Raw genomic sequence first — 55,926 nt, 5'->3', positions numbered from 1 at the left:
GTCCAGCGGAAGTCCCCAGGCGCGGAGCCGCTCCGTGGCCAACAGCCGGGCCAGCCGGGCCCCTCGGGGCGTGGGCGACAGCTGCACCGTGAAGTTCGGGACGGGGGTGGAGATTTGCTCGTTCACATCACCCAGCGTGGCCGTGCCTGCTACCTGTGAACAGTGACTACGCGGTTGCGTAGGGTCACTGTCCATCGCTTGTCCGGACGGGTCCGGGCTGTCGAGAAGGGGGTGCGCTGTGAGCGAGGAAGAGGAGCCGGGGTGGGAGGTCGACCCCGATGACGAGTGGGGGCTCGCCGTCATCGCGACAGTGGGACGCCAGTTGAGGCTGCGCCGGGAGGCGGTGGGCATGCGGGTGCCCGACTTCGCCAAGGCCATCGGGTACGGCGACGACATGGTCTACAAGGTGGAGTCCGGCAAACGGATCCCCAGGCCGGAGTACCTCGACAAGTCCGACAGGGTTCTGAACGCGGGTGGGCTGCTCGCCGCGATGAAGGAGGACGTGGAGAAGGTCCGCTATCCGAAGAAGGTCCGGGATCTGGCGGAGGTGGAAGCCAGGGCGGTCGAGTATGGGGTGTACGTCGGCCTCAGCGTTCATGGTCTGTTGCAGACACCTGAGCATGCCCGAGCCCTGTTCGAGGTGTCGCAATCCGCCTACTCGGAGGCGGAACTGGAGAGGCTGGTAGCCGCTCGCATGGCGCGCAAGGCGATCTTCGAGCGAACTCCCGCTCCTGCGCTCAGCTTTGTGCAAGAAGAGGTGACGCTGTGCCGACAGGTGGGAGGCACAATGGTGTGGCGTCAGCAGCTCGAACACCTGCTTGATGTTGCTCAACGCCGCAATGTCACCTTGCAGGTGATGCCGACCGACTCGGGAGCCCACCCCGGGCTGAGCGGCAAGATCGAGGTGCTGAAGTTCGGAGACGGAACGGCGGTGGGACGCTCCGACGGTGCGTTCAACGGCCGACCTACCTCTGACCCGAAACAGCTCCGCATTCTGGAGCTGCGATACGGCACTATCCGGGCGCAGGCGCTCTCCCCGCGGGAGTCACTGGCCTACATCGAGCACCTGCTTGGAGAGACATGATCCGCTGGTTCAAGAGCAGCTACAGCGACGGGCCTGAAGGCGACTCCTGCGTCGAGGTCGCCCTGGACTGGTTCAAGAGCAGCTACAGCAGCAGCAGCGAAGGAGACTCCTGCGTCGAGGTCGCCACCGCCCCCTCCACCATCCACATCCGCGACTCCAAGCAGACCGGCGGAGCCGTCCTCACCGTCGCGCCCGCGGCCTGGACGGACTTCGTCCGGCACGCGGCCACGGGCTGAACTACCCCCGTGTCAGGGTCGTTTCGTGCGCGGTGCGCAACTTCTCCTCCGGCGTGGTGAGTTCCAGCCGGAGGTGGGCCGTGCGGCCGCGCAGGGTCAGGGTCATGAGCTGGTTGCCGAACCACGGCCCGCCCTGCTTGCGCCAGAGCACCGGAGGTCGCCCGCAGCGGCCGTGCCGGGCGAGGAGGCGTCCGAGCAGGCGGGCCGGGGCGCTCCAGCCGAAGCGGAAGCCGACCCGCATCGACAGGGGCACGGAGTTGTGGACGGGTGAGCAGGTGAGCTGGACGACGGGGATGCGGGGTCCGTCGGTCGGCCAGGAGGCCCGGGCGAGGTAGCCGTGGTGCACGTCCCCGGAGAGCACGCACACGCTCGCCGGGGCGTCCGGCGCGGTCCCGATCTCGGCGATCAGCGCGGCGAGGGAGGCGAAGGAGCGGGGGAAGGCGGCCCAGTGCTCCAGGTCGGCGCGGCGGCGCAGGTACTCGCCGAAGCGGGCCCAGCGCGCCCCGCGTTCCCCGGCGCACAGGGCGGCGTCCCAGTTCTCGGTGTCGTGCACGAGGTGCGGCAGCAGCCAGGGCAGGGACGTACCGAGGAGCAGGTGGTCGTACGAGCCCGGGTCGGACAGCACCTGTTCGCGCAGCCAGTCGGCCTCGACGGGGGTGAGCATGGACCGGCGGTCCTCCTCCAGGACGCGTGCCGCCCGGGAGTCCACCATCACCACCCGGACCCGGCCGAAGTCGCGCCGGTAGCTGAAGCGGACCGCGGAGGGGTCGGCGTCGGCCCGGGTGGCGAGGTCGCGCAGCGCGCCGGTGCCGTCGGGGGTGGCGCGTACGGCGGCGTAGGCGGGGTCCTCGGCCAGTTCGGCGGGGGAGAGATTGCCGAGGTGCTGGTGGACCCAGTAGGACATCAGGCCGCTGAGGATCCGTTCCTGCCACCAGTCGGTGGCGCGCATGTCGGCGAGCCAGGCGGCGGAGGTGTTCCAGTCGTCCACGATGTCGTGGTCGTCGAAGATCATGAAGCTGGGCACGGTGGACAGCAGCCAGCGGATCTCGGGGTCGAGCCAGGACTCGTGGTAGAGGCGGCAGTACTCCTCGTAGTCCGTGACCTGGCTGCCGGGTGCCTTGTCCAGGTCACGGCGGCCGGCCAGCCAGCGCCGGGTGTCCTCGGAGGTCTCGTCCGCGTACACCTGGTCGCCCAGGAGCAGCAGGACGTCGGGGCGCCGGGCGCCGGGGTCGGCCGCCAGCCGGGTGGCCAGGGTGTCGAGGGCGTCCGGGCCGACCGGGTCCGTGCCGTCGGCCGGGGGCGCGGCCCAGCGGCAGGACCCGAAGGTGACCCGGACGGCGTCGCCGGCGCCGGGTGCCCGGATCACGGAGGGCGGGAAGCGGGAGTCGGGCAGGGGCCACGCCGGGGCGTCGTCGTCGTCCAGGAACACCTCGTACGACGGCGCACCGTCCGGCCGCAGCCCGGTGACCGTGACGAGCGCGTAGTGGTGTCCGGCGACCTGGAAGGTGGGGGCCGTGCCGCCCGCACCGTCCGAGCAGCGCACCTCCACCGCGCAGGGCCGGCTCGTCTCGACCCACACGGTCGCGCATGAGTCGTCGGTGTACCTCAGCACTGGTCCCAGACGCAGTTCCGGCACGTGAGGTCCCTCCGGTCTCGCACTGTACGAATGGCAACGACCCCAGCGACCGTACAGGGCGCGCCCGGCGGCGGTCGTCCCCCGGGCCAGGTCGTGCGTCTGGGCCCGCTCTTCGCGGGCACGTGGGAGGGGACCACGACGGGGTCCGGCGGGGTGGCCCCGGCGAGTGGCCGGGCGGGAGAGGCGGTCCATGGCCGAGCACGAGCAGGTGACGGAGACGCGGGACACCGACGGCACGGTGCGGGAGGACGACCTGCTGCGGGGTCTGGAGGTGGACGACCGGCAGCCGGAACGGCCGGTGCTCCTGGGGGCCGGCGGCGGGCCGGTCGAGACCTGGCGGGAGAACCATCCCTACGACAGCAGGCTCGGCCGGCGCGAGTACGAGCGGACCAAGCGGATACTCCAGATAGAGCTGCTCAAGCTCCAGCGCTGGGTGAAGGAGACGGGCCGGCGGGTCGTCGTGGTCTGCGAGGGCCGGGACGCGGCCGGCAAGGGCGGCACCATCAAGCGGATGACCGAGCGGCTCAACCCCCGCGGGGCCCGCGTGGTGGCGCTGGACAAGCCCACCGAGCGCGAGGCGGGACAGTGGTACTTCCAGCGGTACGTGACGCACCTCCCGGGGCGCGGCGAGATCGTCTTCTTCGACCGCTCCTGGTACAACCGGGCGGGAGTGGAACGGGTCATGGGTTTCTGCACGGACGCCGAGTACGAGCAGTTCCTCGCGCAGACCCCGATGTTCGAGCGGCTGCTCACCGACGACGGCATCCTGCTGGTGAAGTTCTGGTTCTCGGTGTCCCGCGCCGAGCAGCGCACCCGGTTCGCGATCCGCCAGGTCGACCCGGTACGCCGCTGGAAGCTCTCGCCCACCGATCTGGCCTCCCTCGACCGCTGGGACGACTACACGGCGGCCAAGGTCGAGATGTTCCGGGCGACGGACACGGCACACGCGCCCTGGACGGTCGTGAAGAACAACGACAAGCGGCGGGGCCGGCTGGAAGCGATGCGCAGTCTGCTCGACCGCTTCGACTACCTCGCCAAGGACACCACGGCGGTGGGAACCCCCGATCCGCTGATCGTCGGTGCGGCGGACACCCTGCTGGAGCCGGGTGAGGAACCCACGGCACTGTCGCCGACACCGCTGGCCGGGCCCGGCAACGGTCCCGGGAACCATCCGGACCCGCGGTGACGGCCGGCCGCTTCCACATCTGAGGAGACGCAGACCATGGGGACGGTGGTCCACGTCCCGCAGACGCGGGACATGATCGGGGAGGAGCTCTCCGGCGACGAGGCCTTCACCGCGCTGCGGCACTACGGAGGCGTACGGCTGCTGCTCGACGCGTTCTCCCGGTTCCGCTACGCCGACGGTTTCACCAACGCGCGGGCCCTCGGCTTCCAGATCGTGCTGGGCATGGTGCCGCTCGTCATCGCGCTGGTCGGCCTCGCCACGGCCGCGCACACGGAGAGCGTGGGACGCGTCATCGAGCTGACCCTGAGCAGGATCGTGCCGGGGGGCGGCTCGGACGTCATCCAGGACGCGCTGCGCGGCACCCGCCGCACCGCCGGCTCCGACCTGTGGGGCAAGGTCGCGCTCTGCCTGGGCCTGGCCTTCTCCGTCATCAACCTGGCCTCGGCGATGGGCCAGGTCGAGCGGGGCGCCAACCGCATCTACGGCATCGAACGGGACCGGCCCTTCCCCCGCAAGTACGGCAGGGCCGTGCTCCTCGCGTTCGCGGCCGGGGTGCCGATGGTGCTGGGCTTCCTCGTCCTCGTCGCGGGCGGGGCCGTCGGCGCCGCGACGACCGAGGCGCTGGGCATGTCCGCGCCCCCGGCGTGGTGGGGCGCCCTGGAGGTGCCCGTGGGCACGGCCTTCGCCTGGGTGGCGTCCGCCGTCATCCTGCGCTGGTCGCCGCGCCGGGACCAGCCCGGGTACACCTGGCTGGCGTTCGGTTCCGCCGTCCACCTGGTGCTGTGGGTCGTCGCGACCTGGCTGCTGGCCCTCTACGTCTCCCGGAGCGGCTCCTTCGGCGCCGTGTACGGGCCCCTCACCGCCTTCGTGGCGCTGCTGCTGTGGGCCAACCTGACTGCGGTCGCCCTGTTCCTGGGCATCGCGTTCGCCGCCCAGCTGGAAGCCGCGCGCGCCGGTCTGGGCCGTGCCGTCAACCCCGATCCGGGGCCGGGACCCTGACGCGGAGGCACGGCGGTGCCGAGGGGCGTTCCCCCTGGCCACCGGCGTTCCCGTGCCCATGCGACCGGCCTCGGCGCCGCGGCCGCCCCGCCCCTTCGGCCTCCCGCCCGCCGGCGCTGTACCTTCGACCTCACGTCGACGAGGAGAGTGAACGTGAGCAAGTTCGTCCGGCCGGCGGCCGAGGGCGCCGACCCCTTCGGCACCGCCCGTCTGCGCCGCGGCGTTCTCGACGCCTGGGCGACCAGCCCCGCCCGGTTCCGTGAGGACGCCAACGCCGAGGAGGACCTCGTCCTGGGCGGCTACCGCGACCGGCTCGTGGTGGAGCTGGCCCAGAACGCCGCCGACGCCGCCGCCAGAGCGGGCGTGCCGGGGCGGCTGCGGCTCACCCTCCGCGACGGCGTGCTGGTGGCCGCGAACACCGGCGCCGCCCTGGACGCGGCCGGTGTCGAGTCGCTGTCCACGCTGCGGGCCTCCGCGAAGCGGGACGCCGGGAGCACGCACGGCGCCGTCGGCCGGTTCGGCGTCGGTTTCGCCGCCGTCCTCGCGGTGACGGACGAACCCGCGGTCGTGGGACGGCACGGCGGGGTGCGCTGGTCCCTCGCCGAGGCGCGGGAGCTGGCCGCCGGCACCGCCCGGCACAGCCCGGGACTCGGCGACGAGGTGCGGCGCCGCGACGGACACGTGCCCCTGCTGCGGCTGCCCTTCGCCGCCGAGGGCACGGCCCCGGACCCGTACGACACCGCCGTCATCCTGCCGCTGCGGGACGCCGCCGCGGCCGGTCTCGCCGAGCGGCTCCTCGACGCCGTCGACGACGCGCTGCTCCTCGCCCTGCCGGGCCTGGAAGAGGTCGTGATCGAGGTGGAGGCCGCGCCGGCCCGGACCCTGCGCCGGCGTGCCGAGGGCGGCCTCACCGTCGTGGAGGACTCCCGGGCGGGCGCGACGGCGTGGCGGACCGCGTCCGCGCACGGCCCGCTCACCCCCGACCTGCTCGCCGACCGGCCCGTGGAGGAGCGGCTGCGGCCCCACTGGTCGGTGACCTGGGCGGTGCCCGCCGACGAGCAGGGGCGGCCGGTGCCGCCCCGCACGAGCGCCGTCCTGCACGCGCCGACCCCCAGCGACGAACCGCTGGGCGTGCCCGCCCTGCTCATCGCCTCCTTCCCCCTCGACACCACCCGACGGCACGCGGCCCCCGGTCCCCTCACCGACTTCCTGGTGCAGCGCGCGGCCGACGTCTACACCGAACTCCTCGCCGGCTGGCGGCCGGTGACCGACGGGATCATCGGCCTCGTACCCGGGCCGCTGGGCCGCGGCGAGCTGGACGGGGCGCTGCGGCAGGCGGTCCTGGAGCGGCTGCCGCGGACCGCCTTCCTGCCGCCGGCCGTCGAGCCGGACGGCGACGACGAACTGCCCGAGACCCTGCGGCCCCGGGACGCCGAGGTCGTGGAGGGCGCCGGGGCCGGCACCGTACGCGTCCTCGCGGAGGTGCTGCCCACGCTGCTGCCCGCCGGGCTGGAGCGGCGCGCCGAACTGCGCACCCTCGGGGTCGCCCGGCTGCCGCTCGCCGACGCCGTCGACCGGCTCGCCGGGCTGGAGAAGGACCCCGACTGGTGGTGGCGGCTCTACGACAGCCTCGCCGGCATCGACCCCGACCGGCTCTCCGGACTGCCGGTGCCCCTCGCGGACGGACGGACGGCCGTCGGGCCCCGGCAGGTCCTCCTGCCCACCCCCGACGCCGCCCCCGTCGACCCCGACGTCCTCGGGCGGCTCGGACTGAAGGTCGCCCACGAGGACGCCGCGCACCCGCTGCTGGAGAAGCTGGGCGCGCTGCCCGCGTCACCGCGCGCGGTGCTGACGACCCCGCAGGTGCGGGCCGCCGTGGCCGGTTCCCTGGACGAGGGCGGCGGGGCCGGCTGGGAGGAGGACGCGCCGGACGCCGAGGAGCTGGCCGAGACCGTCCTCGCCCTGGTCCGGGACGCCGGGCTGGAGCCGGGCGACGAACCCTGGCTGGGTGCCCTGGCGCTGCCCGACGAGGACGGGGAACTCGCGCCCGCCGGTGAACTCGTCCTCCCCGGAAGCCCGTTCGCCCGGGTGATCCGGGAGGACGAACTGGCCGCCGTGGACGCCGGGCTGGCCGAGCGGTGGGGTGCGCGGCCGCTGGCCGCCTGCGGGGTGCTCGCCGACTTCGCGCTCGTCCGCGCCACCGACGTCGTCCTGGACCCGGACGAACTGGAGCCCCGCGAGGGCGACTACGCCGAACCCGACGACGCCGGCCTGCTGGACGCCGTCGACGTGTGGTGCGAGGACATCCTCGACCGGTTCCCGGACAGCCCGGTGCCGCCGGTCGCCACCGAACTCGTCGCCGTGCGCGACCTGGACCTGGTGGACGACGCCCACTGGCCCGAGGCGCTGGCCCTGCTGGCCCGGCCGCCGCTGCGGGACGCCCTGACCCAGCCGGTGCGGATCCTGCTGCCCGACGGCACCCACGAGGCCGTACGGCCGTACACCGCCTGGTGGTTGCGCGGGCACCCCGTCCTGGACGGGCGGCGCCCGGCCGGGCTGCTCGCCGCCGGCGGGGACCCGCTGCTGCGCGGGCTGTACGACGAGGCCGACGCCACCGGGTTCGAGGACGAGCAGGTGCTGCGGGCGCTCGGCGTACGCACCTCCGTCGGCGCGCTGCTGGACGAACCCGGCGGCGCCGCCGAACTCCTTGACCGGCTCGCCGACCCGGACCGCCCGGTCACCGCCGCCCAACTGCACGGCCTGTACGGGGCGCTGGCGGACCTGGACCCCGAGCAGGTGACGCTGCCGGACGAGCTGCGGGCCGTGGTCGACGGGCGGGTGGAGGTCGTGGACGCCGGCGCGGCCGTCGTGGTCGACTCCCCGGACCTGCTGCCGTTCACCGCCGGGGTGCCGCTGCTGCCGGTCCGGCCCGCGCGGGCCGCCGAGCTGGCCGAGCTGCTCCAGGTGCGGCGTCTGAGCGAGTCCGTCACCGGCGAGGTGCACTCGGAGGGGACCGAGCACGAGGTGCCCCGCCCGGTGCGGGCGCTGCTCGGGCCGCGGACGCCCGGCACGTACGTCGAGCACGGCGAACTCGTCGTGGACGGCGTCGGGATCGACTGGCGGCTCACCGACGACGGCGTGCTGCACGCGGCCACCCTGGAGGGCGTCGCCGCGGGGCTGGCGTGGGCGGCGGGGCAGTGGCCGCGGCGGTTCGAGGTGGCCGCGCTGCTGGAGGACCCGTCGCGGACGGAGGAACTGGCGCGGGACCGGTGGTTCGACTGACGGCGGCCGTGCCGGTCCCGACGGTTCTCGACGGGCCGCGGGAAAAATCTGATCAGTAGTACAACCTTTCACGATGTCCCCGCGTCACATGTCCGGAGTCACACGACTCCCCCGATCTGAACGTGGGGACACCACATGCGCATCCGAGTCTCTGCCGCCGTCGTCGGCGGTGCTCTGGCCCTGTCCGCTCTCGCCGTGCCGGCCGCGCAGGCCGACGGCAGCCAGGGCGACACCAAGATCACCAAGGTGGTCGTGGACGGTGACAACAAGGTGTCGGTCGGCACCTCCAGCCCCGTCACCGTCAAGGTCAGCGTGACCGCCACGGACGCCTCGGGGATCAAGGGCGCCGACGAGTTCGACCTCTACGGCCCCGACAACGGGTACGCGACGACCGCCAAGCCCACCTGCGCCGAGGTGAACGCCACCACCTCCACCTGCACCGCCTCGGTGACGATCGACCCGAAGACGGACTACCTCACCAACAAGAGCGCCGGCACCTGGTACGTGGACGCGTGGGTCGACGCCAACGACGAGGACTACATCTGGAAGGAGAAGGCCGGCTCCTTCTCCTTCCAGCGCGCCGCCAAGCTCACCGCCGACGCGGCCCCCGAGCCGGTGGTGAAGGGCAGGACCCTCACCGTCACCGGCGCCCTCACCCGCGCCAACTGGGAGTCCCTGAAGTACGGCGCCTACGGCTCGCAGGCCGTCAAGCTCCAGTACCGCAAGAGCGGCTCCAGCACGTACACCACGCTGAAGACGGTCACGGCGGACTCCCAGGGCAACCTGAGGACCACCACCACCGCCTCGGCCGACGGCTACTACCGCTACTCCTTCGCGGGCAACTCGACCACGGCCGCGGTCAGCGCCACCGGCGACTTCGTCGACGTGAAGTAGGCGTAAGCGGCACCGTGCAGGGCCCCGGGAGCGACAGTGCTCCCGGGGCCCTTCATCGTGAGGCGGCGTTCGATTGAGGTCGGGGTGTCAGGCCGGGAACCGCCGACCCACCCACCGCCACGCGAACTCCAGCAGCACCGCCGCCCCCGCCGCGACCCCCGCCGCCGTCCACGGCATCTCCACGCCGACCAGGTGGAGCGCGAAGAAGTCCCGCAGGACCGGTACCACGAGGACGAGCAGGAACGCCCCGCCCATGGCCGCCACCAGCGCCATCCGCCACCAGGTGTAGGGCCGGGCGATGATCGCCAGTACCCACAGGGAGACCAGGAACAGGGTCAGGGTGGCCGCGCTGGTCTCCGCCGCCAGGGCGCCCGGGCCGGTGTAGTGGTGGCGGGCGAGCAGGTACGTCACGAAGGTCGCCCCGCCGGCCACCATGCCGCCGGGGACCGCGTACCGCATCACCCGGCGCACGAAGTGGGGCTGTGCCCGCTCCTTGTTGGGTGCCAGGGCCAGGAAGAAGGCCGGCACGCCGATGGTGAGGGTGGAGAGCAGGGTCAGATGCCGGGGCAGGAAGGGGTACTCCACCTGCGCACACACCACCAGCACCGCCAGCAGCACCGAGTAGACGGTCTTGACCAGGAACAGCGTCGCCACGCGCGTGATGTTGCCGATCACCCGGCGGCCCTCGGCGACCACCGGGGGCAGGCTGGCGAAACTGTTGTCCAGCAGCACGATCTGGGCCACCGCCCGGGTGGCCTCCGAACCCGAGCCCATGGCGACGCCGATGTCCGCGTCCTTCAGCGCCAGGACGTCGTTCACGCCGTCCCCGGTCATCGCGACCGTGTGCCCGCGTGACCGGAGCGCGCCGACCATGTCCCGTTTCCGGCGCGGGCCGACCCGCCCGAAGACGGTGCCCGCATCGAGGGCCTCCGCCAGGGCCGGCCGGTCGTCGGGCAGCTGCCGCGCGTCCACCGCCGTACCGTCCAGCCCCAGTCTCGCGGCGACCGCGCCGACCGACACCGCGTTGTCCCCGGAGACGACCTTGGCGCGGACGCCCTGCTCGGCGAAGTAGCGCAAGGTCTCGGCCGCGTCGGCGCGCAGCCGCTGCTCCAGCACGACGAGCGCGGTGGGGCGGGCGCCCCGGGCCGGCTCGGCGTCGTCCAGGTCGCGGCTCGCCCGGGCCAGGAGCAGCACCCGCAGCCCCTGCTCGTTCAGCCGCGCGGTCTCGGCCAGGGCCGGGGCGCCGGGGCCGAGCAGGACGTCGGGGGCGCCCAGCAGCCAGGTGCTGACCTCGCCGTCGCCCTCGCTGAACGCGGCCCCGCTGTACTTGCGGGCCGAGGAGAACGGCAGCGACTCCACGCACCGCCACTCCTCGGTGTCGGGGCAGGCGTCGATGATCGCCTGGAGGGAGGCGTTGGGGCGCGGGTCGGACTCGCCGAGCGCGCCGAGGACCTTGCGTACGTACGTCTCGTCCGCGCCGTCCAGCGGTCGCAGACCGGTGACGTTCATGCCGCCCTCGGTGAGCGTGCCGGTCTTGTCCAGGCAGACGGTGTCGACGCGGGCGAGCCCCTCGATGGCCGGCAGTTCCTGCACCAGGCACTGTCTGCGGCCCAGCCGGATGACACCGATCGCGAAGGCCACCGAGGTGAGCAGCACCAGCCCCTCCGGGACCATCGGCACGATCCCGCCGACCGTGCGGGCGACGGCGTCGGCGGGGGCGTCGCTCTTGACGACGAGCTGGGTGACGACGAGTCCGAGGGCCGCGGGGACCATCATCCAGGTGACGTACCTGAGGATGGTGGAGATGCCGCTGCGCAGCTCGGAGTGGACGAGCGTGAACCGGGTCGCCTCCTCGGCGAGCTGGGCGGCGTAGGCCTCGCGGCCGACCCGCGTCGCGGTGAAGGCGCCGCCGCCGGCGACCACGAAGCTGCCGGACATGACCCGGTCGCCGGGGCGCTTGACGACCGGGTCGGCCTCGCCGGTGAGCAGCGACTCGTCGATCTCCAGGCCGTCCGCCTCCGCGCACACCCCGTCGACCACGACCCGGTCACCGGGGCCGATCTCGACGAGGTCGTCCAGGACGATCGCGCCGGTGCCCACCTCGGTGGCGGCCCCGTCCCGCCGTACCGTCGGCCGGGCCTCCCCGATCACCGCCAGCGAGTCCAGGGTCTGCTTCGCCCGCCACTCCTGCACGATGCCGATACCGGTGTTGGCGATGATCACGAAGCCGAAGAGGCTGTCCTGGAACGGCGCGACACACAGCATGATCAGCCACAGGACGCCGATGATCGCGTTGAACCGGGTGAGGACGTTCGCCCGGACGATCTCCCGCAGCGACCGGCTGCCGCGCACCGGCACGTCGTTGACCTGCCCCCGGGCGACGCGTTCCGCGACCTCGGTCCCGGTGAGGCCGCCCGGCCGGCGCACGGGCGGGGGTGCGGGCGCGGGGTGCGCGGGGCCGAGTTCCGCACCCGCGTCCATGGGGGTCATGTGCTCGACGGTACGTGCGGTCGTGTCCCGTCGCCCGCCGGACCGGGCCGGGCGGACCGGGCGGGCCGGGCGGCTACCCGGCGGCCCGCTTGAGCGCCGCGTCCCGCCCGCGCACGTACCAGACGCCGATCAGGCCCAGACCGCCGCCCGCCAGGCACGTCCACAGCCACCACAGGTGCCCGTGGTCGTCGAACCAGCCGTAGAAGGGCAGCTGGACGAGGAAGAGCGCGAACCACACGATCGTGATGCCGGTGATGGTGGCGACCACGGGCCCCTCCAGGGGCTCCGGCGCTTCGTGCTGAGGGGTCCACTTGGCCATGGGGACAGCTTACGAGGCGGTGCGCACGCGGCGGCCGGCACGGACGTGCTCAGCGGACGCGATCAATTCTACGCGCGGAGATAGCGATCTTCTCTCTCATACCTTCATACTGAAACCGTTTGTCTCTGACCACTTCCGCTCGTACGAAACTCCAACGGGGCTCGGGGGAACCCCGCTGGTGATGAGGTTGCGCATGTCCACCTCGGCCCCTGCCAAGGTCCCCACCCCCGAGAAGCCGGGCGGTGCGTCCGGCTTCGGTCCCCTCGACCGCTACTTCAAGATCTCCGAGCGCGGCAGCTCCGTCGCCCGTGAGGTCCGCGGTGGTTTCGCCACCTTCTTCGCGATGGCGTACATCATCGTGCTGAACCCGATCATCCTGGGCAGCGCCAAGGACATGTACGGCCACCACCTGGACAACGGCCAGCTGGTGACCGCCACCGCGCTGACGGCCGCGTTCACCACGCTGCTGATGGGCGTCATCGGCAACGTCCCGATCGCGCTCGCCGCCGGCCTCGGCGTGAACTCCGTCGTCGCGCTCCAGCTGGCACCCCGGATGTCCTGGCCGGATGCCATGGGCATGGTCGTCCTGGCCGGATTCGTGGTCATGCTGCTGGTCGCCACCGGTCTGCGCGAGCGGGTGATGAACGCCGTGCCGTTCGGCCTGCGCAAGGCGATCGCGATCGGCATCGGCCTGTTCATCATGCTGATCGGCCTGGTCGACTCCGGGTTCGTCACCCGGATGCCGGACGCGGCCCAGACCACCGTCCCGCTCCAGCTGGGCACCGGCGGTCACCTCACCGGCTGGCCCGTGCTGATCTTCATCCTGGGCGCGCTGCTCACCTTCGCGCTCATCGTCCGCAAGGTGCCGGGCGCCATCCTGATCTCGATCGTCGGCATGACCGTCCTCGCGGTCGTCATCAACGCGGTCGCCACCATCCCGTCCTGGGGCCTGACCGTCCCGAAGTGGCCGGGCAACCCGGTCTCCACGCCCGACTTCGGCCTGGTCGGCCAGGTCAGCCTGTTCGGCGGGTTCTCCAAGGTCGGCGTGCTGACCGGCATCCTCTTCGTCTTCACGGTCCTGCTGTCGTGCTTCTTCGACGCGATGGGCACGATCATGGGCATCAGCGACGAGGCCAAGCTGACCGACGCCCAGGGCTACATGCCCGGCATCAACAAGGTCCTCTTCGTGGACGGCCTCGCGGTCGCCGCGGGCGGCGCCAGCTCCTCCTCGGCCACCACGGCCTTCGTGGAGTCCACGGCCGGCGTCGGCGAGGGCGCCCGCACGGGCCTGGCGAACGTCGTCACGGGCGGCCTGTTCGCGGTGGCGCTGTTCCTCACCCCGATCGCCACCATGGTCCCGTCCCAGGCGGCCACCCCGGCGCTGATCGCGGTCGGCTTCCTGATCCTGTCGAACTCCGTCAAGGAGATCGACTGGGCCGACTACACGATCGCGATCCCCGCCTTCGTGACGATGCTGATGATGCCGTTCACGTACTCGATCACGAACGGCATCGGCATGGGCTTCATCACCTTCACGGTGCTGCGCCTGGCCGCCGGGCGGGCCCGGGAGATCCCGGTGGCGATGTACGCCGTCTCGGCCGTCTTCGCGTTCTACTACCTGATGCCGGCGCTGGGTCTCACCTGAGTCCCCGCCTGCCTCAGGTGACCCCGTAGAACCTCTCCGTCTCCTCGACGGCGGCCCGGAACCGCTCGTCGAAGTCACCGCGAATGAGCGTCCGGACGACATAGTCCTGGACGCTCATTCCTCTTTTCGCCGCGTGGTGCCGGAGCCGCTCGAGCAGCTCCCCGTCTATCCGCAGGCTGAGCACACTGGTCCCCATGCGTACGAGGGTCGCCACAGGCGGCCCGCCGGTGCGCCGCTTTCCGCGACCGGCTCACCCGTACGGGTGATGGATGCGCGCAGTGGCGGGCGTCACGGACGGCACGGCCGTCCCGAGTGGTCTTTAGCGAGAGTAATGAGTTACGCTAAAGAACATGCCGGACCTTACCCATGGCGACGACGCTGCCGCCGTGAACTCCCTGCGCTCCGCCGTGATGCGGCTGTCCCGTCGGCTCAAGCACCAACGCGTCGACGAGTCGCTGAGCCCCACCGAGATGTCGGTGCTCGGCACCCTCGCCCGCTGCGGCTCGGCCACCCCGGGCGAACTGGCCCGCAAGGAGCACGTCCAGCCGCCGTCGATGACCCGCATCGTCGCGCTGCTGGAGGCCAAGGGGCTGGTCCGGCTGGAGCCGCACCCCGAGGACCGGCGGCAGAAGGTCGTCACCCAGACCGAGCAGGCCGAGGCCATGCTCGAGGAGAGCCGCCGCAAGCGCAACCTGTTCCTGGCAGGCCTGGTCGAGGGCCTCGGCGAGGACGAGTGGGCCGCCCTGCGCGCCGCCGCCCCCGTACTGGAGAAGCTCGCACACCTGTAAGCAAGCCACCGGAGGAGGCGAACCCTTTTGAGTACGGGATCCGGAGCACCTTCCGCCCCCGCACCGACCGCCACTACTGCCCCAGCCCCCCGCGCGACGTCGATGTTCAGCTCGCTGAAGATCCGGAACTACCGCCTCTTCTTCATGGGCCAGGTCGTCTCCAACACGGGCACCTGGATGCAGCGCATCGCCCAGGACTGGCTGGTCCTCTCGCTCACCGGCTCCTCCGCGGCCGTCGGCATCACGACCGCCCTCCAGTTCCTGCCGATGCTGCTGTTCGGCCTCTACGGCGGCGTCCTCGTGGACCGCCTGCCCAAGCGGCCGACCCTGCTGGGCACCCAGACCGCCATGGCCGTCACCGGTCTGGCACTGGCCGCGCTGACCCTCTCGGGCCACGTCCAGGTCTGGCACGTCTACGTCGCCGCGTTCGCCGTCGGCCTCGCCACCGTGCTCGACAACCCGGCCCGCCAGTCCTTCGTCTCCGAGATGGTGGGCCCCGACCAGCTCCAGAACGCGGTCAGCCTGAACTCCGCGAACTTCCAGTCCGCCCGGCTCGTCGGCCCCGCCGTCGCCGGTCTGATGATCACCGGCGTGGGCACCGGCTGGGCGTTCCTCGCCAACGGCCTGTCCTTCGCCGCGCCCCTCGCCGGCCTGCTGCTGATGCGGGCCCGCGAGCTGCACGTGGTCCAGCGCGCGCCGCGCGGCAAGGGCCAGCTGCGGGAGGGCCTGGACTACGTAGCCAAGCGGCCCGAGCTGATCTGGCCGATCGTCCTGGTCGGCTTCATCGGCACGTTCGGCTTCAACTTCCCGGTGTGGCTGTCGGCCTACGCGGACGACGTCTTCCACGCCGGCGCCGGCGCCTACAGCCTCTTCAACACCCTGATGGCCGTCGGTTCCCTCGTCGGCGCCCTGCTGGCCGCCCGGCGCGGCACGGCCCGGCTGCGCGTCCTGATCGGCGCCGCGCTGGCCTTCGGCACGCTGGAGACGGTGGCCTCGGTCGCCCCCGGGTACTGGCTGTTCGCGCTGCTCATGGTGCCCATCGGCGTCTGCGGCCTGACGGTGAACGTCACCGCGAACACGGCGGTCCAGATGGCCACCGACCCGGCCATGCGCGGCCGGGTGATGGCCCTGTTCATGATGGTCTTCATGGGCGGTACGCCGCTCGGCGCGCCGGTCGTCGGCTGGCTCACCGACACCTACGGCGCCCGGATCGGCTTCGCGGCCGGCGGCGTGGTGTCGGCCGTCGCGGCCGGTGCCGTCGGACTGGTCCTCTCCCGCATCGGCGGCTTGCGCCTGTCGGTGGGCTGGCACCACGGCCACCCGCGGGTCCGCTTCGTCCCGCGCGAGCCGGAACGGCTGACTACGGCGGCCTGAGCGGACCGGAGGGCCCCGGGGGAGGGCCGGGGCCTCCCGGGGCCCTACAGGACCCGCCGGGCCAGCACCTGCCCCGGCCACGCGTCCTCACCGTAGGTGAAGGGCTCGGTCCGGATGAAGCCGTTGCGTTCGTAGTAGGCGACCAGCTTGCCGTCGTCGCCCGCGTAGCAGTCCACCCGCAGCAGGGAGATCCCCTCCGCCCGGGTCACCCGGGCCGCGTGCGCGAGGAGGGCGGCCCCGGCGCCCTGGCCCTTGAAGCGGCGGTCGGAGGCGAGCAGGTTGATGTACCGCTCGGGTTCGTCGGCGGGCTCCAGGTACGGGCCGGGCGCGTCGGTCAGGGTGAGGGTGGCGGCCGGGACGCCGTCCACCTCGGCCACGTACGGCCGGCCCCGGGCGGCGTACCGCTCGACCATGGCGACGGCCCGGGGATTGTCCGACCACGGCTCGGTGCCCCACTGCCGGGTACGGCCCTGTGAGACCAGCCACTCCACGGAGCTGTCCAGCATGCCCAGGATCAGGGGAACGTCGTCGGGGCCGCCTTCGCGGATCGTGATCGGCATCGGATCATCATGCCCCCGGGATTTGGGATCGTGAAGACATGAGACTCTTCGCCGCCGTACTGCCCCCGGAGGACGTCATCGAGGAACTCGCCGTCGTGGCGGCCCGGTTGGGGGAACTGCCGGGTGCCGGCGGGCTGCGCTGGACCGGCCGCCCCGGCTGGCACCTCACCCTCGCCTTCTACGGCGAGGTCACCGACGCCCTCGTCCCCGCCCTGTCGGACCGCCTGGCCCGCGCCGCCCACCGTACGGCCCCCTTCGCCCTGAGCCTCGCGGGCGGCGGCCGGTTCGGGCAGGGCCGCGCGCTGTGGGCGGGTGTCCGGGGAGACGTGGAGGCCCTGCGGCTGCTGGCCGGGCGGGCCGAGGCGGCGGCACGGAAGGCCGGGGTGCCGATGGGGGAGCACCGGCCCTACAAGGCCCATCTCACGCTGGCCCGCGGCCGGGAGGCGGTGGACGTACGGCCCTTCGTCACCGCGCTCGCGGAGTTCACCGGCAGCCCCTGGACGGTCGCGGACCTCGCCCTCGTGCGCAGCAGCCTGCCGAGGTCCGGCGTACCCGGCGAGCAGCCCCGCTACGAGGCGGTCGCCCGCTGGGCACTCGGCGCGGGCAGCTAGGCTCGACGGCGTGGACCCGAAGACGCGGAACCGGATCATGGCCGGTGTGCTGGTGCTGATGTTCGTGGTGGTGGCCTTGGCGGCGGCCGTCAGGTAGCGGCGACCCCTGCGACCGTCCGGCACCGCGGTGGCCGGGAGGCGGCGGTACTGCGGTGCTTGCCGGGAGGCGGCGGTGCCGCGGTGACTGCCGGGCCCGGCACCGCGGTGGCCGGGAGGTGGCGGCACTGCGGTGACTGCCGGGAGGCGGCGGCTGCCGGCCGTCTCAGGGCCCGCGGCCGCCGCCGATCCCCGTGCTCCGGGCGGAGCGCCGGTGACGGTTACCAGGCGAAGGCCTCCGGGGACGGGCCCGGCCCCGGGAAGATCTCGTCCAGGCCGGACAGCACGTCCTCGCTCAGCTCCAGCTCCACCGCTCGGAGCGCCGACTCCAGCTGCGCGGCCGTGCGCGGGCCGACGATCGGGCCGGTGACGCCGGGCCGGGTCAGCAGCCAGGCCAGGGCCACCTCGCCGGGCTCCAGGCCGTGCTTGTCCAGCAGGTCCTCGTAGGCCTGGATCCGCGCGCGGGCGGCCGGGTCAGCGAGGGTGTCCGAGGCCCGGCCGGAGCCGCGGCGACCGCCCTGGACCTCCTTCTTGAGGACCCCGCCCAGCAGGCCGCCGTGCAGCGGCGACCACGGGATGACGCCGAGTCCGTACTCCTGCGCGGCCGGGATGACCTCCATCTCGGCCCGGCGCTCGTACAGGTTGTACAGGCACTGCTCGCTGACCAGGCCGATGGTGCCGCCGCGGCGGGCGGCGATCTCGTTGGCCTGGGCGATCTTGTAGCCGGGGAAGTTGGAGGAACCCGCGTACAGGATCTTGCCCTGCTGGACGAGGACGTCGACGGCCTGCCAGATCTCCTCGAACGGGGTGTTCCGGTCGATGTGGTGGAACTGGTACAGATCGATGTGGTCCGTCTGGAGCCGCTTCAGGCTGGCGTCCACCGCGCGCCGGATGTTCAGCGCGGAGAGCTTGTCCTGGTTGGGCCACACGGACGCGCCGTCCTGCCCCATGTTGCCGTACACCTTGGTGGCGATGACGACCTTGTCGCGCCGGTCACCGCCCTTGGCGAACCAGTTGCCGATGATGGACTCGGTCCGGCCCTTGTTCTCGCCCCATCCGTAGACGTTCGCGGTGTCGAAGAAGTTGATGCCCGCGTCCAGCGCCGCGTCCATGATCGCGTGGCTGTCGGCTTCGTCCGTCTGCGGGCCGAAGTTCATCGTCCCGAGGACGAGCCGGCTGACCTTGAGTCCCGTGCGTCCGAGCTGTGTGTACTTCATGGTTCACCAGCCAACGACCTGGAGTGCGCTCAAGGCAAGGCCACGGGCCGCGAGTCCGACGCCGGTACCCGGTCAGGCCGCTTCGGTGGCGTACGGCTGTCCGACGCCCCACGCCTGCCACATCGCCCCCGCGAACGCCCCCGCGATCCGGTGTTCCCCGTGCGCGTTGGGATGGGTGCCGTCGTACGTGTCGGTGTGGATGTCGTACGCCTCCGGCGGCGAGGCCGACAGCAGGGGTGAGCGGGGTTCGTCCAGGTCGGCCACGGCCTTGGCGAGCAGTTCGTTGAACCGGGTCACCTGCTCGGCGAAGGACGGGTCGTCCGCGGCCCGGATGTTCGGGATCACCGGCAGCAGCACCATGCGGATGCGCGGGTCCGCCTCGCGGGCCGCGGTGACGAAGGCCCGTACGTTGTCCGCCGTCTGCTCGGCGTTGGTGTAGAAGCCGAGGTCGATCAGGCCGAGGGAGACGAGGAGGACGTCGGGGCGGTGGGCCCGCACGGCGTCGCCGATCAGCGGGACCATGTGCAGCCAGCCCTCGCCCCAGCCCGCCAGGTGCGCGCGGGGGAAGTCGGGCTCGGCGTAGGCGAGGGACGTCGGGGCGTCGTCCTGTTTGTCGTACAGCGTCTCGCGCGGGCCGACGAAGGTGAACGGGCCGCCGTGCGACGCGCACAGGTGCCGCCACAGCCGGTAACGCCACGTGTGCTCGCCCGCGCTCCCGATCGTCATGGAGTCGCCCACGGGCATGAACCTAAGCATCCGGTCATGATGGACGATCGCTGGAGCCCGCGGGATCCGGGGTGCGTGTGAGGCGGACCACGTCCCCCGAACACCCGGCGGTGATGGCAGGCTTGGCGCATGCGTCGATCGTTCGCCGTCCTCGCCGGGGTGCTGCTCGCCGGCGCCTGCGCGCTGCCCGCCTCCGCCGCCGACGGCACCGGCGACCGGGGGTTCACCCTCAAGGATCCGCGGATCACCGAGTCCAGCGGGCTCGCCGCCTCCCGTCTGCACCCCGGTGTCTACTGGACGCACAACGACAGCGACGACGGGCCGTACCTCTACGCCGTCGACAGCGCCACCGGCAGGACCGTCGCCCGGATCACCCTGCGCGGTATCGGTTCCCCGCGCGACGTCGAGGCCGTCTCCATCGGGCCGCACAACGAGATCTACGTCGGTGACATCGGCGACAACTTCGGCGGCCGGTGGCCGTACGTGTGGATCTACAAGTTCCCCGAGCCCAAGCGGCTGACGGACCAGGCGGTCACGGCCACGCAGTACGTCGTGAAGTACGCGAACGGGCCCCGCGACGCCGAGTCGCTGCTCGTCCACCCGAGGACCGGGCGCGTCTACATCATCGACAAGAAGCAGGACGGCGGGCACCTGTACGAGGGCCCGGCCACCCTCTCCACTTCCGGCGCCAACGTCTTCCGGCCCGTCGCCGCCGTCGACCTGTGGGCCACCGACGCCGCGTTCTCCCCGGACGGCCGGCAACTCGCCGTCCGCGGGTACTTCGGCGGCGTGTACTACGGCTTCGACGGCGGCCGGATCAAGCGCGAGGGCACCCTCGACGTGCCGTTGCAGGGGCAGGGCGAGTCGGTGTCGTACTCCGCCGACGGCACCAGGCTGATGTACGGCAGCGAGGGCGCCGACAGCGCGGTCCGGGCGGAGGACGCCCCGGCCCGCCCCGGCGCCAAGTCGCCTTCGGCGGAACGCGGTTCCGGCGCCTCGGAAGGCAAGGGCGGCGGCGCGAGCCTCAAGGTCGGCGCCGTGATCGTCGTGGCGGGACTGGCGGCCCTGTTCGGCCTGCGGCGGCTGCGGCGCGGCTGAACGCGGTGGGCGGAGGGAGAACAGCCCGTCCGGGTTCTCCTCCGCACGTCCATTTCCGCCTCCTCCGTGAGGCGTAGCAGGACTGTTCCACAGAGGGATCCGTCAACTTCCTCGACGCGAAATGCTGTCCGCGTCCCGGAAGTTGACGGAAAGGAACGGCCATCGTGCGGAAAGGACGCTTGGCGCCCATGCTTGCCGTGGGCGTCACGGCAACGCTGATTCCCGCTCTCGCGCCGGCGCAGGCCTCCGCGGCGGAACCGCTGGGGAAGTACGAGAACCAGAAGCCCGCGTGGCACAGATGCGACGCGTCCGAGCCCGCTGCGTTCCAGTGCGCGACGATCAGGGTCCCGCTCGACTACAGCCGCCCGACCGGCAGGACGATCGAGCTGGCCGTCTCCCGCCTGAAGACCGGCGTCCCGGGCAAGCGGCACGGCGCGCTCCTCTTCAACCCCGGCGGTCCCGGTGGCGAGGGCCTGGAGATGCCCCTCATGATGAAGGACGCGCTGCCCAAGAAGGTCCGCGAGCAGTACGACCTCATCGGGTTCGATCCGCGGGGCGTGGGGCGCAGCAGCCCGGTCACCTGCCGTCTCACGGAGACGGAGCAGAACTCCGAACACCCCTACAAGCGCGAGACGTTCAGCCATGACGTCAAGTGGGCCCGGACCGTCGCCGACAAGTGCCGTGCCCGCAACGGCGACAGGCTTCGGTACATCACCACCCGCAACACCGCCCGCGACATGGACGTCGTCCGCGCCGTCCTCGGCGAGAAGAAGATCTCCTACCTGGGTTACTCCTACGGCACGTACCTGGGCGCCGTCTACGCGCAGCTGTTCCCCGGGCGCACCGACCGCTTCGTGCTGGACAGCGCGGTCGACCCGGCACGTGTCTGGCGCGGCATGATCCAGGTCTGGGCGGAGGGCAGCGAGCCGGCGTTCACCCGCTGGACGAGGTGGACCGCGCAGCACCACCGCACCTACAAGCTCGGCACCACCCCGGCCCAGGTGCGGAAGACGTTCTGGGAGCTGGTCGCCCGGGCCGACCGCACCCCCATCGACGACGGCGGCGCGAAGGTCACCGGTGACGACATCCGCGCGGGCCTGCGCGGTGCGTTCTTCAGCCCCAAGTACGCGGCTGAGGCGGTCGTCGAGCTCAAGAAGGCCGCCGACGGCCATGCGCCCTCCCGCCATGCCCTTCTTCCCGGCGGGCAGCAGGAGCCGCGCTGGTCCGCGGCCCACGCGGGTTCGATGACTTCCGCGGCCTCCGCGGCCTCCGCGGCCTCCGCGGCCTCCGCCGCCTCCGCCGCCTCCGCCGCGCAGCCTCCGGCCGACAACGGCAGCGCTGTCTTCTGGGCCGTGGTCTGCGGCGACACCGCGGCCTGGCCGCGCGATCCGGAGCAGTACCGGCGTGACGCGATCCGGGACAAGGCCAGGTATCCGCTCTACGGCGACTTCGGCTCCAACATCACGCCCTGCGCGTTCTGGGACAAGCCGACCGAGCCCGTCACCGCCGTCCGCAACCACGTCGGCCTGCTCACCGTGCAGAACCAGTGGGACCCCCAGACGCCCCTGGCCAGCGGCCTGGGCATGCACCGCGCCCTGAGGGGATCGCGCATGGTGTACGTCAAGGGCGGCGAAGGGCACGGCGTCTACTCCGCGGACCCGCGCTCCTGCGCCGACCGCACCGTCAACGCCTACCTGAGCACCGGGAGGCTTCCGGCACGGGACGTCACCTGCGTGGCGTCCGGGAGCCAGGGCCTCGGTGCCAAACCGCACATCGTCCCGGCACCCCGCCACACCCCCGGAAGTCCCCGCTTCTGACCCGCCGGTGCACACAGGGCGCCCGGTGTCCACCGGGCGCCCTTTCCCGTCAGACGCCCAGCGGGCACGGCAGGGTCGGGAGCTGATGGTTCGGGGCGCAGCTCACCAGCGCCAACGAGAGGTACGCGGGACGTTCGAGGTAGAAACCGAGCGAGACGTCGCCCCCCGCTTCCAGCCGCTCGGCCGCCGAGGTGACGAGGGTGCTCAGACGCGTGCCGCTGCGCTGCGACTCGGAGGCGAACCGGGGCGCGTACTCGGTGAGACGGTCACTCAGCCAGGCTGCCGCCGCCTTCGCGTCCTGCCATGTCCCGCGGACCAGCGAGCCCGGTTTGGCCAGCCAGTACGCCGTCTCCAGCGGGGGCAGGTCGGAGGCCGGGAACTCGACGGCGGCCGTGCGGTACCGCTGGATCAACTCGGGGCTGCTGCCGGGCGGGGGCGGCTCGGGGTGGGGAGGGCGGCGCAGGGACTCCTGGTCGAAGCGGGCTTTGGGGCCGGTCCAGAGGTAGGCGTGGTGGTGCATGGGACCCACTCGGTGTGTAGGAGGGGCAGCAGGTCCCTGGCACGCTCACGCCGTGCCAGGGACCGGCTGGTGGCTCAGACCGGCAGGCCGAACCGTGCCGGGTCGAGGCCGGCGGCTTCCAGCTCGGCCGAGGTGAAGCGCAGCGGCTGCGCGTCGGGCCGCTTGCTGTCACCGACGGCCCAGGCGTCCTCACCGATACGGGCCAGGGTCACGCACGCCTCGCCGTCCGGGTGAGTGCTTCCTCCGCACGCCTTCACGAACGAGGCGCTGTTGAGGTCGAGCGCGTACAGGTCACTTCCGTTCACCATCGGTGCACCTTCCTGCTCCGCTGTCGCGGCCGAGTCCGGCCGCCGCCGCCCTGGGCGGGCGGGAGTCCATGGGGGGAGAGGGGCGGTCGTGGACGCCCGACGGGTGGTCCCGGATCTCGGTGGCGTGACGCGCGGCCCGTGTGATGTCACCGGCTTGCTTGCGGACGACGAGCTGCCGCCAGTTCGCTGCGCAGACGTCACAGTCGACGGCGGGCACGCAGTCCAGCAGCCAGGCGTCGAAGCCGACGGGCAGCTGCGCCGGAGGTTTCCGCTGTGCGTTCGCCATGGGTGTCACCGTGTCTCCCCGAGTGGGTGTGGCTTCGGAGACGACCGTAGGGAGGCGGAGGGGAGCAACGAATCGAATATTCTCCGTTATTCTCATCCGGTCACTCAGAATGCATGGACATTCACTCTGAGGAACCGACATGCTGGCGCACGAACATCGTCGACACACAGGGGTGGTTGCGCGTGGCACGAAGGTTGCGGTTCAACGGGACGGGGAGCGGTGTCACGGGATGCCCGTCTGTGCACGAGGACTTGGACAGTGGAGAGGTGATCGTGCACGGTCCTCCGCTCACCGACCCGGACGACGTCGCACAGCTCCAGCACCTCTCGGAGGGGGAGGTCGCCGTGGTGGTGCCGCGCGATCTTCTGGTGGACTGGACGCCGAAGGAGCGGACACGGCAGGTGCGGACGATCGACCTGGACGAGTTCCACACCCTGTTCGAGAAGTTCGAGCACACGGCGTGGCGGCTGGAGACGCGCCGCCGGTACGCGAGTGACGAATCGGGCGACCGGTGGGCTCGGTTCATCAAGAACGGAACGATTGGCGAGGACGCGGACTCCGGCTCGGTCTATAGCTGGTGGGCCGAGACGATTCGCGCGCACACGGCCCAGGGCAGGCGGATCGAGCGCGTACGCATCGTGGACCAGCCCGCCACCACTGGCCAGCGATACCTCCTCGACAGCGCCAGATGGAACGTTGGCCTCGGCGAGGACATCCGCAATATGTGGCGCGCCGACGCGGACCGACTCCGTCTGCCTGCTGAGGACTTCTGGCTGTTCGACAGCCGCCTCATCGCACTGCTGCGCTTCGACGACGACGATCAGCTCACGCACGTGGACCTGATCACGGAACCCGCCGAGGTGGTGCGTTGCTGCATGGTGCGGGATGCTGCTTGGCACCACGCCGTAGCGTGGGAACAGTTCATGGGTGAGATGCGCGACGACGCATAGGGGCAAGAGCGGATACCGGTGAGCACGGACTATCAGAGGGCACGCGAGGAACTGGGTCGCAAGCTCAGGCAACTGCGTGTCGAAAGTCTGGACGGCCGGCTCACCGGTATCCAGCTCGCCCAGCGCTTGGGCTGGCCCCAGTCAAAGGTCAGCAAGCTGGAGAACGGCAGGCAGACCCCCACGGATGACGACCTACGAGCATGGACCGATGCCGTGGGGCAACCGGCCGCGTTCGCGGAACTCCGTGCTCGGCTCAGGGGCTTCGAAAGTCATATCCGCTCCTGGCGCCGCCAGTTGTCGGTCGGGCACCGTCCCGTGCAGGAGACCTGGAACGCGCTCGTCGCCGAGTCCCGGGTTCTTCACATGTGGGAGAACAATTTGGTCAGCGGCATGCTCCAGACCGCTGAGTACGCCCGGTACGTCTTCGAGCGCTACACGGATCTCCGTTGCTCCCCGCGAGACACGGACGACGCAGTGCGGGCTCGCATGAAGCGGCAGGAGTGGCTGTACCGGCCTGGCAGACAGCTGAACCTGCTCATGTGGGAAGGAGCACTACGGGCCCAGGTCTGTCCGGCGGAGGTGCTGATAGCCCAACTGGACCGCCTGCTGGGCGTGGTGGGCATGGACACGGTGCGCCTCGGCATCCTTCCCTTGGACGCAGAACTTCGCCTGCCGCCGGGCAACCCCTTTTCCATGCTCGATGAGCGACTGGTCGTTGTCGAGGACTGGCACGCCGAACTCTGGCTGGACGACGCAGAAACGATCGCTCTCTACCGCCGAGTCTGGGACACCCTCGCCGAGTCGGCCGTCTTCGGTGCCGACGCTCAGCAGGTGATCGCCCGGGTCCGCCGGAGCATCAAGGTCTGAGGACGTACGGCCGTACGACGTCGTCGGTGGTCTCCCACAAGGGCGCCCGTGCCGGGGTCGGAGCCTGCCAGCACTCCTCGTCATGGAGGAAAGCGAGCCGGTGGCCGGCCGCGCGGGAGCGTCTGGCCCAGCGGCGCCAGCGGGAGTCATGCGGGTTCGGCAGCCGCCAGACGTAGGGGTCGGGGGTGCGCACCTCCCCCGCGAGGTCCCCGTCGCTCGGCGCGGCACCGGGGGAGAGGCGGGCGAAAGCGTTACGGACGGTCCGGAACACGGGTCGCCTCCGCAGGGGTGAGCGTGAACCGGGCCCACACGGTCTTGGTGTACGGCCCCTGCCGATGCCCCCACGCGTCGGCCAGCGCGGCCACCATCGCCAGTCCGCGTCCGCCCTCCTCGTCCGGGCCGGGGTGGCGGGGCAGGGGAAGTCTGTCCCGGTCCGGGTCGGAGACCTCCAAGGCCAGCTCCCGGTCGCAGAGGATGAGCGTGACCCGGACCCGGGCGGAGGACACCCGGCAGTGGCTCACGGCGTTCGTGACGAGTTCGTTCGCCGACAGGGTGGCCCGGTCGGCGAGTTCGCCGGTGATTCCCCAGTCGGCGAGGGCTTTGTGGACGTGGTGCCGGGCCGTCGGCACGTGGCACCGGTGCGTGGGAATGCGGAAAGTCTCGGTTGCGGGCATGAGCCTGAAGCTAGGAATACATGCAGAGCCGCCGCAATAGAAACCGAGAAATACATGCAGCGGTTTCACTCGATCGCGTGATGTCTCCTCCCAATGTCTGAGCGGTGTGTCATCGTTCCGGCAGAAGAGGGGAGTTGCCATGCCCGCAGGTGGACGACCGACCGTACGCAGCAGGCGACTTGGTACGGCGCTCAGGCAGTACCGGCAGGCCGCCAAACTGGACCAGCCGCAGGCCGCCGAGGTGATCGCCACAAGTCAGGCCAGGATCAGCCGCATCGAGAGCGGTCACGCCACACCGCGAGTCATCGAGGTGCGGTTGCTGCTGGACGCGTACGGCGTCAACGAGTCAGCAGTGCGCGACAAACTCGAAGAGTTGGCCAAGCACTCCAAGAAGCGAGGCTGGTGGCTCGAACACGCAGAGCACCTGCGGCCGGACTACGTCGATCACATCGCGCTGGAGGACGACGCGACGTACATCCGGGAGTGGCAGCCGGTCATGGTGCCAGGGCTTCTGCAAACTCCGCGCTATGCGGACGCGGTCATCGCCGGCGGTCCCCACTACATCGACCCCGATCGGGTTGCCCAGCTGGTGAAGGTGCGCATGGGGCGCCAGGCGAAGATCGAGGAAGGTGGAGCGTCGTACACGGCCATCCTCTGGGAGGCGGTCGTCACGCACCCGCTGGTGAGTGTGGAGATCCATCGGGAACAGTTGTCCGCGATCCTCGAGATCGGCCGGCGGAAGAACGTCACCGTGCAGGTGCTGCCGTTCAGCGCGGGCGTTCTGGCCGGTTACTCCTCCGCCTTCTACTCCTTCAGCTTCGACGAGGAGCCGACGGTCGAAGCGGTCGCCATGGACAACCTGCGCGGCGCGTCGGTCCTCGAAGGGGCGGAGGACCTTGCCGCTTACGCCAATGCGTACGACCTACTACGATCGGCGGCGTTGGCACCGGACGACAGTGCGAAGCTCATCCGGGGCATACTGCGGAGCTTGAAGGAAGACTAATCGTGACCGAGGTCGTCAGCCCCTTCTGGAAGTCGTCGTACTCCGGGCAGGAGAACGCCTGCGTCGAGGTCGCCGACACAACCCACCGCGGCCGCGCCGTCCGCGACAGCAAGCGCCAGGACGGCCCTCTCCTCACCGTCTCCCGGGAGAGCTGGCAGGCGTTCCTCGGGCAGTTCCGGCAGAAGCCGTGACGGCCGTGCGGTAAGCATCCGTCCCCCCGGCCTGTCGGCGTCTACGGTGGCGACCGGTACAGCCGGTCCCTGCGGACGGGAGAGGGGAGCGGGGCGGACGGAGTTCGGCATCTCGATCACGGCGGATCCGTGGACGTGTTCAACACCGACCGGCAGCCGCCGGCAACCATCTGGATCGAAGCCTCCCACCAGCCCACTGATCGCGGCCGAGAACGAAACTCGACAGGCGCCGGGTGCCGAGATGCCGGGCTCATCGCCCCGTGCCCCTTGACGAGATCGCCGCCCGGCGGGAGCGGGCTACGACTGACGCAGAAACGGGTCGATCGCCGCCCAGGTAGCGTCCGGTGCCTCGAGGTGCGGGAGGTGTCCGGCCATCTGGATCTCGGTGAACCGCGCACCGGGGACCGCGTCGGCGACGGCTCGCCCGTACGCGGGTGTGACGACCCGGTCGCTTTCGCCCCACACCACGAGCGTCGGGACGTTCACCGCGCCGAGCCGTCCGAGCAGCGTCGGGTCGCTCATGCTCGTACCGGCGATGACCGCCATGGTGTGACGGTTCGCCTGCTGGATCGCGCGCTGCTCATCGGTGAACCGGGCCGGGTCCACGTACCCGCGCTCGGGGTCGTGCCAGGCGGCCTCCGCGAGCCCACGGGCGTCGAGGGCGAAGAAGTCCGCGACCGGCTCACCGGCGACGACCACGCCGACGCCGTCGATGTCCACCACGGCCCCGATCAGTCCTGCGTACCGCTCGTCGTGCGCTGCCTGCACCGCCATCTCCAGGGCGATCCAACCGCCGATCGAGGAGCCGACCAGCACGACATCATGCTCCCCGTGGGCGAGCAGCCGTGCGAGGTAGCCGGCCGCGAGGTCCGCGACGGAGGTGATGGAGTCGGGGCGCGTCGTGCCGTTCCAGCCGGGATGGGTCGGGGCGAACGCGTGCATGGAGGCTGCGAGATGTCCCACGATGGGCGCGACGGTCTGCGGGCCGCCGCCGCCGTGCAGCACGAGCGCCGTACGCGACGCAGAGTCGCCGGCTTGTATGACAGGAAGGTCGTCGGGGAGGACGGTGTTCATGCTACTCCTGACTCAACATGTTTATATAAGTGCGTTGATAAAGTAGCAGCATGACAACCGACCTGGAAACCCTCGGGCAGGCGATCAAGCGCGCGCAGTACAGAAATCACCGCGCCGCTGATACTGCCCTGCGTGACATCGGGGTCAGCCTTGTGCAGTGGGACGCCCTACGGGCCATTGACCGGATGCCTGGCGCCTCCGGGCATGAGCTCGCCGTCGCGACGTTCCAGAGTGACCAGGCGTTCGGCACGCTGGCGAGCCGGCTCGTCGCTCGTGGGCTCATCGCTCGGTCCGCAGGTCGCGGGCGCCGCCTGGAGCACACCCTCACCGAAACGGGGCGCACCACGCTGGAGGCGGGCCGGCACGTGATGGTCGGCGTGCTTCAGGAGCTCTTCGCGCAACTCGACGAGGCGCAACGTCTGGCACTGCTTCAGACGCTCCTGGTCCTCACCGAGGACGCGTGACACGTCCGACTCCGGTGAGCGCCGGGGAAGCGTCCGCTTCTAGGACATGTCCGGCCGATCATGTAAATGTCTCGTGCCCGGCTCGTTGTCCTGGGCTCAGATTGCCCGGGCAGCTTGTGCCGGAACCGCGCGGGATGTCGGGTCATCCTCAACATCGCCATGCGATGGATCGCTTGACCTCAATCACGCTTGAGGTGTGACGATGATCCACATGACCACGGAATCCACATCCCACGCGGCAGACATCGAAGCGATCAGCCAGCTCGTCGCCACCGTCGAACACTCCCAGCAGAACAAGGACCCCGAGGAGTTCCTCGGCCTCTTCCACCCGGACGCGATATGGACGACAGCCCACGGCAAGGTCCTCATCGGCCTCGACGCGATCTCGGAGTTCACCCGCAAGGTCCTCCCCGCGGCGAGCTGGGACGGCAAGGTCACCTACGAGGTGGTCCACGTGCTCTTCATCCGCCCCGACGTCGCGGCGGTCAAGGTCCGTCAGCGATACCTGGCCCCGGGCGAGGGGAGCGAGGGCGCCCCGCTGTACGTGATCTCGAAGCAAGCCGACGGCCGCTGGCTGCTGACCGCCTGCCAGAACACGGGGGTCGTCGCCGACTAGCTTGCCCGTCGATCAGGTTCGGAGCCAGATCGTGAGGGCTGCCGCTGTGGCGGTGCCGAGGTAGACGTAACGGCGCTTGTCGTAGCGGGTGGCCACGGCCCGGTGCTGCTTAAGCCGGTTGATGGCCCGCTCGACCGTGTTGCGCTTCTTGTACCGCTCTTCGTCGAAGCCCGGCGGCCGCCCGCCGCGTGACCCTTTGCGGAGGCGGGCGGCCTGGCTGTCGGTCTTCTCCGGGATCGTGTGTCGGATGCCCCGGGGCCGCAGGTACTCGCGGCAGGGGCCGTTGCTGTAGGCCTTGTCGGCCGCAACGCTGTCGGGCTTCTTGCGGGGCCTGCCCGGCCCAGCCTTCGGGACTCGAATCTTCTCCAGCACTGGTTTGAACTGGGTGCAGTCCGCCCGCTGGCCCGGTGTGACGACCAGGGACAGCGGGCGGCAGCGGCCGTCCGCGCTCAGGTGGAGCTTGGTGGTGAACCCGCCCCGCGAGCGGCCCAGGCCCTCACCTCCCGCACCACCTCCACCAGGCGGGCGACAAAGCTCTGCCACGCGGTTTCGCTCTGGTGTTCTGGGACTTCGTCCCCCTTTGACGCCGGGGCCGGCGGGGGGTCGATACGAGCGCCAGCCGCGTGCTGATGCGCGCGGACGATGGTGGAGTCGACCGAGATGTCCCAGTCGATCTCACCCGCCCCGTCGGCCGCGGCCTGGACCCGCTGGAGCAGACGCTCCCACGTCCCGTCGGCCGACCACAGCCGGTGCCGTCCGTAGACGGTCTTCCACGGCCCGAACCGTTCCGGCAGGTCTCGCCAGTGAACACCGGTCCGGACCCGGTGCAGAATCCCGTCGATCACCTGGCGGTGGTCCCGCCACCGGCCGCAACGTCGATTACTGACCGGCAGGAACGGCCGCAGCCGTTCCCACTCGCCATCAGTCAGATCACCCCGCCCCATGTCTACATCAACGACCCGGACATGAACCAGTCACATGATCGCCCGGACACGTCCTAGCTGCTGACAGTCGGCCTTACGAGGCGGTGAGCGAAGTCCCCGGCTCGGCGAGGCCTGTTGCTCGACACTCATGGGATCCGGCGCGGATGACACGCGAGGGGCGCCCGGCCGACACCGGGCGCCCTCGTCGTCGTAAGGGTGACGGCTACAGCTTCTCGATCACGTAGTCGACGCACTTCGTCAGCGCCTCGACGTCCGCCGGGTCGATCGCCGGGAACATCGCGACGCGCAGCTGGTTGCGGCCCAGCTTGCGGTACGGCTCGGTGTCCACGATGCCGTTGGCGCGCAGCACCTTGGCGACGGCGGCGGCGTCGATCTCGTCGGAGAAGTCGATCGTGCCGATGACCTGCGAGCGTTCGGCCGGGTCCGTGACGAACGGGCTCGCGTACTTGGACTCCTCCGCCCAGCTGTACAAGCGGGTCGAGGAGTCCTTCGTGCGGGCCGTGGACCAGGCGAGGCCGCCCTGGCCGTTGAGCCACTCCAGCTGCTCGTTGAGCAGGAACAGCGTGGCGAGGGCCGGGGTGTTGTACGTCTGGTTCTTGCGGGAGTTGTCGATCGCCGTCGGGAGGCTGAAGAACTCCGGGATGTGACGGCCGGAGGCGTGGACGCGCTCGGCGCGCTCGATCGCGGCCGGGGAGAAGACGCCGATCCACAGGCCGCCGTCGGAGGCGAAGGACTTCTGCGGGGCGAAGTAGTAGACGTCCGTCTCGGCGATGTCGACGGGCAGGCCGCCCGCGCCGGAGGTGGCGTCGACCAGGACGAGGGCGCCCTCGTCGGCGCCGGCCACGCGCCGGATCGGCATGGCGACACCGGTGGAGGTCTCGTTGTGGGTGAGGCCGTAGACGTCCACGCCGGCTTCGGCCCGTGCCTCGGGGTGGGTGCCGGGGTCGGCGGCCACGACGGTGGGCTCGGCCAGCCAGGGGGCGAGCTTGGCCGCCTTGGCGAACTTGGAGGAGAACTCGCCGAAGGTCAGGTGCTGCGACTTGTTCTCGATCAGACCGTGGGTGGCGATGTCCCAGAAGGCGGTGGAGCCGCCGTTGCCGAGGACGACCTCGTAGCCCTCGGGGAGGGAGAACAGCTCGGAGATGCCCTCGCGGACCTTGCCGACCAGGTTCTTCACCGGCGCCTGCCGGTGCGAGGTGCCCAGCAGGGACGTACCGGTGGCGGCGAGGGCGTCCAGCGCCTCCGTGCGCACCTTGGAGGGGCCCGCGCCGAAGCGTCCGTCGGCGGGCTTGATGTCAGCGGGAATCTGGATGTCGGCCACGGAACGAGGTTAGCCCGTGGCCCGCACCGGGGGAGCGGCGTGTCCGTCGGATGAGACGAGTCGCACGCGACACGGACTTGTGAGGTTGTACGACGATACGGGTGGGGTTGTGGAAAAGAGGCGGTGACTGTGCGTGATCGGATGCATCCTGGACGCATGACAGATCTTGCGGGTGAGCTGCGCCGGGCCGTCCGGGGCGAGGTCGGCTTCGACGCGGGCTCCCGGGCACTGGTGACCATGGACGCGTCCAACTACCGGCGCGTGCCCCTCGGGGTGGTGGCCCCCCGGGACGCCGACGACGTCGCCGCCGTGCTGGAGGTGTGCCGGGCGCACGGGGTGCCGGTGGTGGCACGCGGCGGGGGCACGTCGATCGCCGGGCAGGCGACCGGCACGGGCGTGGTGCTGGACTTCACCCGGCACATGAACGGGCTGCTGGAGCTGGACCCGGGCGGCCGTACGGCCGTCGTGCAGCCGGGGCTCGTGCTCGACCGGCTCCAGGCGGCCGCCGCCCCGCACGGACTGCGCTTCGGCCCCGACCCGTCCACGCACAGCCGCTGCACGCTCGGCGGGATGATCGCCAACAACTCCTGCGGGTCCCACTCGGTCGCCTGGGGCACGACCGCGGACAACGTACGGGAGCTGTCCGTCCTCACCGCGCGCGGGCAGCGGCTGCGGCCCGGCCGCAACTGGGCGGGCGCCCCCGACGGTCTCCGGGAGCTGGTGGCGGGCGAGCTGTCCCGGCTGCGCACGGGCTTCCCGGACCTGCCCCGCCGCATCTCCGGCTACGCCCTGGACGCGCTGCTGCCCGAGCGGGGAGCGGACGTCGCCCGCTCCTTCTGCGGCTCCGAGGGCACCCTCGGCATCCTCACCGAGGCGGTGGTCGGCCTGGTCGAGGTCCCGCGCGCGCGTGCCCTGGCGGTCCTGTCGTACGCCGACGAGAGCGCCGCCGCCGAAGCCGCCGCGGGCCTGCTGCCGTACGGGCCGCTGACCGTGGAGGGCATGGCCGCCGACCTCGTTCCCCCCGGGGCCGGGCTGCCCCCGGGCGGCGCCTGGCTGTTCGTGGAGAGCGGCGGGGGGACGGCGGCGCAGGCACACGCGCGTGCCCGGGAGATCGTGCGCGCCGCCGATGTCGTGCACGCCCTGGTCGTCACCGACCCGGCGGCCCAGCGCACCCTGTGGCGCATCCGTGAGGACGCCGCCGGCACGGCCACCCGGATGCCGGACGGCACGGAGGCGTGGCCCGGCTGGGAGGACTGCGCGGTGCCGCCCGCCCGGCTCGGCGCCTACCTGCGCGACTTCCGCGCCCTGCTGACCGCCCACGGGCTGCGCGGCACGCCGTACGGCCACTTCGGCGACGGCTGCATTCACGTCCGCATCGACTTCGACCTGCTCACCGGGGCCGGTGTCGGACGCTTCCGCCGCTTCTCCGAGGAACTGGCCGACCTGGTGACCCAGCACGGCGGTTCGCTGTCCGGGGAGCACGGGGACGGACAGGCCCGCGCGGAGCTGCTGCCGCGGATGTACGGCGCGGAGACGGTCCGGCTCTTCGAACGCGCCAAGTCCCTCTGGGACCCGGACGACCTGCTCAACCCCGGCATGCTGGTCCGCCCCGCCCCGCTGGACAGCAACCTCCGCTTCTCCGTCCTGCCGCGCCGGCCGGTCGACGTGACCTTCGGCTACCCGGCCGACGGCGGCGACTTCCGCGCGGCCGTCAGCCGCTGCGTCGGCGTCGCCAAGTGCCGTACGGCCTCCGTGACCGGCCCCGCCGTCATGTGCCCCTCCTTCCGGGCCACCGGCGAGGAGGAGCACTCCACCCGCGGCCGGGCCCGCCTGCTGCACGAGATGCTCGCGGGCGAACTGATCACCGACGGCTGGCGGTCCACCGAGGTGCGGGACGCCCTCGACCTCTGCCTGTCCTGCAAGGGCTGCCGCTCGGACTGCCCGGTCGGCGTCGACATGGCCACCTACAAGGCGGAGTTCCTCCACCACCACTACGCCGGCCGCCGCCGTCCCGCCGCCCACCACAGCATGGGCCGGCTCCCCGAGTGGCTGCGCTGGACCGCCCGCACCCGCACGGCCCCCCTCGTCAACGCGCTCGCCTCGATACGGCCGCTGGCGGCCCTCGGCAAACGGCTGGGCGGGATCGCGGCGGAACGGGAGATCCCTCGTCTGGCGGCACGGACGTTCACCGCGTGGTGGCGCCGCAGGAAACCGGCCCGGGGCACCGGGGACCCGGTCGTCCTGTGGCCGGACACCTTCACCGAGCACCTGACCCCCTCCGTCGGCCGGGCCGCCGTCCGCGTCCTGGAGGACGCCGGCCTGCGGGTGGCCCTCCCGCCGACGCTGTCACCAAGCCGGGGAGTGATCGGCGACGGCCGGACCAGGGCGGCGACCGCGCTGCTCACGGCCCGACGGGCCCGGGTCTGCTGCGGTCTGACCTACATCTCCACCGGCCAGCTCGACCGCGCCCGCGCGGTGCTGCGCCGCACGCTGGACCTGATGGAACCGGTGCTGCGGGCCGGGCTGCCGGTCGTCGTCCTGGAACCGAGCTGCGCCGCGGCCCTGCGCGGTGACCTCCCGGAACTCTTGCACGACGACCCGCGTGCCGCCCGGCTGGCCGCCGCGGTCCTCACCTTCGCCGAGGTGCTGGAGCGGCACGCCCCGCAGTGGACCCCGCCCGCCGTCGACCGCCCGGTGGCCGGCCAGACCCACTGCCACCAGCACGCGGTGCTCGGCGACACGGCCGACCGCAGGCTGCGCGCCGCCGCGGGCCTCACCGGCGACCTCAGCGGAGGCTGCTGCGGCCTCGCGGGCAACTTCGGCTTCGAGAAGGGCCACTTCGAGGTGTCCCGGGCCTGCGCGGAGGAACAACTCCTGCCGGCCGTACGGGCCGCGCCCGAGGGCACGGTGATCCTCACGGACGGCTTCTCCTGCCGAACCCAGCTGGACCAGCTCACCGGAGTCCGCGGCAGACACCTGGCGGAGGTCCTGGCGGAGGCGCTGGAGAGGAGAACGGGGGAGAGCGAGCCGATGCCCTGACCGGGATACGACCGTCCGGCCCGCCGGTCACCCGGGGGGCCCGGCCGGGCTCCACCACCTGGGGGGTGGCCTGCCCGGGGTCGGTCACCTGGGGGTGCTTGCCCGGGGTGGATCACTTGGGGGTGCCTGCCCGGGGTCGGTCACCGGGGGTGCTTGCCCGGGGTCGGTCGCCCGGGGGTGCCTGCCCGGGGTCGATCACCTGCTGGTGGCTTGCCCGGGGTCGGTCGGTCGCCTGGGGGGTGGCCTGCCCGGGATCGGTCGCCCGGGGGTGCCTGCCCGGCGTCGGTCATCTGCTGGTGGCTTGCCCGGGGTCGGTCGGTCGCCTGGGGGGTGGCCTGCCCGGGGTCGGTCGCCCGGGGGTGCCTGTCCGGTGTCGATCACCTGCTGGTGGCTTGCCCGGGGTCGGTCACCGGGGGGTGGCCTGCCCGGGGTCGATCACCCGGGGGTGGCGCGGCCGGTTCGGGCGCCTGGTGGGGCCGTCCAGGTGGGCGTCACTGCCCCTCGACGGGGAGGGGCGGGAGTTTGCCTCGGGCCACCTGGGTGCGTACCGCGCCGATGCTTGCCGCGATGACCAGGGCGATCGCGGCGGCCTCCGTGGCGGACAGGGCCTGGCCGAGGATCAGGAAGCCGGCCGTGGCCGCGATGGCCGGTTCCAGGCTCATCAGGATGGCGAAGGTGGAGGCGGGCAGTCGGCGCAGGGCCAGGAGTTCGAGGGTGTAGGGCAGGACGGAGGACAGCAGCGCCACCGCCGAGCCGAGCGCGATCGTGGTGGGGGCAAGCAGGCGGGTGCCCGCCTCGGCGATGCCGATGGGGAGGAACAGCAGGGCCGCGACCGCCATGGCCAATGCTAGGCCGTCCGCCTGCGGGAAGCGGCGCCCCGTACGGGCGCTGAAGACGATGTAGGCCGCCCACATGGCGCCGGCGCCCAGGGCGAGGGCCACACCCGTGGGGTCCAGTTCGCCGAAGCCTCCGCCGCCGAGCAGGAAGACGCCCCCGAGGGCCAGGCCCGCCCAGAGGGCGTTGACGGCGCGGCGGGAGGCCAGGACGGACAGGGTGAGCGGGCCGAGGACCTCCAGGGTGACCGCCGGGCCCAGCGGGATGCGGGCGACCGCCGAGTAGAACAGCCCGTTCATCGCGCCCATCGTGACGCCGAAGACGATCACCGTCCCCCAGTCGGTGCGCGAGTGTCCGCGCAGCCGGGGCCGGCAGACCACCAGGAGGACGATCGCCGCCGCGAGCAGGCGCAGGGTCACCACACCCAGTGCGCCCGCCCTGGGCATCAGGGTCACCGCCAGCGCCCCGCCGAACTGCACCGAGATGCCGCCGGCCAGGACCAGCCCGACGGGGCCGAAGGTGCCGAGGCGGCCCTGTCCCGGGGCGGGGGCGACCGGGGTCGGTGTGGCGGTGCTGGATCTGGCGGTCACGGGCGGTCCTGTGGCTCGGCTCGGGGCGCGGGTACGTTCACGGAGGTGCATCTCGATGTACTGTCCCGTCCAGGGTAATGGACTTCGACAGGTGCGTGAACCCCTTTAGGGGCTGTCCCGGATGCTGGGATCGGAGGTCGGGCCGCTACGGATCAGCCGCCCGGCGGCCGAGGCCGGCTCCTGTGCGAGTACCCGTATCCATTTTCCCGCACATGTGACGTGCTGCGCGGCTTGCCCGTGCCCGGCACGGCGTCGATCGATCCGGTGCGGAGGGGCCTCAGCGCCGGGCCATGTAGACGTTCAGCGCCTTGTGCAGCAGGCGGTTCAGCGGGAAGTCCCACTCGCCCACGTACTCCACGGCCTCGCCGCCCGCGCCCACCTTGAAGCGCAGCAGGCCGAGCAGGTGGTCGGACTCCTCCAGGGTGTCGGTGATGCCCCGGAAGTCGTAGACGTGGGCGCCGAGTTCATGGGCGTCGCACATCATGCGCCACTGCATGGCGTTGTTGGGCTGGACCTCGCGCTTGCGGCTGGTGGAGGCGCCGTAGGAGTACCAGACGTGGCTGCCGACGACCAGCATGGTGGCCGCGGCGAGCACGTCCCCGTCGTGGTGGGCGAGGTACAGCCGCATCCGGTCGGGATGTTCCGCGGTGAGCGCGCTGAACATGCGCTGGAAGTACGGCAGCGGGCGCGGCAGGAACCGGTCGCGCTCGGCGGTCTCGGTGTACAGCTCGTAGAAGGCCGGCAGGTCCTCCGCGCCGCCCCGGACGACCTTCACGCCCGCGTTCTCGGCCTTCTTGATGTTGCGCCGCCACTGCTGGTTGAGCCCGCGCCGGATGTCCTCCAGCGGCCGTCCGGCGAAGGGGACCTGGCACACGTACCGGGGCTGCCCGGCGGCGAAGCCCTCCTCGCCGCCCGGCTCGCTCTGCCGCCAGCCCATGCGGCGCAGCCGGTCGGCGAGATCGAAGCCGCCCGGCTCCTCCGACGTCGCCGGCACATCGCGCAGCCGGTGCGCGTCCGGGTCGGTGATCGCCGCCTTCACCGCCTCGGGGCTCCACCGCCGGGTCACCACGGGCGGCCCCATCTTCACCGAGAAGGCGCCCCGGTTCCTGAGGTGGGCCAGCATCGGTTCCAGCCAGCGTTCCAGGTCGGGCGTGTGCCAGTCGATGACCGGGCCCTCGGGCAGATAGGCCAGGTACCGCTTCGTCCGGGGCAGCGGGCGCAGCAGCACCAGGCCGACCCCCACCAGCCGCCCGTCCGCCTCGAACCACCCCAGGCTCTCGGCCTGCCAGTCGGGCTTCACGTCCCCCCAGGACGGCACCTGCATATGGCTGACCGAAGGGCGCTCCGCCACGAAGGAGAGATGTTCGGCGCGGGAGACGGGGCGGACGGTGAGGCGCATGCGCGGGCTCCTTCGGTTCGGCTCCTCCGGTCACTGTAAGAGCGCGCTGCCGCCGACCTCGGTTCCGCTCGCCCACCTGGAGCACCGCCCGCGCCCCCGGGTGGCCCTGCGCCAAATTCATGCAAGCATGCTTGATTGTTTCTGCGCCCGCTGCCATGCTCCCCCCATGCCCGATCCGACGCCCGTCTTCGGCGACCTGCGTGAGGAAAGCGAGCAACTCGACCTGTTGGTCGCCGAGTTGCCCGAGGAGCGGTGGGCGCTCGACACGCCCGCCCCACGCTGGACCATCGCCCACCAGATCGCCCACCTGCACTGGACGGACCGGGCCGCGCTGCTCGCCGTGACGGACGAGGACGGGTTCGCAAAGGTCCTCCGTACGGCCGTGACGTCACCCGACGCCTTCGTGGACGAGGCCGCCGAGGAGGGCGCCCGGCTGCGGCCCGCCGAACTGCTGGCCCGTTGGCGGGAGGGCCGGGCCGCGCTCGACACGGCGCTGCGGGCCGCCCCCGGCGGCAGCCGCTTCCCCTGGTTCGGGCCACCCATGTCGGCCGCCTCTATGGCCACCGGTCGTCTAATGGAGACCTGGGCCCATGGACAGGATGTGGCGGACGCCCTGGGTGTGGTCCGCACACCCACCGACCGGCTCCGGCATGTGGTCCGCATCGGGGTCCGAGCCCGGGACTTCGCCTTCGGGGCACGGGGGCTGCCCGTACCGGCGGAGGAGTTCCGCGTCGAGGTGACCGCACCGTCCGGACAGGTGTGGGCCTACGGCCCGCCGGACGCCGCCCAGCGGGTCACCGGACCCGCCCTCGACCTCTGCCTCCTCGTCACCCAGCGCGCCCACCGCGCCGACCTCGCCCTGCGCGCCGAGGGCCCGGACGCCGACCGCTGGCTCGGCATCGCCCAGGCCTTCGCGGGCCCCCCGGGCGCGGGCCGCCCGCCGAACCACCCCGGCCACCCCCGCGCCGCGCCCAGGGGTCCTGGCCGTCCCCCCGGTGCGTCCGGCCGCCGCCCGGACGAGGGGACCGCCCCGTGACCGCGGCAGGCGGGTCCGAGCCGGCGGCCCCGGCCGTGCCCGGCACGTCCGAGCCGGTGGCGCCCCTGCGCGTCGGCAACTTCTCCGGCTTCTACGGCGACCGCTCCGACGCCCTGCGCGAGATGCTCACCGGCGGCGACGTGGACGTCCTCACCGGTGACTACCTCGCCGAACTCACCATGCTCATCCTCGGCCGCGACCGCCTGAAGGACCCGGCCGCCGGGTACGCCCGCACCTTCCTGCGCCGGCTGGAGGACTGCCTCGGCCTCGCCCACGAGCGCGGGGTGCGGATCGTCACCAACGCGGGCGGCCTGAACCCGGCCGGACTCGCCGAGGAGATACGGAAGCTGGCGGACCGGCTCGGCATCCCGGTGCGGGTCGCCCATGTCGAGGGCGACGACCTGGGCGCGGCCCACCCCGGGACGCTCGCCGCCCACGCCTACCTCGGCGGTTTCGGGATCGCCGCGTGCCTGCGGGCCGGCGCCGACATCGTGGTCACCGGCCGGGTGACCGACGCGGCGCTCGTCACCGGGCCCGCCGCCGCCCACTTCGGCTGGCGGCCCGGGGAGTACGACCGTCTCGCCGGTGCCGTCGTCGCCGGACACGTGCTGGAGTGCGGCACCCAGGCCACCGGCGGGAACTACGCCTTCTTCACGGAGGGCGACGTGCGCCGGCCCGGCTTCCCGCTCGCCGAGATCCACGCCGACGGCACCAGCGTCGTCACCAAGCACCCCGGCACCGGCGGCTTCGTGGACGTGGGCACGGTCACCGCCCAGCTGCTCTACGAGACCGGCGGCGCCCGGTACGCCGGCCCCGACGTCACCACTCGGCTGGACACCGTACGGCTCGCCCGGGAGGGACCGGACCGGGTGCGGATCGAGGGGGCACGCGGGGAGGCGCCCCCGCCCACCCTCAAGGTCGGGCTCAACCGGCTCGGCGGCTTCCGCAACGAGGTCGTCTTCGTCCTCACCGGGCTCGACATCGAGGCCAAGGCGGCCCTCGTGCGCGAGCAGCTCGCCGGCGTGCTCGCCGCGTCACCGCCGCAGGAGGTCCGGTGGGAGCTGGTGCGCACCGACCGGGCCGACGCCGGCACCGAGGAGACGGCCAGCGCGCTGCTGCGGCTCGTCGTACGGGACCCGGACCAGGAGGTGGCCGGGCGGGCGCTGACCGGGGCCGCCGTGGAGCTGGCGCTCGCCAGCTACCCCGGCTTCCACCTGCTGTCGCCACCCGGAAAGGGCGCCCCTTATGGCGTCTTCGAGGATGTGTACGTGCCCCATGGGGCCGTGGACCATGTGGCCGTCCTCCATGACGGGCGCCGGATCCCCGTGCCGCCGCCCCATCAGACGCGCCCCCTGGACGCCGTACCGCCCCCGCCCCTCCCGGAGCCCCTCCCGCCCGGCCCGGTCCGCCGCGCGCCCCTCGGCCTGGTCGCCGGGGCCCGCAGCGGGGACAAGGGCGGCGACGCCAACGTCGGCGTATGGGCGCGGACGGACGAGGCCTGGCGGTGGCTCGCGCACACCCTGACCACCGACCGCCTGCGCCGGCTGCTCCCCGAGGTCCGGGACCTGCCCGTCACCCGGCACGTGCTGCCGCACCTGCGCGCCGTGAACTTCGTCGTCGAGGGCGTCCTCGGCGCCGGCGTCGCCGCCCAGCACCGCTTCGACCCGCAGGCCAAGGCCCTCGGCGAATGGCTGCGCTCCCGCCACCTGGACATCCCGGAGACCCTGCTGTGACGGTTCTGCGAACGGCCCTCGACCCCACGGGACCCGACTACCGGGCCCACCGCGAGGCGATGCTCGCCAAGCTCGCCGACCTGGACGCCGAACACGCCAAGGCGCTCGCCGGCGGCGGCGAGAAGTACGTCCGGCGGCACCGGGAGCGCGGCAAGCTGCTCGCCCGCGAGCGCGTCGAACTCCTGCTGGACCCCGACACCCCGTTCCTGGAGCTGTCCCCGCTGGCCGCCTGGGGCAGCGACCACCCCGTCGGCGCCTCCCTCGTCACCGGCATCGGCGTGGTCGAGGGCGTGGAGTGCCTGATCACCGCCAACGACCCGACCGTGCGCGGCGGCGCCAGCAACCCCTGGAGCCTGAAGAAGGCCCTGCGGGCGAACGACATCGCGCTCGCCAACCGGCTGCCCTGCGTCAGCCTGGTCGAGTCCGGCGGCGCCGACCTGCCCTCCCAGAAGGAGATCTTCATCCCCGGCGGAGCCGTCTTCCGGGACCTGACCCGGCTGTCCGCCGCCGGCATCCCGACGATCGCCGTCGTCTTCGGCAACTCCACCGCCGGCGGTGCCTACGTCCCCGGCATGTCCGACCACGTGATCATGGTCAGGGAACGGGCGAAGGTGTTCCTCGGCGGGCCGCCGCTGGTCAAGATGGCCACCGGTGAGGAGAGCGACGACGAGTCCCTGGGCGGCGCCGAGATGCACGCGCGCGTGTCCGGCCTCGCCGACCACTTCGCCCTGGACGAGCCGGACGCGCTGCGTCAGGCCCGACGGGTCGTGGCCCGCCTCAACCACCGCAAGGCCCACCCGGACCCCGCCCCGGCCGTGCCACCCCGCCACGACCCGGAGGAGCTGCTGGGCATCGTCCCCGGCGACCTGAAGGTCCCCTTCGACCCGCGCGAGGTCATCGCCCGGATCGTGGACGCCTCCGACTTCGACGAGTTCAAACCGCTGTACGGCACCAGCCTGGTCACCGGCTGGGCGGCCCTGCACGGCTACCCCGTCGGCATCCTGGCCAACGCCCAGGGGGTGCTGTTCAGCGCCGAGTCCCAGAAGGCCGCCCAGTTCGTCCAGCTCGCCAACCAGCGCGACATCCCGCTGCTCTTCCTGCACAACACCACCGGCTACATGGTCGGCAGGGAGTACGAGCAGGGCGGCATCATCAAACACGGCGCGATGATGATCAACGCGGTCGCCAACAGCAGGGTCCCGCACCTGTCGGTCCTCATGGGGGCGTCCTACGGTGCCGGGCACTACGGCATGTGCGGCCGGGCCTACGACCCCCGGTTCCTGTTCGCGTGGCCCAGCGCCAAGTCCGCCGTCATGGGCCCGCAGCAGCTCGCCGGCGTGCTGTCGATCGTCGCCCGGCAGTCGGCGGCGGCGAAGGGGCAGCCGTACGACGAGGACGCGGACGCGGCGCTGCGCGCCATGGTGGAGCAGCAGATCGAGGCCGAGTCGCTGCCCATGTTCCTGTCCGGGCGGCTGTACGACGACGGCGTCATCGACCCGCGCGACACCCGCACCGTCCTCGGCCTGTGCCTCTCCGCCCTGCACACCGCCCCCTACCAGGGCGTGCGCGGCGGCTTCGGCGTCTTCCGGATGTGAGGGATCCCGTGATTTCCAGTGTGCTCGTCGCCAACCGGGGCGAGATCGCCTGCCGCGTCTTCCGCACCTGCGCCGGACTCGGCATCCGCACGGTCGCCGTGCACTCGGACGCCGACGCGGACGCGCTGCACGCGCGCGTGGCCGACACCGCGGTACGGCTGCCGGGCGCGGCGCCCGCCGACACCTACCTGCGCGGCGACCTGATCGTGCGGGCGGCCCTGAGCGCCGGCGCGGACGCCGTGCACCCCGGGTACGGCTTCCTGTCGGAGAACGCCGGCTTCGCGCGCGCCGTCCACGACGCCGGCCTGACCTGGATCGGCCCGCCCCCGCAGGCCATCGAGGCCATGGCGTCCAAGACCCGCGCCAAGCGGCTGATGGGCCTGGCCCCCCTCGACGCGGACCGGGTCACCGTCGCCGACCTGCCCGTCCTGGTGAAGGCGGCGGCGGGCGGCGGGGGGCGCGGCATGCGGATCGTGCGCCGCCTGGAGGAGCTGCCGGCCGCGCTGGAGAGCGCACGCGCGGAGGCCGCGAGCGCCTTCGGCGACGGCGAGGTGTTCGTGGAGCCCTACCTCGAACACGGCCGCCATGTGGAGGTGCAGATCCTCGCCGACACCCACGGCACCGTGTGGCCGCTCGGCACCCGCGACTGCTCCCTCCAGCGCCGCCACCAGAAGGTGATCGAGGAGGCCCCGGCGCCGGCCCTGCCGGCCGCACTCACCGAGGAGCTGTACGCGCTGGCGGTGCGCGCCGCCCGGTCCGTCTCCTACGTCGGCGCCGGCACGGTCGAGTTCCTGGTCGCCGACGGCCGCGCGCACTTCCTGGAGATGAACACCCGGCTCCAGGTCGAACACCCCGTCACGGAGGCGGTGTTCGGGCTCGACCTCGTCGCGGAGCAGATCCGGATCGCCGAGGGGCACGCCCTGGACACCGTGCCGCCATCCGCGAGCGGCCACGCCGTCGAGGCCCGCCTGTACGCCGAGGACCCCGCCCGCGACTGGACCCCCCAGACCGGCATCCTGCACCGCCTCGCCGTACCGGCCGGCGTCCGCCTGGACACCGGCTACACCGACGGCGACCCCATCGGCGTCCACTACGACCCGATGCTCGCCAAGGTCGTCGCCCACGCCCCCACCCGGGCCGAGGCGGTCCGCCGGCTGGCGGGCGCGCTGGAGCGGGCCACCGTGCACGGTCCGGTCACCAACCGCGACCTGCTGGTGCGCTCCTTGCGGCACGAGGAGTTCACGTCCGCCCGCATGGACACCGGCTTCTACGACCGCCACCTCGCCGCGCTGACCGCGTCCGCCCCCGACCCGTACGCCCCCCTGGCCGCCGCCCTCGCCGACGCCCACGGCCGCTCCCGCTTCGGCGGCTGGCGCAACGTGCCGTCGCAGCCCCAGGTGAAGCGGTACGCGATGGGCGGCGAGGAGCACGAGGTCCGCTACCGGTACACCAGGCAGGGCCTCGCGGCGGACGGGGTGGAGGTCGTGCACGCCGACGCCCGTCTGGTCGTCCTGGAAGTGGAGGGCGTCCGGCGCCGGTTCGAGGTGTCCGTCCACGGCGACCAGGTGCACGTGAACGCCACGGCCCTCACCGTCCTGCCCCGCTTCCCCGACCCCGCCGCCCGGCTCGCTCCCGGCTCCCTGCTGGCCCCGATGCCCGGCACGGTCGTCCGCGTCGCCGACGGCCTCGCGGAGGGCGTGGCCGTCGAGGCGGGCCAGCCGCTGATCTGGCTGGAGGCGATGAAGATGCAGCACCGGATCTCCGCCCCGGCCGCCGGAACGCTCACCGCCCTGCATGCCAGGCCGGGACAGCAGGTGGAGCCGGGCCTGTTGCTCGCCGTCGTCCGAGAATCCTAGGAGCGCCATGACTGCCGTCATCGAATCCGAAGAGCACCAGGCCCTGCGGTCCGCCGTCGCCGCCCTGGGCGGGCGCTACGGCCGCGACTACCTCACCCGGACCATCGCGGCGGGCCGCCACCCCACCGAACTGTGGTCCGAGGCCGGGAGACTCGGCTACCTCGGCGTGAACCTGCCCGAGGAGTACGGCGGCGGAGGCGGCGGCATCGCGGAACTGTCCATCGTGCTGGAGGAACTGGGAGCGGCGGGCTCGCCGCTGCTGATGCTCGTCGTCTCGCCCGCGATCTGCGGGACGGTGATCTCCCGCTTCGGCACGCGCGAACAGAAGCGGGCCTGGCTCCCCGGGCTCGCCGACGGCACCCGCACCATGGCCTTCGGCATCACCGAACCCGACGCCGGATCCAACTCCCACCGCATCACCACCACCGCCCGCCGTGACGGCGCCGACTGGCTCCTGACCGGCCGCAAGGTGTTCGTCTCCGGCGTGGACCAGGCGGACGCCACACTCGTCGTGGGCCGCACCGAGGACGCCCGCACCGGCACCCTCAAACCCTGCCTGTTCATCGTCCCGCGCGACACCGCGGGGTTCGCGCGCCACCCGATCGACATGGAACTCACGGCCGCGGAGAAGCAGTTCGAGCTGGTCCTGGACGACGTACGGCTGCCCGCGGAGGCACTGGTCGGTGACGAGGACGCCGGACTGCTCCAGCTGTTCGCCGGGCTGAACCCGGAGCGGATCATGACGGCCGCGTTCGCGATCGGCATGGGCCGCTACGCGCTCGCCAAGGCCGTCGCCTACGCCCGCGACCGCACCGTGTGGAAGTCGCCCATCGGCGCCCACCAGGCCATCGCACACCCCCTGGCGCAGGCGCACATCAGCCTGGAACTGGCCCGGCTGATGATGCAGAAGGCGGCCCGTCTGTACGACGCGGGCGACGACGCCGGCGCGGGGGAGGCCGCCAACATGGCCAAGTACGCGGCCGCCGAGGCGTGTGTGCAGGCCGTCGACCAGGCCGTGCACACCCTCGGCGGCAACGGACTCACCCGGGAGTTCGGGCTCGCCTCCCTGATAACGGCCGCACGCGTGGCCCGTATCGCCCCGGTCAGCCGGGAGATGATCCTCAACTACGTCTCCCACCAGACCCTGGGCCTGCCCAGGTCGTACTAGGCCGCGTCCGTTCTGGAGGAACCGTGTCCCGCAGCGAGCACGCGGACGTCCCGCCCGCCGACCTGCCCATCCACGACGCCGCCTCGGCCGGGCCGCCGCCCACGGTGCGCCGGCAGCTCAGGGAGCACGCATGAGCGCACCGATCGGACGCACGCGCGCGCGTGGCGTCGACACCCTCAGCCTGGACGCCACCGCCACCCGCAACGCCCTCTCGGCGCCCCTGGTGTCCGCCCTCGCCGAGGCCCTGGCCGACTGCGGCCGGGACCCGGACGTACGGGCCGTGGTCCTCACCCACACCGGTACGACGTTCTGCGCCGGCGCCGACCTGCGCGACCCGCCGCACCCCGACGCCCTGGTGGCCCTGCTGCGGCAGATCGTCGAACTGCCCGCACCGGTCGTCGCCCGCGTCACCGGCCACGTCCGCGCCGGCGGCCTCGGCCTGCTCGCCGCCTGCGACATCGCCGTCTCCTCCACCGCGGCCACCTTCGCCTTCACCGAGGTACGCATCGGCGTCGCCCCCGCGGTGATCTCCCTGCCGGTGCTCCCGCGCACCGACCCCCGCGCCCTCGCCCGCCACTACCTCACCGGCGAACGTTTCGACCCCGCGGAGGCCGTCCGCACCGGCCTGCTCACGGCGTGCGCCGACGACGTGGACGACGCCCTCGCCCCCGTCCTGGACGGTCTGCGCCGCTCCTCCCCCGAGGCCCTGGCCGCGACCAAACGGCTGCTCACGGCTAGGGTGCTGGAGACGTTCGACCGGGACGCGGCGGAGCTGACCGCGCTCTCGGCCCGGCTGTTCTCCTCCGCCCACGCCCGGGAGGGGATGACGGCCTTCCTGGAGAGACGGGACGCGGCATGGGTGGTGTGAGTACGACGGAACGCGAGCGTGTGCCCAAGCAGGACCGCAGCCGGGCCACCCGGCAGCGGCTGCTGGAAGCCGCCGTGTCCTGCCTCGCCGAGCACGGCTGGGCGGGCTCCACGGTCGCCGCCGTCGCCGAGCGGGCCGGTGTCTCCCGGGGCGCCGCCCAGCATCACTTCCCCACCCGCGAGGACCTGTTCACCGCCGCCGTCGAGTACGTCGCCGAAGAACGCTCCACCGCCCTCAGAGCCCTCTTCCCCGACGGCCCCGCGGACCGCCGCGCCGTCGTCGCCGCCCTCGTCGACCTCTACACCGGCCCCCTCTTCCGCGCCGCCCTGCACCTGTGGGTCGCCGCCTCCAACGAGGAGCAGCTGCGTGGCCGGGTGACCGAGCTGGAGGCCCGCGTCGGCCGCGAGACCCACCGCATCGCCGTCGACCTCCTCGGCGCCGACGAGACCCGCCCCGGTGCCCGCGAGAGCGTGCAGGGCCTCCTCGACATGGCCCGCGGCCTCGGGCTCGCCAACCTCCTCACCGACGACACCGCCCGCCGGCAGCGCGTCGTGGCCCAGTGGGGCGCCCTGCTGGACGAGAGCCTGGGCGCAAACGCGGGCTGATACCCGGGCGGGCGGACCCGGACGCACCCGCGGCGCCGGGGGTTACCCTTGGGCCCATGCTTCCGATGCTCGTCCGCCGCCGCCACGTGGACTACGTGCGCGTCACGAGCATGGGCTGTCGGCGCTTCTCCGCCTGACCCAGCCCCCTTCTCCCTTCCTTTTCCGGCACCCGGGGGCCGCTCTCCACCCCTCGGCGGCCACCCGTGCCCCGTACACCCTGCGGACGCACCATGACGATCCACCCCGCGACGGCGCACACCCCCGCGACCCCGTCGTACGACCAGCTCCCCATCATCGACCTGTCGGCGGCCGACCGCGGCCCCCAGGCCCGCGCCCTGCTCCACGCCCAGCTGCACAGCGCCGCCCACGACGTCGGCTTCTTCCAGCTCACCGGGCACGGCGTGACCCCGGCCGAGACCGACGCCCTGCTCACCGCCATGCGCGACTTCTTCGCCCTCCCCGAGGCCGACCGGCTCGCCCTGGACAACGTCAACTCCCCGCACTTCCGCGGCTACACGCGTACCGGCGACGAGCGCACCGGCGGCTCCCGCGACTGGCGGGACCAGCTCGACATCGGCGCCGAACGCCCCGCCCGCGTCCCCGGCCCCGGCGAACCCCCGTACTGGTGGCTCCAGGGCCCCAACCAGTGGCCGGCCGCCCTGCCCGCGCTGCGCACGGCCGCCCTGGCCTGGATCGACCGGCTGAGCGCGGTCGCCCAGCGCCTGCTGCACGAACTGCTGACCGCCATCGGCGCCCCCGCCGGCTTCTACGACCCCGTCCTCGGCGCCCACGCCCACCCGCACCTCAAACTCGTCCGCTACCCCGGCAGCGCGGACGACGGCACCGGCCAGGGCGTCGGCGCCCACAAGGACTACGGTTTCCTCACCCTGCTCCTCCAGGACACCGTCGGCGGCCTCCAGGTGCAGCGCGAGGACGGCCGCTTCCATGACGTGCCGCCCATCGAGGGGGCCTTCGTCGTCAACCTCGGCGAACTCCTGGAGGTGGCGACCGACGGCTACCTCCTGGCCACGAACCACCGGGTCGTCAGCCCGCCCGGCGCCACCGAGCGGTTCTCCGTCCCGTTCTTCTACAACCCCCGCCTGGACGCGAAAGTGGAGCCGCTGCCCTTCCCGCACGCGTCGAAGGCCCCCGGCGTCACCGACGACCCGGCCAACCCGCTGCACGCGGAGTACGGCTACAACGAACTGAAGGGCAAGCTCAGGGCCCACCCGCTGGTCGCCGGACGGCACCACGCGGGTCTGCTGACGCCGGCGTGACCCACGCCCCGCAGGGCGCGGAGCCGCCCCGCAGGGCGCGGAGCCGCCCCGCCGGGCGGCTCCGCCCTCTAGCGGGTGAGGTCCCCGATATCCGCGTAACCCTCGACCTCCTGCGGGCGGCGCGGCCCCGGGCCCACGTACCGCGCGGAGGGACGCACCAGCCGCCCCGTGCGCTTCTGCTCCAGGATGTGCGCCGACCAGCCCGCGGTCCGCGCACACGAGAACATCGACGTGAACATGTGCGCCGGCACCTCGGCGAAGTCCAGCATGATCGCCGCCCAGAACTCCACGTTCGTGGCGAGCACCCGGTCCGGCCGGCGGTTGTGCAGCTCCTCCAGCGCGGCCTTCTCCAGCGCCTCCGCGACCTCGAACCGCGGCGCCCCCAGCTCCCGCGCCGTACGCCGCAGCACGCGCGCCCGCGGATCCTCGGCCCGGTACACCCGGTGCCCGAACCCCATCAGCCGCTCGCCGCGGTCCAGCGTCCGCCGGACGTACGCCGCCGCGTCCCCGGTCCGCTCGATCTCCTCGATCATCCCGAGCACCCGCGACGGCGCGCCGCCGTGCAGCGGTCCGGACATCGCGCCCACCGCGCCCGACAGCGCGGCGGCGACGTCCGCGCCGGTGGAGGCGATGACCCGGGCGGTGAAGGTGGACGCGTTCATGCCGTGCTCGGCGGCGGACGTCCAGTACGCGTCCACGGCGGCGACGTGCTTCGGGTCCGGCTCCCCTCGCCACCGGATCATGAACCGCTCCACCACCGAGTGCGCCTTGTCGATCTCCCGCTGCGGGACCATCGGCAGCCCCTGCCCGCGCGCGGACTGGGCGACGTACGACAGGGCCATCACGGCGGCCCGCGCCAGGTCCGCCCGCGCTTGGTGCTCGTCGATGTCGAGCAGCGGCCGCAGGCCCCACACCGGAGCGAGCATGGCCAGCGCCGACTGCACGTCCACCCGGATGTCGCCGGAGTGCACCGGGATCGGGAACGGCTCGGCGGGCGGCAGACCGGGGTTGAACGCGCCGTCGACCAGCAGTCCCCACACGTTCCCGAACGAGACGTGTCCGACCAGGTCCTCGATGTCGACGCCCCGGTAGCGCAGGGCGCCGCCCTCCTTGTCGGGTTCGGCGATCTCCGTCTCGAACGCGACGACTCCCTCGAGTCCGGGTACGAAGTCGGACATCTGGCGGCTCCTCGTGATGTGCGGCCGGCGGTCACCCCGGTGATGCCCCGATCGGTGGGCGGTCACCCGTGGTGAACCCAACCGCAAGGGGATCAGCACGATAGCTCCCGGTGCCGCGCTTGGGGAGACCACACGACACCCGGTGCCATACCCGTTCGATACGGCAAGATGACCGCGTGACCGACCGCGACCCGTTCCCGGACCCCGTCCTCGATCCCGCCGCCATGCGCAAGCAGTACCGGGCCGACGGCCTCGCCGAGGAGGACCTCGCCACCCACCCCATGGACCAGTTCGCCCGCTGGTTCGAGGAAGCCGCCCGGGCAGCCGTCCACGGCACGCTCTACGAGGCCAACGCGATGGTCGTCTCCACCGTCGACGCGACGGGCCGGCCCAGCTCGCGCACGGTCCTGATGAAGCAGTACGACACCGACGGCTTCGTCTTCTACACCAACTACGACTCGCCCAAGGCCCGCGACCTCGCGCACAACCCGCGTGTCGGTCTGCTCTTCCCCTGGCATCCGCTGGCCCGCCAGGTGATCGTCACCGGCACCGCCCGCCGCACCGGCCGCGACGAGACCGCCGCCTACTTCCGCACCCGCCCGCACGGCTCCCAGTTGGGCGCCTGGGCCAGCGCGCAGTCCACGGTGATCGCCTCCCGCACCGAACTGGACACCGCCTACGCCGCGCTCGAGGCCCGCTACCCGGAGGGCGAACAGGTCCCGGTCCCGCCCCACTGGGGCGGCTTCCGCGTGGCGCCGGAGACCGTCGAGTTCTGGCAGGGCCGAGAGAACCGCCTGCACGACCGCCTGCGCTACGCCGCCCGGCCGGACGGCACCTGGCGCGTGGAACGCCTCAGCCCCTGAAGGGGAGCGGCACGCGGAACGCGGGCGACCCGCGGGCTGGGTTCCTCGGGGAGGAGCCGGCCGGACGTACCGGCAGCCCGCGGGTCGGGTGACTGCGTTGGATTGGCCGGCCGCGTGGTGCACACGCCGGTCCGGCACCGCACTGGGTGTGGTGGCGGGCCGCTAGCCCGCAGCCACCTCGCGCGTCCGGGTTTCACTCATGTACCCGATCACCTCCTTTCCTACGTGGCTCCAGCGTAAGAAGGCGGGTCCGGTGGACTCAACTGTTTTTTCCGGGGCCTCGCGCACCGGGGCTCGTGCGCCGGAACAGGGGAACCTCCTGGGGCCGGGAGGTTCCCCTGACAGGCGGGGGACACGGATGGTAGACGTGCTTGCGTGAGTGGACTTCGGATCGTCGACGTCGACGGCGACGGCATGCTCGAACACTGGCGGTACGTCCACAACGCGGTCGTCCCGCCCGCCGCCCTGTCCCCGGAGGACGCCCGGCGGCGGTCGCAGTGGTACCGGCTGGCCAACGCCTACCTCGGGGACGTGGTCGTCGGATGTTCCACCGTGCGGCCCCCGACGGACCGGGGCGGCGTGGCGACCGTCATCGCACGCGTGCTGCCCGCGTTCCGGGGGCGCGGGTTCGGGACGGCGGTGTGGGAGGACGGGCGGGCCCACGCGCGCGTGCTCGGCGCCGCCGTGATCGAGACGTGCGTGCTCGCGGCGAACACCGACGGGCTGCGGTTCGCCGCGCGGCACGGGTTCGTGGAGGTCGAGCGGTACGTGCTGGACGGGGAGCGGGACGAGTGGGTGGACTTGCGGCTCCCGCCGGACGGGACCGGGGATTGATTGCCGCAATCTTGCGGGAACAGGATGTGGGCTGTGTCACGTTCCAGTTGAATGAAGGCCAGTGAGCGGACCGAGCGCCGTACGTGCGCGGACGCAGCCTCCAGGGGGTCCAGGTGAGTGCTTCGCGGCGGAGTGGGACCACGGACGAGCTGGGGCCGGACGAGCCCGGTGAGCCCGGGGGGTCCGACCTGCTCGCCGCGCTGCTGGACGGCATGGACGCCGCCCTGTGCGCCTTCGACGCCGACGGCGTGGTGACCCACTGGAACCGGGAGGCCGAGCGGATCCTCGGCTGGACGGCCGGCGAGGCCGTCGGCCGGCACGGGTTCGCCGGCTGGGCGGTGCGCAGCGCCGACGCCGAGGACGTGCACGCCCGGCTGATGTCGGCGATGCGGGCGCCCGGGCGGCAGGTGCACGAGTTCGCGCTGGTGACCAAGGACGGCGGCCGGGTGCTCGTGCGGACCCAGTCCGCCGCCGTACGCGGACCCGACGGAGAACCCGCGGGCGTGTACTGCGCGTTCAGCGAGGTGCACGCGCAGATCGACCTGGAGCGGTCGATCGCGTTGAGCGAGGCCCTGTTCGAGACCGCGTCCTGGGGAGTCGTGCTCGTCGACGCCGACCTGCGGCCCGCCGTGGTGAACGCGCACGCGGCGCGGGCCCTGGGCGTGGGGCGCACGTCCGTGCTGGGGCGCCCGCTGGGCGAGCTGCTCGGGCGGGGCGTGGAGGAACTGGAGGCGGCGCTCACCCACGTCCTGGCCGAGGGCGCGCCGCCCGCGCCCGCCGACCTGTGGGTCGGCGTCCGCACACCCGAGGGCGAGAAGCGGCGCTGCTGGCGCAGCGGGTTCCTGCGGCTGGCGTCCCCGCTCGCGGAGGAGCCGGTGCCGCTCGGCGTGGCCTGGCTGTTCCAGGACGTCACCGAGGCCCGCCAGGGTGAGCAGGAGACGGCCCTGCTGCGGTTCCGGGCGAACCAGCTGCACCGGGCGGCCCGGGCCGCGGCCGAGTGCGAGGACCCGGCGGAGGCGGCGACCGTCCACCTGGACTTCGCCCTCGCCGGCTTCGCCGACCACGCGCTCATCGACCGGGTGGCGGGCACCCCGCGCGCGGAGGGCGAGGGCGCGCCTGATCCGGTCCGGCTGGTACGGCTCGCCGCCACGCCCGCCGGAGCGCCGGGCCCGAGCGTGCCGACGGGCGCGGCGGGACTGCCCGTGCGGTACGGGGAGGGGCATCCGGCGCTCCAGTGCGTGGAGCGGGCCGGGATCGTGCGCGCGGACGCCGGGTCGGTGCCGGCGGCGCGGGCCCGGGAGTGGGCACTGGAGCGGCGGTGGCCCGGTGACGCGGTGCACGCGCTGTGTGCGGTGCTGCGCAGCCGGGGGCGGACGCTGGGCGTGGTGACGTTCCTGCGCGGGACCGGCCGGAACCGCTTCGAGCGGTCCGACACGGCCTACGCGGAGGACGTGGCCGTACGGATCGCGGCGGCCCTGGACCTGGCGGAGGCGCTGCGGGAACGGCCGGAGGAGTAGGTTCCGGCTCAGCGGCGGTAGAAGATCCGGTCGCCGTACTCGTCCATCACCCGGCCGTTCCACTCGTGTCCGCCGTCGACGTTGCCGGAGCGCAGCAGCGGGGGCTCGATGCCGCGGTCGGCGAGGGCCGCGGCGGCGGTCGCCATGACCGCCTGCACGAGGGCCGTGGTGACGACCGTGGAGGCGGGGGCGAAGGGCGCCGGGATGGTGTCGAGGGTGAGTTCCGCGTCGCCGACGGCGATCTTCGAGTCGAGGACGATGTCGCAGTGGTCCTTCAGGAAGGTGCCGGAGGAGTGCCGGGACGTGGTGTCCGTGGCGTACGCGACGGAGGTGACGCCGATGACCTTCACACCGCGGGCGCGGGCGCCCTGGGCCATCTCCACGGGCAGGGCGTTGCGGCCGGACAGGGAGATGATCAGCAGGGCGTCGCCTGCGCGGACCGGGGAGGTGCCGAGGACGGCGCTCGCGAGTCCGTCGACGCGTTCGAGGGCGGAGCCGAGGGTGGCGGGGGTGACGTCGACGCCGACGACACCCGGGACGGCGAGCAGGTTCATCAGGGCCAGGCCGCCAGCGCGGTAGACGACGTCCTGGGCGGCCAGGGAGGAGTGTCCGGCGCCGAAGGCGAACAGGCGGCCGCCGGCCGCGACGGTGTCGGCGAGCAGGGTGCCGGCCGCGGTGATCGCCCCGGCCTCCTCGTCGCGGACCCGTTGCAGCAGGCCGACGGCGGCGTCGAAGAACAGGTCGGCAGGCGTGCCGTCGCTCATGCGGTGCCCCTTCGCAGCGTCTGTGTCGCGGATCACCGTGCGGTCTGGACCAGCGTGGTGTCAATACGGCCGACGGCGCCGGGTACCGGTGCCGGCCCCGGCCCGGCGGGCCCCCGTTTCCGCGGCGCCGCACGCTTGTCAGTGGGATCCGGCAGAATTGGGTCCAGGGCCAGCGCACGCGTCGGGCTGCCGGCCGAGGTAATCGAGGGGCACGTATGTCCGGACTGATCGACACCACGGAGATGTATCTCCGCACCATCCTCGAACTCGAAGAGGAAGGCGTAGTCCCCATGCGCGCCCGCATCGCGGAGCGGCTGGACCAGAGCGGGCCCACGGTGAGCCAGACGGTGGCGCGGATGGAGCGCGACGGCCTGGTGTCCGTGGCCACCGACCGGCACCTGGAGCTGACGGACGAGGGGCGCCGGCTGGCGACGCGCGTGATGCGCAAGCACCGGCTGGCCGAGTGCCTCCTGGTGGACGTGATCGGCCTGGAGTGGGAGCAGGTGCACGCGGAGGCGTGCCGCTGGGAGCACGTGATGAGCGAGGCGGTGGAGCGCCGCGTGCTGGAGCTGCTGCGGCACCCGACCGAGTCGCCGTACGGCAATCCCATCCCGGGCCTGGAGGAGCTGGGCGAGAAGGACGGGGCGGAGGCGTTCCTGGACGAGAGCATGGTGTCGCTGGCCGACCTGGACCCGGGCACGGACGGCAAGACGGTCGTCGTGCGCCGCATCGGTGAGCCCATCCAGACGGACGCGCAGCTGATGTACACGCTGCGGCGGGCGGGCGTGCAGCCCGGTTCGGTGGTGAGTGTGACGGAGTCGCCCGGCGGGGTGCTGGTGGGCAGCGGCGGTGAGGCGGCCGAGCTGGCGGCGGACGTCGCCTCCCACGTGTTCGTGGCCAAGCGCTGAGACGGAGAGGGTCCCGGCGCCGTGCGGCGCCGGGACCCGACCTCCCCTGTGCTGACCCGGAGCCCCGAGCTCCCAGGGTCATTTCCCCTCGGACCGTTCTTCCCCGAGCGGTCCGCCTCCTGACAGAAGAGATCCCCTCGGCCACGGCGATCATTCCTTGAGAGGTGTCACTCGAATGAGGGGTGTTGTCCGCAGAGACAGAATTTTCGAATAAATATTCGATAGCCTGAAACAAGTGGACGACGAGGCAGGCGGAGCTGGGGGGTACCAGGCCGATGGCACGGCGTATCGACGTGACGGGGGCGGGCGGGGTGCGCCTGGCCGCCTGGGAGTTCGCGGACCCTCCGAAAGCGGATCCCCCGGGACCGGCGGAAGAGCCGGGCGGGGAAGCGGAGTCCGATGCTCCGGGCGTGCTGTTACTGCACGGCCTGATGGGCCGCGCCTCCCACTGGGCGGCCACCGCCCGCTGGCTCGCCGGGCGCCACCGCGCCGTGGCCCTCGACCAGCGCGGCCACGGCCGGAGCGACAAGCCCGCCCCGGCCGCCTACACCCGCGAGGCCTACGTCGAGGACGCCGAGGCCGCCGTCGAGCAGCTCGGCCTCGGCCCGGTCCTCCTCGTCGGCCACGCCATGGGCGCCCTCACCGCCTGGCAGCTCGCCGCCAAGCGTCCCGACCTGGTGCGCGGGCTGATCATCTGCGACATGCGGGCCTCCGCGCTCGGCGCGGCCTCGCAGCGCGAATGGGCCGACTGGTTCCGGACCTGGCCCCTGCCCTTCGCCAGCCTCGCCGACGTCCGCGCGTGGTTCGGCGAGCACGACCCCTGGGTGGAACGGCCGAACCCCGCGCGCGGCGCGTTCTACGCCGAGGTGATGCACGAGTGCGAGGACGGCTGGCGGCCGGTCTTCGAACCGGAGCAGATGCTCAGCTCCCGCGAGGCGTGGGTGTACGACGCCCACTGGGAGGAACTGGCCCAGGTCCGGTGCCCCGCGCTCGTCGTCCGCGGTCTCGACGGCGAACTGGGCCGCGCCGAGGCCCAGGAGATGGTCCGGGTCCTGCCCCGGGGCGCCTACGCCGAGGTGCCCGACGCCGGCCACCTCGCCCACTACGACCACCCGGAGTCCTGGCGCGCCGCCGTCGAACCCTTCCTCGGCCAGGTCCTCACCGGCTGACCGGCCGCGCCACCCTCTACCCACAGCGAGGACCGCGTATGAACACCCAGGCCCAGGAGAGCTTCCTGACGGGCTTCCACGCCGGCCGGCCCGCGGTGACCACCGAGGCGTTCGCCGCGGCCCGCGCCGCCGGCGCCCGCACCGGCTACGAGGTCCTGCGGGACCGCGTCACCGGCCGCCGCCGCGTCCTGGACCTCGGCTGCGGTGACGGCCTGTTGCTGGAGCTGCTGGCCGCGACCCCGGGCCGCCGGCTCGCCGGAGTCGACCTCTCACCGCAGTCGCTGTCCCTGGCCCGCCGCCGTCCGGCGCTGTCCGCGGCGGCCCTGGTGGAGGCCCGGGCCCAGCGGCTCCCGTTCCGTACCGGCGCCTTCGACGCCTGCGTCTCGCACCTGGCGCTGATGCTGATGGCCGACCTCGACCAGGTCCTCGCCGAGCTGTCCCGGGTGCTGGCGCCGGGCGGCCTGCTGACCTGCGCCATCGGGGCCGGCGGGGGCGGGACGGCGTACGAATTGTTCGGCGAGCTGCTGCCGGAGGCGCTCGCCGGTGCGCCCGCCGGCCGCCGGATGCCGGCGCTGGGCGACCGCCGGGCCCGGGACCCCGAGGCGCTGGGCGCGCTGGTCGCCGCGGCCGGTTTCACCGGCGAGCCGGAGTGGGAGACGGTGACGGTCGACATGAGCGGGCCGCCCGAGCGGGTCTGGAGGGCGCTGTCCGGCATGTACGACCTCGCCGCGCTGGACCCCGCGGCGCTGGCCACGCTCGGGCGTACCTTCCACACCCGGGCCGCCGCCGTCACCGGTGAGGGCGAGGACCTGGACTGCCACTTCCGCCTGCGCGTACTGACGACCCGGCACCCCTGACCCGGCCGACCCGGCGCCCCTGGCCTGACCCGGCCCGGTCGCGGCGCCCTGGCATGCCATGGCCGCGGCGGCTTCGGGCCGGCCTGGTCCCGGCCGGCCGGGCGGCTGCGACACGGCAGGGTTGTGGCGCTCCTGACACGGCGTGGCCGGGGCGGTTCTGGCACGGCGGGTGGCTGCGGCTCGGACGGCCTGGTTCCGGCCGGCTCGGTGGTTCTGGCACGACGCGGCTCTGTCCTGACGCGGCTGGTCCTGGCCGGCCGGGTGGTTGCGACACGGCACGGTTGGGGTGTTCGTGACACGGTCCGGTTGGGGGCGGTTCTGGCACGGCGTGGCCGGGGCGGTTCTGGCACGGCGGGTGGCTGCGGCTCGGACGGCCTGGTTCCGGCCGGCTCGGTGGTTCTGGCACGGCGCGGCTCTGGCCGGCCCCGGCTGTCCTGACGCGGCCGGCCTGGCCGGCCGGGTGGCTGCGACACGGCACGGTTGGGGTGTTCGTGACACGGTCCGGTTGGGGGCGGTTCTGGCACGGCGTGGCCGGGGCGGTTCTGGCACGGCGGGTGGCT

General features: G+C 72.7%; 51 protein-coding genes and 2 pseudogenes (1 of these 53 running past the window's edge). 33 read left to right on the top strand and 20 right to left on the bottom strand.

What is annotated here, in order from left to right; genetic code table 11:
* A pseudogene (locus ABZ117_RS06225) lies at window positions 1-126 on the bottom strand (ATP-binding protein); its annotated part reaches 273 nt to the left of the window's first position; the annotation flags it as partial.
* A gap of 112 nt (window positions 127-238) precedes the next feature.
* Here ABZ117_RS06225 and ABZ117_RS06220 point away from each other — a divergent pair.
* Complete coding sequence (locus tag ABZ117_RS06220; RefSeq protein WP_356817883.1) at window positions 239-1,084, top strand: helix-turn-helix transcriptional regulator; 846 nt, start codon at window positions 239-241, stop codon at window positions 1,082-1,084.
* Entirely contained in the window at window positions 1,081-1,320 is a 240-nt protein-coding gene (locus ABZ117_RS06215) for a DUF397 domain-containing protein (RefSeq protein WP_356817881.1), read from the top strand. Before ABZ117_RS06220 ends, ABZ117_RS06215 begins: the two co-directional genes overlap by 4 nt.
* Before the next feature lies 1 nt (window position 1,321).
* On the opposite strand, the gene ABZ117_RS06210 is transcribed toward ABZ117_RS06215, so the two are convergent.
* Window positions 1,322-2,956 carry an alkaline phosphatase D family protein gene (locus ABZ117_RS06210; protein ID WP_356817879.1) on the bottom strand — a complete coding sequence of 545 codons (1,635 nt, stop codon included), beginning with the start codon at window positions 2,954-2,956 and terminating at the stop codon, window positions 1,322-1,324.
* A gap of 190 nt (window positions 2,957-3,146) precedes the next feature.
* Here ABZ117_RS06210 and ppk2 point away from each other — a divergent pair, with 190 nt between their 5' ends.
* The 4 genes from ppk2 to ABZ117_RS06190 all read left to right on the top strand — a co-directional run bounded on the left by ppk2 (window position 3,147) and on the right by ABZ117_RS06190 (window position 9,317).
* Window positions 3,147-4,142: a polyphosphate kinase 2 gene (ppk2, locus tag ABZ117_RS06205; protein ID WP_356817877.1), complete on the top strand. Its 996-nt coding sequence runs from the start codon at window positions 3,147-3,149 to the stop codon at window positions 4,140-4,142.
* A gap of 36 nt (window positions 4,143-4,178) precedes the next feature.
* Window positions 4,179-5,141, top strand: a complete 963-nt coding sequence (locus tag ABZ117_RS06200) for a YihY/virulence factor BrkB family protein (protein ID WP_356817875.1) — start codon at window positions 4,179-4,181, stop codon at window positions 5,139-5,141.
* Between the two features lie 153 nt (window positions 5,142-5,294).
* Window positions 5,295-8,423: a molecular chaperone Hsp90 gene (locus ABZ117_RS06195; protein WP_356817874.1), complete on the top strand. Its 3,129-nt coding sequence runs from the start codon at window positions 5,295-5,297 to the stop codon at window positions 8,421-8,423.
* A gap of 135 nt (window positions 8,424-8,558) precedes the next feature.
* On the top strand, window positions 8,559-9,317 hold the full coding sequence (locus ABZ117_RS06190; RefSeq protein WP_356817872.1) for a calcium-binding protein: 759 nt from the start codon (window positions 8,559-8,561) through the stop codon (window positions 9,315-9,317).
* 87 nt (window positions 9,318-9,404) lie between these two features.
* Here the strand turns inward: ABZ117_RS06190 and ABZ117_RS06185 are convergent, their stop codons facing one another.
* The gene (locus ABZ117_RS06185; protein ID WP_356817870.1) at window positions 9,405-11,807 is read right to left on the bottom strand and encodes an HAD-IC family P-type ATPase; all 2,403 of its coding nucleotides are present in this window, start codon (window positions 11,805-11,807) and stop codon (window positions 9,405-9,407) included.
* A gap of 73 nt (window positions 11,808-11,880) precedes the next feature.
* Complete coding sequence (locus ABZ117_RS06180) at window positions 11,881-12,126, bottom strand: DUF2530 domain-containing protein (protein WP_356817868.1); 246 nt, start codon at window positions 12,124-12,126, stop codon at window positions 11,881-11,883.
* A 193-nt stretch (window positions 12,127-12,319) separates the two neighbouring features.
* Here ABZ117_RS06180 and ABZ117_RS06175 point away from each other — a divergent pair, with 193 nt between their 5' ends.
* Entirely contained in the window at window positions 12,320-13,771 is a 1,452-nt protein-coding gene (locus ABZ117_RS06175; RefSeq protein WP_356817866.1) for an NCS2 family permease, read from the top strand.
* A gap of 13 nt (window positions 13,772-13,784) precedes the next feature.
* On the opposite strand, the gene ABZ117_RS06170 is transcribed toward ABZ117_RS06175, so the two are convergent.
* Window positions 13,785-13,967, bottom strand: a complete 183-nt coding sequence (locus ABZ117_RS06170; protein WP_356817864.1) for a ribbon-helix-helix protein, CopG family — start codon at window positions 13,965-13,967, stop codon at window positions 13,785-13,787.
* Between the two features lie 154 nt (window positions 13,968-14,121).
* On the opposite strand from ABZ117_RS06170, the gene ABZ117_RS06165 reads away from it, so the two are divergent.
* Together ABZ117_RS06165 and ABZ117_RS06160 are read left to right on the top strand one after the other, a co-directional pair.
* On the top strand, window positions 14,122-14,559 hold the full coding sequence (locus ABZ117_RS06165) for a MarR family transcriptional regulator (protein WP_356817862.1): 438 nt from the start codon (window positions 14,122-14,124) through the stop codon (window positions 14,557-14,559).
* A 102-nt stretch (window positions 14,560-14,661) separates the two neighbouring features.
* Entirely contained in the window at window positions 14,662-15,933 is a 1,272-nt protein-coding gene (locus ABZ117_RS06160; protein ID WP_356817860.1) for an MFS transporter, read from the top strand.
* Between the two features lie 44 nt (window positions 15,934-15,977).
* Here ABZ117_RS06160 and ABZ117_RS06155 read toward each other — a convergent pair whose 3' ends face one another.
* The gene (locus tag ABZ117_RS06155; RefSeq protein WP_356817858.1) at window positions 15,978-16,493 is read right to left on the bottom strand and encodes a GNAT family N-acetyltransferase; all 516 of its coding nucleotides are present in this window, start codon (window positions 16,491-16,493) and stop codon (window positions 15,978-15,980) included.
* Window positions 16,494-16,531: 38 nt separating this feature from the next.
* Here ABZ117_RS06155 and thpR point away from each other — a divergent pair, with 38 nt between their 5' ends.
* Window positions 16,532-17,104, top strand: a complete 573-nt coding sequence (gene thpR / locus ABZ117_RS06150) for an RNA 2',3'-cyclic phosphodiesterase (protein WP_356817856.1) — start codon at window positions 16,532-16,534, stop codon at window positions 17,102-17,104.
* Window positions 17,105-17,421: 317 nt separating this feature from the next.
* On the opposite strand, the gene ABZ117_RS06145 is transcribed toward thpR, so the two are convergent.
* Both ABZ117_RS06145 and ABZ117_RS06140 read right to left on the bottom strand, forming a co-directional pair.
* The gene (locus ABZ117_RS06145; protein WP_356817854.1) at window positions 17,422-18,417 is read right to left on the bottom strand and encodes an aldo/keto reductase; all 996 of its coding nucleotides are present in this window, start codon (window positions 18,415-18,417) and stop codon (window positions 17,422-17,424) included.
* Between the two features lie 72 nt (window positions 18,418-18,489).
* Window positions 18,490-19,173 (bottom strand): GDSL-type esterase/lipase family protein, encoded by a 684-nt coding sequence (locus ABZ117_RS06140; RefSeq protein ID WP_356817853.1) that lies wholly within the window; start codon window positions 19,171-19,173, stop codon window positions 18,490-18,492.
* A gap of 99 nt (window positions 19,174-19,272) precedes the next feature.
* Between ABZ117_RS06140 and ABZ117_RS06135 the strand changes: the two genes are divergently transcribed.
* Together ABZ117_RS06135 and ABZ117_RS06130 are read left to right on the top strand one after the other, a co-directional pair.
* Window positions 19,273-20,241: a WD40 repeat domain-containing protein gene (locus ABZ117_RS06135; protein WP_356817851.1), complete on the top strand. Its 969-nt coding sequence runs from the start codon at window positions 19,273-19,275 to the stop codon at window positions 20,239-20,241.
* Between the two features lie 188 nt (window positions 20,242-20,429).
* Window positions 20,430-22,058 carry an alpha/beta hydrolase gene (locus tag ABZ117_RS06130; protein ID WP_356817850.1) on the top strand — a complete coding sequence of 543 codons (1,629 nt, stop codon included), beginning with the start codon at window positions 20,430-20,432 and terminating at the stop codon, window positions 22,056-22,058.
* Window positions 22,059-22,107: 49 nt separating this feature from the next.
* Here ABZ117_RS06130 and ABZ117_RS06125 read toward each other — a convergent pair whose 3' ends face one another.
* The 3 genes from ABZ117_RS06125 to ABZ117_RS06115 all read right to left on the bottom strand — a co-directional run bounded on the left by ABZ117_RS06125 (window position 22,108) and on the right by ABZ117_RS06115 (window position 23,172).
* Entirely contained in the window at window positions 22,108-22,578 is a 471-nt protein-coding gene (locus tag ABZ117_RS06125; protein WP_356817848.1) for a hypothetical protein, read from the bottom strand.
* 74 nt (window positions 22,579-22,652) lie between these two features.
* Complete coding sequence (locus ABZ117_RS06120; RefSeq protein WP_356817846.1) at window positions 22,653-22,886, bottom strand: DUF397 domain-containing protein; 234 nt, start codon at window positions 22,884-22,886, stop codon at window positions 22,653-22,655.
* A complete protein-coding gene (locus ABZ117_RS06115) occupies window positions 22,870-23,172 on the bottom strand; it encodes a hypothetical protein (protein WP_356817844.1) in 303 nt (100 codons plus the stop codon). Before ABZ117_RS06115 ends, ABZ117_RS06120 begins: the two co-directional genes overlap by 17 nt.
* A 182-nt stretch (window positions 23,173-23,354) precedes the next feature.
* Here ABZ117_RS06115 and ABZ117_RS06110 point away from each other — a divergent pair, with 182 nt between their 5' ends.
* Together ABZ117_RS06110 and ABZ117_RS06105 are read left to right on the top strand one after the other, a co-directional pair.
* Window positions 23,355-24,122, top strand: coding sequence for a DUF6879 family protein (locus tag ABZ117_RS06110; protein ID WP_356818159.1), 768 nt, complete (start codon window positions 23,355-23,357; stop codon window positions 24,120-24,122).
* An 18-nt stretch (window positions 24,123-24,140) separates the two neighbouring features.
* Complete coding sequence (locus ABZ117_RS06105; RefSeq protein WP_356817843.1) at window positions 24,141-24,989, top strand: helix-turn-helix transcriptional regulator; 849 nt, start codon at window positions 24,141-24,143, stop codon at window positions 24,987-24,989.
* Here ABZ117_RS06105 and ABZ117_RS06100 read toward each other — a convergent pair.
* A complete protein-coding gene (locus ABZ117_RS06100) occupies window positions 24,979-25,260 on the bottom strand; it encodes a hypothetical protein (protein ID WP_356817841.1) in 282 nt (93 codons plus the stop codon). The genes ABZ117_RS06105 and ABZ117_RS06100 overlap by 11 nt on opposite strands.
* Window positions 25,241-25,663: an ATP-binding protein gene (locus tag ABZ117_RS06095; protein WP_356817839.1), complete on the bottom strand. Its 423-nt coding sequence runs from the start codon at window positions 25,661-25,663 to the stop codon at window positions 25,241-25,243. Before ABZ117_RS06095 ends, ABZ117_RS06100 begins: the two co-directional genes overlap by 20 nt.
* A gap of 139 nt (window positions 25,664-25,802) precedes the next feature.
* On the opposite strand from ABZ117_RS06095, the gene ABZ117_RS06090 reads away from it, so the two are divergent.
* Window positions 25,803-26,666, top strand: a complete 864-nt coding sequence (locus ABZ117_RS06090) for a helix-turn-helix transcriptional regulator (RefSeq protein WP_356817838.1) — start codon at window positions 25,803-25,805, stop codon at window positions 26,664-26,666.
* A 2-nt stretch (window positions 26,667-26,668) separates the two neighbouring features.
* Window positions 26,669-26,857 carry a DUF397 domain-containing protein gene (locus ABZ117_RS06085; RefSeq protein WP_356817836.1) on the top strand — a complete coding sequence of 63 codons (189 nt, stop codon included), beginning with the start codon at window positions 26,669-26,671 and terminating at the stop codon, window positions 26,855-26,857.
* Between the two features lie 297 nt (window positions 26,858-27,154).
* Here ABZ117_RS06085 and ABZ117_RS06080 read toward each other — a convergent pair whose 3' ends face one another.
* Window positions 27,155-27,931 (bottom strand): alpha/beta fold hydrolase, encoded by a 777-nt coding sequence (locus ABZ117_RS06080; protein ID WP_356817834.1) that lies wholly within the window; start codon window positions 27,929-27,931, stop codon window positions 27,155-27,157.
* Between the two features lie 50 nt (window positions 27,932-27,981).
* On the opposite strand from ABZ117_RS06080, the gene ABZ117_RS06075 reads away from it, so the two are divergent.
* Together ABZ117_RS06075 and ABZ117_RS06070 are read left to right on the top strand one after the other, a co-directional pair.
* Window positions 27,982-28,395, top strand: a complete 414-nt coding sequence (locus ABZ117_RS06075; protein WP_356817832.1) for a MarR family transcriptional regulator — start codon at window positions 27,982-27,984, stop codon at window positions 28,393-28,395.
* Between the two features lie 211 nt (window positions 28,396-28,606).
* A complete protein-coding gene (locus ABZ117_RS06070) occupies window positions 28,607-29,011 on the top strand; it encodes an SgcJ/EcaC family oxidoreductase (protein WP_356817830.1) in 405 nt (134 codons plus the stop codon).
* A gap of 12 nt (window positions 29,012-29,023) precedes the next feature.
* Here the strand turns inward: ABZ117_RS06070 and ABZ117_RS06065 are convergent.
* Window positions 29,024-29,955: pseudogene (locus ABZ117_RS06065) on the bottom strand (IS5 family transposase).
* Between the two features lie 202 nt (window positions 29,956-30,157).
* Window positions 30,158-31,276, bottom strand: coding sequence for a phosphoserine transaminase (gene serC, locus ABZ117_RS06060; RefSeq protein WP_356817828.1), 1,119 nt, complete (start codon window positions 31,274-31,276; stop codon window positions 30,158-30,160).
* Window positions 31,277-31,432: 156 nt separating this feature from the next.
* Between serC and ABZ117_RS06055 the strand changes: the two genes are divergently transcribed.
* Window positions 31,433-34,315: an FAD-binding and (Fe-S)-binding domain-containing protein gene (locus ABZ117_RS06055; protein WP_356817826.1), complete on the top strand. Its 2,883-nt coding sequence runs from the start codon at window positions 31,433-31,435 to the stop codon at window positions 34,313-34,315.
* Between the two features lie 491 nt (window positions 34,316-34,806).
* On the opposite strand, the gene ABZ117_RS06050 is transcribed toward ABZ117_RS06055, so the two are convergent.
* Complete coding sequence (locus ABZ117_RS06050) at window positions 34,807-35,739, bottom strand: EamA family transporter (protein WP_356817825.1); 933 nt, start codon at window positions 35,737-35,739, stop codon at window positions 34,807-34,809.
* 277 nt (window positions 35,740-36,016) lie between these two features.
* Entirely contained in the window at window positions 36,017-37,138 is a 1,122-nt protein-coding gene (locus ABZ117_RS06045; RefSeq protein ID WP_356817823.1) for a peptidoglycan bridge formation glycyltransferase FemA/FemB family protein, read from the bottom strand.
* Window positions 37,139-37,304: 166 nt separating this feature from the next.
* Here ABZ117_RS06045 and ABZ117_RS06040 point away from each other — a divergent pair, with 166 nt between their 5' ends.
* The 8 genes from ABZ117_RS06040 to ABZ117_RS06005 all read left to right on the top strand — a co-directional run bounded on the left by ABZ117_RS06040 (window position 37,305) and on the right by ABZ117_RS06005 (window position 47,276).
* On the top strand, window positions 37,305-38,174 hold the full coding sequence (locus tag ABZ117_RS06040) for a TIGR03084 family metal-binding protein (protein ID WP_356817821.1): 870 nt from the start codon (window positions 37,305-37,307) through the stop codon (window positions 38,172-38,174).
* A gap of 56 nt (window positions 38,175-38,230) precedes the next feature.
* The gene (locus ABZ117_RS06035; protein WP_356818157.1) at window positions 38,231-39,907 is read left to right on the top strand and encodes an acyclic terpene utilization AtuA family protein; all 1,677 of its coding nucleotides are present in this window, start codon (window positions 38,231-38,233) and stop codon (window positions 39,905-39,907) included.
* Window positions 39,904-41,502: a carboxyl transferase domain-containing protein gene (locus tag ABZ117_RS06030; RefSeq protein WP_356817820.1), complete on the top strand. Its 1,599-nt coding sequence runs from the start codon at window positions 39,904-39,906 to the stop codon at window positions 41,500-41,502. The genes ABZ117_RS06035 and ABZ117_RS06030 overlap by 4 nt, the downstream gene beginning before the upstream one ends.
* Window positions 41,503-41,510: 8 nt before the next feature.
* Window positions 41,511-43,358, top strand: a complete 1,848-nt coding sequence (locus ABZ117_RS06025) for a biotin carboxylase N-terminal domain-containing protein (protein WP_356817818.1) — start codon at window positions 41,511-41,513, stop codon at window positions 43,356-43,358.
* 7 nt (window positions 43,359-43,365) lie between these two features.
* Window positions 43,366-44,526 (top strand): acyl-CoA dehydrogenase family protein, encoded by a 1,161-nt coding sequence (locus ABZ117_RS06020; RefSeq protein WP_356817816.1) that lies wholly within the window; start codon window positions 43,366-43,368, stop codon window positions 44,524-44,526.
* A 130-nt stretch (window positions 44,527-44,656) separates the two neighbouring features.
* Complete coding sequence (locus ABZ117_RS06015) at window positions 44,657-45,394, top strand: enoyl-CoA hydratase family protein (RefSeq protein ID WP_356817814.1); 738 nt, start codon at window positions 44,657-44,659, stop codon at window positions 45,392-45,394.
* Window positions 45,382-45,999: a TetR/AcrR family transcriptional regulator gene (locus ABZ117_RS06010; RefSeq protein ID WP_356817813.1), complete on the top strand. Its 618-nt coding sequence runs from the start codon at window positions 45,382-45,384 to the stop codon at window positions 45,997-45,999. The genes ABZ117_RS06015 and ABZ117_RS06010 overlap by 13 nt, the downstream gene beginning before the upstream one ends.
* A gap of 230 nt (window positions 46,000-46,229) precedes the next feature.
* Complete coding sequence (locus ABZ117_RS06005) at window positions 46,230-47,276, top strand: 2-oxoglutarate and iron-dependent oxygenase domain-containing protein (RefSeq protein ID WP_356817811.1); 1,047 nt, start codon at window positions 46,230-46,232, stop codon at window positions 47,274-47,276.
* Between the two features lie 68 nt (window positions 47,277-47,344).
* Here the strand turns inward: ABZ117_RS06005 and ABZ117_RS06000 are convergent, their stop codons facing one another.
* Window positions 47,345-48,454 carry a citrate synthase 2 gene (locus ABZ117_RS06000; protein WP_356817809.1) on the bottom strand — a complete coding sequence of 370 codons (1,110 nt, stop codon included), beginning with the start codon at window positions 48,452-48,454 and terminating at the stop codon, window positions 47,345-47,347.
* A gap of 176 nt (window positions 48,455-48,630) precedes the next feature.
* On the opposite strand from ABZ117_RS06000, the gene pdxH reads away from it, so the two are divergent.
* The 3 genes from pdxH (at window position 48,631) to ABZ117_RS05985 (ending at window position 51,668) form a co-directional block, all read left to right on the top strand.
* A complete protein-coding gene (gene pdxH, locus ABZ117_RS05995) occupies window positions 48,631-49,317 on the top strand; it encodes a pyridoxamine 5'-phosphate oxidase (RefSeq protein WP_356817807.1) in 687 nt (228 codons plus the stop codon).
* A 375-nt stretch (window positions 49,318-49,692) separates the two neighbouring features.
* On the top strand, window positions 49,693-50,151 hold the full coding sequence (locus ABZ117_RS05990) for a GNAT family N-acetyltransferase (RefSeq protein ID WP_356817805.1): 459 nt from the start codon (window positions 49,693-49,695) through the stop codon (window positions 50,149-50,151).
* Between the two features lie 113 nt (window positions 50,152-50,264).
* The gene (locus tag ABZ117_RS05985) at window positions 50,265-51,668 is read left to right on the top strand and encodes a PAS domain-containing protein (protein ID WP_356817803.1); all 1,404 of its coding nucleotides are present in this window, start codon (window positions 50,265-50,267) and stop codon (window positions 51,666-51,668) included.
* 8 nt (window positions 51,669-51,676) lie between these two features.
* On the opposite strand, the gene ABZ117_RS05980 is transcribed toward ABZ117_RS05985, so the two are convergent.
* Window positions 51,677-52,432 (bottom strand): SIS domain-containing protein, encoded by a 756-nt coding sequence (locus ABZ117_RS05980; RefSeq protein WP_356817801.1) that lies wholly within the window; start codon window positions 52,430-52,432, stop codon window positions 51,677-51,679.
* Between the two features lie 215 nt (window positions 52,433-52,647).
* Between ABZ117_RS05980 and ABZ117_RS05975 the strand changes: the two genes are divergently transcribed.
* From ABZ117_RS05975 to ABZ117_RS05965, 3 genes are all read left to right on the top strand, one after another.
* Window positions 52,648-53,340, top strand: coding sequence for a metal-dependent transcriptional regulator (locus ABZ117_RS05975; protein WP_356817799.1), 693 nt, complete (start codon window positions 52,648-52,650; stop codon window positions 53,338-53,340).
* A 275-nt stretch (window positions 53,341-53,615) separates the two neighbouring features.
* Window positions 53,616-54,509: an alpha/beta hydrolase gene (locus ABZ117_RS05970; protein WP_356817797.1), complete on the top strand. Its 894-nt coding sequence runs from the start codon at window positions 53,616-53,618 to the stop codon at window positions 54,507-54,509.
* Between the two features lie 38 nt (window positions 54,510-54,547).
* Window positions 54,548-55,366, top strand: coding sequence for a class I SAM-dependent methyltransferase (locus tag ABZ117_RS05965; RefSeq protein WP_356817795.1), 819 nt, complete (start codon window positions 54,548-54,550; stop codon window positions 55,364-55,366).
* The last annotated feature ends 560 nt before the right edge of the window (window positions 55,367-55,926 follow it).

This window comes from Streptomyces sp. NPDC006309 (assembly GCF_040613095.1).
Classification (GTDB): domain Bacteria; phylum Actinomycetota; class Actinomycetes; order Streptomycetales; family Streptomycetaceae; genus Streptomyces.
The sequence above is the reverse complement of the archived record's forward strand: the minus strand, read 5'-3'. Positions and strand labels throughout refer to the sequence as shown.

Coding starts and splice junctions, on each gene's coding strand:
- ABZ117_RS06215 (WP_356817881.1), top strand. CDS start 1,081: ATGATCCGCTGGTTCAAGAGCAGCTACAGCGACGGGCCTGAAGGCGAC.
- ppk2 (WP_356817877.1), top strand. CDS start 3,147: ATGGCCGAGCACGAGCAGGTGACGGAGACGCGGGACACCGACGGCACG.
- ABZ117_RS06200 (WP_356817875.1), top strand. CDS start 4,179: ATGGGGACGGTGGTCCACGTCCCGCAGACGCGGGACATGATCGGGGAG.
- ABZ117_RS06190 (WP_356817872.1), top strand. CDS start 8,559: ATGCGCATCCGAGTCTCTGCCGCCGTCGTCGGCGGTGCTCTGGCCCTG.
- ABZ117_RS06185 (WP_356817870.1), bottom strand. CDS start 11,807: ATGACCCCCATGGACGCGGGTGCGGAACTCGGCCCCGCGCACCCCGCG.
- ABZ117_RS06180 (WP_356817868.1), bottom strand. CDS start 12,126: ATGGCCAAGTGGACCCCTCAGCACGAAGCGCCGGAGCCCCTGGAGGGG.
- ABZ117_RS06175 (WP_356817866.1), top strand. CDS start 12,320: ATGTCCACCTCGGCCCCTGCCAAGGTCCCCACCCCCGAGAAGCCGGGC.
- ABZ117_RS06170 (WP_356817864.1), bottom strand. CDS start 13,967: ATGGGGACCAGTGTGCTCAGCCTGCGGATAGACGGGGAGCTGCTCGAG.
- ABZ117_RS06165 (WP_356817862.1), top strand. CDS start 14,122: ATGCCGGACCTTACCCATGGCGACGACGCTGCCGCCGTGAACTCCCTG.
- ABZ117_RS06160 (WP_356817860.1), top strand. CDS start 14,662: ATGTTCAGCTCGCTGAAGATCCGGAACTACCGCCTCTTCTTCATGGGC.
- ABZ117_RS06155 (WP_356817858.1), bottom strand. CDS start 16,493: ATGCCGATCACGATCCGCGAAGGCGGCCCCGACGACGTTCCCCTGATC.
- thpR (WP_356817856.1), top strand. CDS start 16,532: ATGAGACTCTTCGCCGCCGTACTGCCCCCGGAGGACGTCATCGAGGAA.
- ABZ117_RS06145 (WP_356817854.1), bottom strand. CDS start 18,417: ATGAAGTACACACAGCTCGGACGCACGGGACTCAAGGTCAGCCGGCTC.
- ABZ117_RS06140 (WP_356817853.1), bottom strand. CDS start 19,173: ATGCTTAGGTTCATGCCCGTGGGCGACTCCATGACGATCGGGAGCGCG.
- ABZ117_RS06135 (WP_356817851.1), top strand. CDS start 19,273: ATGCGTCGATCGTTCGCCGTCCTCGCCGGGGTGCTGCTCGCCGGCGCC.
- ABZ117_RS06130 (WP_356817850.1), top strand. CDS start 20,430: ATGCTTGCCGTGGGCGTCACGGCAACGCTGATTCCCGCTCTCGCGCCG.
- ABZ117_RS06125 (WP_356817848.1), bottom strand. CDS start 22,578: ATGCACCACCACGCCTACCTCTGGACCGGCCCCAAAGCCCGCTTCGAC.
- ABZ117_RS06120 (WP_356817846.1), bottom strand. CDS start 22,886: ATGGTGAACGGAAGTGACCTGTACGCGCTCGACCTCAACAGCGCCTCG.
- ABZ117_RS06115 (WP_356817844.1), bottom strand. CDS start 23,172: ATGGCGAACGCACAGCGGAAACCTCCGGCGCAGCTGCCCGTCGGCTTC.
- ABZ117_RS06095 (WP_356817839.1), bottom strand. CDS start 25,663: ATGCCCGCAACCGAGACTTTCCGCATTCCCACGCACCGGTGCCACGTG.
- ABZ117_RS06090 (WP_356817838.1), top strand. CDS start 25,803: ATGCCCGCAGGTGGACGACCGACCGTACGCAGCAGGCGACTTGGTACG.
- ABZ117_RS06080 (WP_356817834.1), bottom strand. CDS start 27,931: ATGAACACCGTCCTCCCCGACGACCTTCCTGTCATACAAGCCGGCGAC.
- ABZ117_RS06075 (WP_356817832.1), top strand. CDS start 27,982: ATGACAACCGACCTGGAAACCCTCGGGCAGGCGATCAAGCGCGCGCAG.
- ABZ117_RS06070 (WP_356817830.1), top strand. CDS start 28,607: ATGACCACGGAATCCACATCCCACGCGGCAGACATCGAAGCGATCAGC.
- ABZ117_RS06055 (WP_356817826.1), top strand. CDS start 31,433: ATGACAGATCTTGCGGGTGAGCTGCGCCGGGCCGTCCGGGGCGAGGTC.
- ABZ117_RS06045 (WP_356817823.1), bottom strand. CDS start 37,138: ATGCGCCTCACCGTCCGCCCCGTCTCCCGCGCCGAACATCTCTCCTTC.
- ABZ117_RS06040 (WP_356817821.1), top strand. CDS start 37,305: ATGCCCGATCCGACGCCCGTCTTCGGCGACCTGCGTGAGGAAAGCGAG.
- ABZ117_RS06020 (WP_356817816.1), top strand. CDS start 43,366: ATGACTGCCGTCATCGAATCCGAAGAGCACCAGGCCCTGCGGTCCGCC.
- ABZ117_RS06015 (WP_356817814.1), top strand. CDS start 44,657: ATGAGCGCACCGATCGGACGCACGCGCGCGCGTGGCGTCGACACCCTC.
- ABZ117_RS06010 (WP_356817813.1), top strand. CDS start 45,382: ATGGGTGGTGTGAGTACGACGGAACGCGAGCGTGTGCCCAAGCAGGAC.
- ABZ117_RS06005 (WP_356817811.1), top strand. CDS start 46,230: ATGACGATCCACCCCGCGACGGCGCACACCCCCGCGACCCCGTCGTAC.
- ABZ117_RS06000 (WP_356817809.1), bottom strand. CDS start 48,454: ATGTCCGACTTCGTACCCGGACTCGAGGGAGTCGTCGCGTTCGAGACG.
- ABZ117_RS05980 (WP_356817801.1), bottom strand. CDS start 52,432: ATGAGCGACGGCACGCCTGCCGACCTGTTCTTCGACGCCGCCGTCGGC.
- ABZ117_RS05975 (WP_356817799.1), top strand. CDS start 52,648: ATGTCCGGACTGATCGACACCACGGAGATGTATCTCCGCACCATCCTC.
- ABZ117_RS05970 (WP_356817797.1), top strand. CDS start 53,616: ATGGCACGGCGTATCGACGTGACGGGGGCGGGCGGGGTGCGCCTGGCC.
- ABZ117_RS05965 (WP_356817795.1), top strand. CDS start 54,548: ATGAACACCCAGGCCCAGGAGAGCTTCCTGACGGGCTTCCACGCCGGC.